The 57,671-nt window shown below is 37.3% G+C and carries 44 protein-coding genes, 8 tRNA genes and 2 pseudogenes (1 of these 54 only partly in view); 17 read left to right on the top strand and 37 right to left on the bottom strand.

What is annotated here, in order from left to right; translation table 11 throughout:
• The 3 genes from BQ6100_RS02410 to BQ6100_RS02400 form a co-directional block, all read right to left on the bottom strand.
• On the bottom strand, positions 1 to 1,484 hold the 5' portion of the coding sequence (locus BQ6100_RS02410; RefSeq protein WP_075980216.1) for a glycoside hydrolase family 13 protein. 196 nt of this gene lie to the left of the window's left edge; 1,484 of the gene's 1,680 nt are visible here — the first part of the coding sequence; the start codon lies at positions 1,482 to 1,484; its stop codon lies beyond the left edge, outside the window.
• A 151-nt stretch (positions 1,485 to 1,635) separates the two neighbouring features.
• A complete protein-coding gene (locus tag BQ6100_RS02405; RefSeq protein WP_075980215.1) occupies positions 1,636 to 2,646 on the bottom strand; it encodes a LacI family DNA-binding transcriptional regulator in 1,011 nt (336 codons plus the stop codon).
• Between the two features lie 258 nt (positions 2,647 to 2,904).
• The gene (locus tag BQ6100_RS02400; protein WP_075980214.1) at positions 2,905 to 4,437 is read right to left on the bottom strand and encodes a DHA2 family efflux MFS transporter permease subunit; all 1,533 of its coding nucleotides are present in this window, start codon (positions 4,435 to 4,437) and stop codon (positions 2,905 to 2,907) included.
• A gap of 185 nt (positions 4,438 to 4,622) precedes the next feature.
• On the opposite strand from BQ6100_RS02400, the gene BQ6100_RS02395 reads away from it, so the two are divergent.
• The 4 genes from BQ6100_RS02395 to BQ6100_RS02380 all read left to right on the top strand — a co-directional run bounded on the left by BQ6100_RS02395 (position 4,623) and on the right by BQ6100_RS02380 (position 8,648).
• Positions 4,623 to 5,522 (top strand): TetR/AcrR family transcriptional regulator, encoded by a 900-nt coding sequence (locus BQ6100_RS02395; RefSeq protein ID WP_075980213.1) that lies wholly within the window; start codon positions 4,623 to 4,625, stop codon positions 5,520 to 5,522.
• Positions 5,523 to 5,818: 296 nt separating this feature from the next.
• Positions 5,819 to 6,511, top strand: a complete 693-nt coding sequence (gene vanR, locus BQ6100_RS02390; protein WP_075980212.1) for a VanR-ABDEGLN family response regulator transcription factor — start codon at positions 5,819 to 5,821, stop codon at positions 6,509 to 6,511.
• 46 nt (positions 6,512 to 6,557) lie between these two features.
• The gene (gene vanS, locus BQ6100_RS02385; RefSeq protein WP_218921347.1) at positions 6,558 to 7,631 is read left to right on the top strand and encodes a vancomycin resistance histidine kinase VanS; all 1,074 of its coding nucleotides are present in this window, start codon (positions 6,558 to 6,560) and stop codon (positions 7,629 to 7,631) included.
• Between the two features lie 90 nt (positions 7,632 to 7,721).
• A complete protein-coding gene (locus tag BQ6100_RS02380) occupies positions 7,722 to 8,648 on the top strand; it encodes a D-alanyl-D-alanine carboxypeptidase family protein (RefSeq protein WP_075980210.1) in 927 nt (308 codons plus the stop codon).
• A gap of 92 nt (positions 8,649 to 8,740) precedes the next feature.
• Here the strand turns inward: BQ6100_RS02380 and BQ6100_RS02375 are convergent, their stop codons facing one another.
• On the bottom strand, positions 8,741 to 10,261 hold the full coding sequence (locus BQ6100_RS02375; protein ID WP_075980209.1) for a DHA2 family efflux MFS transporter permease subunit: 1,521 nt from the start codon (positions 10,259 to 10,261) through the stop codon (positions 8,741 to 8,743).
• Between the two features lie 349 nt (positions 10,262 to 10,610).
• Here BQ6100_RS02375 and cidR point away from each other — a divergent pair, with 349 nt between their 5' ends.
• Positions 10,611 to 11,507 (top strand): cidABC operon transcriptional activator CidR, encoded by an 897-nt coding sequence (gene cidR / locus BQ6100_RS02370; protein ID WP_075980208.1) that lies wholly within the window; start codon positions 10,611 to 10,613, stop codon positions 11,505 to 11,507.
• A 289-nt stretch (positions 11,508 to 11,796) separates the two neighbouring features.
• Complete coding sequence (locus BQ6100_RS02365) at positions 11,797 to 12,171, top strand: hypothetical protein (protein WP_075980207.1); 375 nt, start codon at positions 11,797 to 11,799, stop codon at positions 12,169 to 12,171.
• A gap of 167 nt (positions 12,172 to 12,338) precedes the next feature.
• Here the strand turns inward: BQ6100_RS02365 and BQ6100_RS02360 are convergent, their stop codons facing one another.
• Both BQ6100_RS02360 and BQ6100_RS02355 read right to left on the bottom strand, forming a co-directional pair.
• Positions 12,339 to 13,409, bottom strand: coding sequence for a branched-chain amino acid aminotransferase (locus BQ6100_RS02360; RefSeq protein WP_075980206.1), 1,071 nt, complete (start codon positions 13,407 to 13,409; stop codon positions 12,339 to 12,341).
• 231 nt (positions 13,410 to 13,640) lie between these two features.
• On the bottom strand, positions 13,641 to 14,228 hold the full coding sequence (locus BQ6100_RS02355; RefSeq protein WP_075980205.1) for a vWA domain-containing protein: 588 nt from the start codon (positions 14,226 to 14,228) through the stop codon (positions 13,641 to 13,643).
• 147 nt (positions 14,229 to 14,375) lie between these two features.
• On the opposite strand from BQ6100_RS02355, the gene BQ6100_RS02350 reads away from it, so the two are divergent.
• The gene (locus tag BQ6100_RS02350; protein ID WP_075980204.1) at positions 14,376 to 14,873 is read left to right on the top strand and encodes a hypothetical protein; all 498 of its coding nucleotides are present in this window, start codon (positions 14,376 to 14,378) and stop codon (positions 14,871 to 14,873) included.
• Between the two features lie 227 nt (positions 14,874 to 15,100).
• Entirely contained in the window at positions 15,101 to 17,380 is a 2,280-nt protein-coding gene (locus BQ6100_RS02345; protein WP_075980203.1) for a nitric-oxide reductase large subunit, read from the top strand.
• A 42-nt stretch (positions 17,381 to 17,422) separates the two neighbouring features.
• On the opposite strand, the gene BQ6100_RS02340 is transcribed toward BQ6100_RS02345, so the two are convergent.
• The 3 genes from BQ6100_RS02340 to BQ6100_RS02330 form a co-directional block, all read right to left on the bottom strand.
• Positions 17,423 to 19,228, bottom strand: coding sequence for a carbon starvation CstA family protein (locus BQ6100_RS02340; RefSeq protein ID WP_075980202.1), 1,806 nt, complete (start codon positions 19,226 to 19,228; stop codon positions 17,423 to 17,425).
• Positions 19,229 to 19,362: 134 nt separating this feature from the next.
• Positions 19,363 to 20,097, bottom strand: a complete 735-nt coding sequence (locus BQ6100_RS02335) for a LytR/AlgR family response regulator transcription factor (protein WP_075980201.1) — start codon at positions 20,095 to 20,097, stop codon at positions 19,363 to 19,365.
• Positions 20,072 to 21,856: a sensor histidine kinase gene (locus tag BQ6100_RS02330; RefSeq protein WP_075980200.1), complete on the bottom strand. Its 1,785-nt coding sequence runs from the start codon at positions 21,854 to 21,856 to the stop codon at positions 20,072 to 20,074. Before BQ6100_RS02330 ends, BQ6100_RS02335 begins: the two co-directional genes overlap by 26 nt.
• A 218-nt stretch (positions 21,857 to 22,074) precedes the next feature.
• On the opposite strand from BQ6100_RS02330, the gene BQ6100_RS02325 reads away from it, so the two are divergent.
• Positions 22,075 to 23,151, top strand: a complete 1,077-nt coding sequence (locus BQ6100_RS02325; protein ID WP_075980199.1) for a Gfo/Idh/MocA family protein — start codon at positions 22,075 to 22,077, stop codon at positions 23,149 to 23,151.
• A gap of 395 nt (positions 23,152 to 23,546) precedes the next feature.
• The gene (locus BQ6100_RS02320; protein ID WP_075980198.1) at positions 23,547 to 24,470 is read left to right on the top strand and encodes a DUF4405 domain-containing protein; all 924 of its coding nucleotides are present in this window, start codon (positions 23,547 to 23,549) and stop codon (positions 24,468 to 24,470) included.
• A 45-nt stretch (positions 24,471 to 24,515) separates the two neighbouring features.
• Here the strand turns inward: BQ6100_RS02320 and BQ6100_RS02315 are convergent, their stop codons facing one another.
• The 4 genes from BQ6100_RS02315 to BQ6100_RS02300 form a co-directional block, all read right to left on the bottom strand.
• Positions 24,516 to 25,541, bottom strand: coding sequence for a threonine aldolase family protein (locus tag BQ6100_RS02315; protein WP_075980197.1), 1,026 nt, complete (start codon positions 25,539 to 25,541; stop codon positions 24,516 to 24,518).
• Positions 25,542 to 25,720: 179 nt separating this feature from the next.
• Positions 25,721 to 26,455, bottom strand: coding sequence for an exonuclease domain-containing protein (locus tag BQ6100_RS02310; RefSeq protein WP_075980196.1), 735 nt, complete (start codon positions 26,453 to 26,455; stop codon positions 25,721 to 25,723).
• Entirely contained in the window at positions 26,452 to 27,522 is a 1,071-nt protein-coding gene (locus BQ6100_RS02305) for a DUF294 nucleotidyltransferase-like domain-containing protein (RefSeq protein ID WP_235816472.1), read from the bottom strand. Before BQ6100_RS02305 ends, BQ6100_RS02310 begins: the two co-directional genes overlap by 4 nt.
• Positions 27,464 to 28,735: an ammonium transporter gene (locus BQ6100_RS02300; RefSeq protein WP_075980195.1), complete on the bottom strand. Its 1,272-nt coding sequence runs from the start codon at positions 28,733 to 28,735 to the stop codon at positions 27,464 to 27,466. Before BQ6100_RS02300 ends, BQ6100_RS02305 begins: the two co-directional genes overlap by 59 nt.
• 281 nt (positions 28,736 to 29,016) lie before the next feature.
• Here BQ6100_RS02300 and BQ6100_RS02295 point away from each other — a divergent pair, with 281 nt between their 5' ends.
• Both BQ6100_RS02295 and BQ6100_RS02290 read left to right on the top strand, forming a co-directional pair.
• On the top strand, positions 29,017 to 29,346 hold the full coding sequence (locus BQ6100_RS02295; protein WP_075980194.1) for a MerR family transcriptional regulator: 330 nt from the start codon (positions 29,017 to 29,019) through the stop codon (positions 29,344 to 29,346).
• Between the two features lie 43 nt (positions 29,347 to 29,389).
• Positions 29,390 to 29,569 carry a hypothetical protein gene (locus BQ6100_RS02290; RefSeq protein ID WP_075980193.1) on the top strand — a complete coding sequence of 60 codons (180 nt, stop codon included), beginning with the start codon at positions 29,390 to 29,392 and terminating at the stop codon, positions 29,567 to 29,569.
• Positions 29,570 to 30,348: 779 nt separating this feature from the next.
• Here BQ6100_RS02290 and BQ6100_RS02285 read toward each other — a convergent pair.
• From BQ6100_RS02285 to BQ6100_RS20910, 6 genes and pseudogenes are all read right to left on the bottom strand, one after another.
• Positions 30,349 to 31,422, bottom strand: a complete 1,074-nt coding sequence (locus BQ6100_RS02285; RefSeq protein WP_235816471.1) for an ABC transporter permease — start codon at positions 31,420 to 31,422, stop codon at positions 30,349 to 30,351.
• Positions 31,400 to 32,890 carry a sugar ABC transporter ATP-binding protein gene (locus BQ6100_RS02280; RefSeq protein WP_315970004.1) on the bottom strand — a complete coding sequence of 497 codons (1,491 nt, stop codon included), beginning with the start codon at positions 32,888 to 32,890 and terminating at the stop codon, positions 31,400 to 31,402. Before BQ6100_RS02280 ends, BQ6100_RS02285 begins: the two co-directional genes overlap by 23 nt.
• 103 nt (positions 32,891 to 32,993) lie before the next feature.
• Complete coding sequence (locus BQ6100_RS02275) at positions 32,994 to 33,974, bottom strand: ABC transporter substrate-binding protein (protein ID WP_075980190.1); 981 nt, start codon at positions 33,972 to 33,974, stop codon at positions 32,994 to 32,996.
• Positions 33,975 to 34,287: 313 nt separating this feature from the next.
• On the bottom strand, positions 34,288 to 35,283 hold the full coding sequence (locus BQ6100_RS02270; protein WP_141770131.1) for a Gfo/Idh/MocA family protein: 996 nt from the start codon (positions 35,281 to 35,283) through the stop codon (positions 34,288 to 34,290).
• Between the two features lie 245 nt (positions 35,284 to 35,528).
• Complete coding sequence (locus tag BQ6100_RS02265; protein WP_075980188.1) at positions 35,529 to 36,536, bottom strand: Gfo/Idh/MocA family protein; 1,008 nt, start codon at positions 36,534 to 36,536, stop codon at positions 35,529 to 35,531.
• Positions 36,537 to 36,568: 32 nt separating this feature from the next.
• Positions 36,569 to 36,982: pseudogene (locus BQ6100_RS20910) on the bottom strand (substrate-binding domain-containing protein); the annotation flags it as partial.
• A gap of 367 nt (positions 36,983 to 37,349) precedes the next feature.
• On the opposite strand from BQ6100_RS20910, the gene BQ6100_RS02255 reads away from it, so the two are divergent.
• Positions 37,350 to 38,585, top strand: coding sequence for an IS110 family RNA-guided transposase (locus tag BQ6100_RS02255; RefSeq protein ID WP_075980186.1), 1,236 nt, complete (start codon positions 37,350 to 37,352; stop codon positions 38,583 to 38,585).
• A 144-nt stretch (positions 38,586 to 38,729) separates the two neighbouring features.
• On the opposite strand, the pseudogene BQ6100_RS02250 reads toward BQ6100_RS02255, so the two are convergent.
• Positions 38,730 to 39,308 (bottom strand): annotated as a pseudogene (locus BQ6100_RS02250) (LacI family DNA-binding transcriptional regulator); the annotation flags it as partial.
• A 194-nt stretch (positions 39,309 to 39,502) separates the two neighbouring features.
• Between BQ6100_RS02250 and BQ6100_RS02245 the strand changes: the two are divergent.
• The gene (locus BQ6100_RS02245) at positions 39,503 to 40,471 is read left to right on the top strand and encodes a sugar phosphate isomerase/epimerase family protein (protein WP_075980185.1); all 969 of its coding nucleotides are present in this window, start codon (positions 39,503 to 39,505) and stop codon (positions 40,469 to 40,471) included.
• A 140-nt stretch (positions 40,472 to 40,611) separates the two neighbouring features.
• Here BQ6100_RS02245 and BQ6100_RS02240 read toward each other — a convergent pair whose 3' ends face one another.
• The 4 genes from BQ6100_RS02240 to BQ6100_RS02225 all read right to left on the bottom strand — a co-directional run bounded on the left by BQ6100_RS02240 (position 40,612) and on the right by BQ6100_RS02225 (position 45,658).
• Positions 40,612 to 41,832, bottom strand: a complete 1,221-nt coding sequence (locus BQ6100_RS02240) for an MFS transporter (RefSeq protein WP_075980184.1) — start codon at positions 41,830 to 41,832, stop codon at positions 40,612 to 40,614.
• 470 nt (positions 41,833 to 42,302) lie between these two features.
• Positions 42,303 to 42,917, bottom strand: a complete 615-nt coding sequence (locus BQ6100_RS02235) for a 50S ribosomal protein L25/general stress protein Ctc (protein ID WP_075980183.1) — start codon at positions 42,915 to 42,917, stop codon at positions 42,303 to 42,305.
• 357 nt (positions 42,918 to 43,274) lie between these two features.
• Complete coding sequence (locus tag BQ6100_RS02230) at positions 43,275 to 44,273, bottom strand: inorganic phosphate transporter (RefSeq protein ID WP_075980182.1); 999 nt, start codon at positions 44,271 to 44,273, stop codon at positions 43,275 to 43,277.
• A 329-nt stretch (positions 44,274 to 44,602) separates the two neighbouring features.
• Complete coding sequence (locus BQ6100_RS02225) at positions 44,603 to 45,658, bottom strand: permease (RefSeq protein ID WP_075980181.1); 1,056 nt, start codon at positions 45,656 to 45,658, stop codon at positions 44,603 to 44,605.
• Positions 45,659 to 45,927: 269 nt separating this feature from the next.
• Between BQ6100_RS02225 and mnmH the strand changes: the two genes are divergently transcribed.
• Together mnmH and BQ6100_RS02215 are read left to right on the top strand one after the other, a co-directional pair.
• Positions 45,928 to 46,965 (top strand): tRNA 2-selenouridine(34) synthase MnmH, encoded by a 1,038-nt coding sequence (mnmH, locus tag BQ6100_RS02220; RefSeq protein ID WP_075980180.1) that lies wholly within the window; start codon positions 45,928 to 45,930, stop codon positions 46,963 to 46,965.
• 205 nt (positions 46,966 to 47,170) lie between these two features.
• Complete coding sequence (locus BQ6100_RS02215) at positions 47,171 to 48,355, top strand: MFS transporter (protein WP_075980179.1); 1,185 nt, start codon at positions 47,171 to 47,173, stop codon at positions 48,353 to 48,355.
• 121 nt (positions 48,356 to 48,476) lie between these two features.
• Here BQ6100_RS02215 and BQ6100_RS02210 read toward each other — a convergent pair whose 3' ends face one another.
• From BQ6100_RS02210 to BQ6100_RS02200, 3 genes are all read right to left on the bottom strand, one after another.
• Complete coding sequence (locus tag BQ6100_RS02210) at positions 48,477 to 49,742, bottom strand: MFS transporter (protein ID WP_075980178.1); 1,266 nt, start codon at positions 49,740 to 49,742, stop codon at positions 48,477 to 48,479.
• A 316-nt stretch (positions 49,743 to 50,058) separates the two neighbouring features.
• Complete coding sequence (locus BQ6100_RS02205) at positions 50,059 to 51,354, bottom strand: uracil/xanthine transporter (protein ID WP_075980177.1); 1,296 nt, start codon at positions 51,352 to 51,354, stop codon at positions 50,059 to 50,061.
• A 358-nt stretch (positions 51,355 to 51,712) separates the two neighbouring features.
• Positions 51,713 to 52,450 carry a hypothetical protein gene (locus tag BQ6100_RS02200; RefSeq protein ID WP_075980176.1) on the bottom strand — a complete coding sequence of 246 codons (738 nt, stop codon included), beginning with the start codon at positions 52,448 to 52,450 and terminating at the stop codon, positions 51,713 to 51,715.
• A 450-nt stretch (positions 52,451 to 52,900) separates the two neighbouring features.
• On the opposite strand from BQ6100_RS02200, the gene BQ6100_RS02195 reads away from it, so the two are divergent.
• The gene (locus tag BQ6100_RS02195; RefSeq protein WP_075980175.1) at positions 52,901 to 53,086 is read left to right on the top strand and encodes a DUF6440 family protein; all 186 of its coding nucleotides are present in this window, start codon (positions 52,901 to 52,903) and stop codon (positions 53,084 to 53,086) included.
• A gap of 219 nt (positions 53,087 to 53,305) precedes the next feature.
• On the opposite strand, the gene BQ6100_RS02190 is transcribed toward BQ6100_RS02195, so the two are convergent.
• The 10 genes from BQ6100_RS02190 to BQ6100_RS02145 all read right to left on the bottom strand — a co-directional run bounded on the left by BQ6100_RS02190 (position 53,306) and on the right by BQ6100_RS02145 (position 57,670).
• On the bottom strand, positions 53,306 to 54,391 hold the full coding sequence (locus tag BQ6100_RS02190; RefSeq protein WP_218921346.1) for an inorganic phosphate transporter: 1,086 nt from the start codon (positions 54,389 to 54,391) through the stop codon (positions 53,306 to 53,308).
• 502 nt (positions 54,392 to 54,893) lie between these two features.
• Positions 54,894 to 55,871 (bottom strand): tRNA dihydrouridine synthase, encoded by a 978-nt coding sequence (locus tag BQ6100_RS02185; protein ID WP_075983400.1) that lies wholly within the window; start codon positions 55,869 to 55,871, stop codon positions 54,894 to 54,896.
• 920 nt (positions 55,872 to 56,791) lie between these two features.
• Positions 56,792 to 56,865: transfer RNA gene (locus BQ6100_RS02180), tRNA-Arg, on the bottom strand.
• A 17-nt stretch (positions 56,866 to 56,882) separates the two neighbouring features.
• Positions 56,883 to 56,959, bottom strand: a tRNA-Ile gene (locus BQ6100_RS02175).
• Positions 56,960 to 56,969: 10 nt separating this feature from the next.
• Positions 56,970 to 57,043, bottom strand: a tRNA-Gly gene (locus BQ6100_RS02170).
• Positions 57,044 to 57,073: 30 nt separating this feature from the next.
• Positions 57,074 to 57,148 (bottom strand) — tRNA-Gln (locus BQ6100_RS02165).
• A gap of 180 nt (positions 57,149 to 57,328) precedes the next feature.
• Positions 57,329 to 57,404 (bottom strand) — tRNA-His (locus tag BQ6100_RS02160).
• 17 nt (positions 57,405 to 57,421) lie between these two features.
• A tRNA-Trp gene (locus BQ6100_RS02155) sits at positions 57,422 to 57,495 on the bottom strand.
• A 5-nt stretch (positions 57,496 to 57,500) separates the two neighbouring features.
• Positions 57,501 to 57,584 (bottom strand) — tRNA-Tyr (locus BQ6100_RS02150).
• Positions 57,585 to 57,597: 13 nt separating this feature from the next.
• Positions 57,598 to 57,670: transfer RNA gene (locus BQ6100_RS02145), tRNA-Phe, on the bottom strand.
• Position 57,671: the final 1 nt, after the last annotated feature.

Raw genomic sequence — 57,671 nt, 5'->3', positions numbered from 1 at the left:
TAAGCATAAATTTCCTCATGATCATCAAGAATTAGGTCATAGCTTCCCTCAACAATAATCTCCTTTTCTTTTCTTAATTGAATAAGCTTCTGATAGTAATAGAAAATTGAATTGGAATCCTTTAAAGCATTTTCAGCATTCACTTCTTTATAGTTTGGATTAACAGAAATCCATGGCTCTCCTATTGTGAACCCTGCCTCCTTGGAATCATTCCACTGCATCGGTGTCCGTGCGTTATCCCTGCTTCTAGCGTGAATTGCTTTTAACATTTCTTCAGGATCTTTTCCATATTCGCCAACGTAATCGTTATAAGCATTAATTGATTCAATATCTCGATAATCCTCAATGCTTTTAAACTCTACATTCGTCATTCCTAATTCTTGACCCTGATAAATAAAAGGTGTTCCTTTCATCATATGAAGGCAAGTAGCTAGCATTTTCGCACTTTCCACACGGTATTCCTTATCGTCTCCAAAGCGAGAAACACTTCTTGGTTGGTCATGGTTTTCCCAGTAAAGGCTATTCCAACCTTCAGACTCTAAACCTTTTTGCCATCTGGTCATAATTTTTTTTAGCTCAGTCAGTTTCCACGGGAGATTGCTCCACTTTCCTTCAGGTCCACTACCTACATCCATATGCTCAAATTGAAAAACCATATTCAACTCATTACGATCCTCACCGGTAAATAACCTAGCATCGTCCGGAGTCACTCCTGGTGTTTCCCCGACAGTCATAATATCGTAGTGGGAAAGAACCTCTTTATTCATTTCTTGTAAAAATTCATGGACTCTAGGCCCATTCATATAATACTTTGAACCATCACTGTATTTTTTACCTGGTTTTTCTTTGCCTTGTGGATAGTGTTGGTCTTTAGAGATTAGATTAATAACATCCATTCGGAAGCCGTCAATCCCTTTATCTAGCCACCATTTCATCATATTGTATACTTCCTGACGTAAACTTGGATTCTCCCAGTTTAAATCAGGCTGCTTCTTACTAAATAAATGTAAATAGTACTCCCCTGTAGGTTCATCATATTGCCAAACAGAGCCACTAAAGAAGGATTCCCAGTTGGTCGGTTCCTGACCGCCTACGCCTGGCTTCCAAATGTAGTAATCTCGCTTAGAATTGTCTTTAGAAGATTTTGATTCTAAGAACCATGCATGCTCATCAGATGAATGGTTTACTACAAGGTCCATAATGATCTTTAGCCCTTTTTGATGTGCGGTTTCTAGCAATTGATCAAAGTCTTCCATTGACCCAAACTCATCCATTATGTTCTGGTAATCACTAATATCATAGCCATTGTCATCATTTGGAGATTTATAAACTGGAGATAACCAAATGACATCGACCCCAAGTTCCTTAAGATAATCTAGTTTTGATGTGATTCCATTTAAATCACCAATTCCATCTCCATTACTATCTTTAAAACTTCTAGGGTAAATTTGGTAAATAACACTTTGTTTCCACCAATTTTTCATAAGTATCCTCCTTATATATAGTAAACATTTACGTTTTGATTAAAATAATCAGACAGATCATCACTCAATATCTTAATGTTAATTTCTCCAAGCATTATTTTTCAAATCGAATTTGAGTAAACGTTTACGTTCATGCGAAAAAGAAAAGGTATTACACCTTTAAATTTATCACTGTTTTTCTTTCAATAATTTTATGTGGTAATATCCTACTGCTCACATCTTTCCCCGAAAGGAGCATTTCATAAAGCATTTCCGCCGCCTCACATCCCATTTGATATAAGGGCTGTTCCACAGTTGTCAGTGGTGGAATCACCATCTTGGCAAGTTTTGTATTATCATAGCCGATGACAGATAACTGTTCAGGAACAATTATGCCTAACTCATAAGCCCGTGATAATACACCGGCTGCTAATTCATCACTACTAGCAAAAATAGCCGTTACACCGGTTTTGCGGTCTTCTAAGGTTGTCATTCCTTTATAACCATTTTCAAAATTATAAGCATCGAACCCAACAAACCATTCTTCCCTAAAAATAATTCCGTTGTCATAAAGGGCTTTCTTGTATCCAGCAATTCTCGGTTCACCGGCGATAGGGTCTTCTTTATTCCCACTTATCATCGCAATCTTTTCATGACCGTTCTCAATTAAATATTGGACCGCCTTATAAGCTGCTTGAAAATCATCGACCTTGATATAGGGAAGCTGATAATCTATTGAAAGCGTAGAAAGAAGTACAACAGGAACCCTCATTTCAGACAATGTCTTATAGTACTCTTTCTTTAGTGTTTCACTAGCAAATATGACTCCATCCACTCTCTTTTCAGACAAAAGCTTTAAATACTCCATTGTCCGTTTACCATTACTATCTGTGTTACACACAATAACGCTCGAACCGTTTTGATGAGATACATCTTCAATCCCTTTAATAACCTCTGATGCAACCATTGATGATAGCTCTGGAACTAATATTCCGATCGTCCTGGTTCTTTTACTAATTAAGCCTCTGGCTACTCCATTCGGCTGGTACCCTAATTCTTCAATTGCCTTCATGACTCGATCCTTCGTTTCCTCTGAATAGCCTGGTTTGTTATTCAATATCCGAGAAACGGTGGCAATAGACACCTTGGATAGTCTTGCAACATCTTTAATTGTTGGATCCATTCCATCACCTCTTTTGACAAGGAAAACGTATATGCCATTCAAAAGGGAGTCCATTTAATCGGCTCACTTATTGATAAATTAGAATACCGTATTCAGTAACGTAAACGTTTACGTTTATGAATACGGTTTCATCATAATTCTTTTTTATTAATCTGTCAATAAAATATTTATGAAAAAAATGGAGCTACTCCAAGGTTCCAGACACCTTATGGAATAGCTCTTCCCCGTTCTTTTCAGGTAATCTATCCAATTTAATTATTAATTCTCAACTAATTTACTGACAACTCTTTTTTGACCTACTGGATTTCCCATTTTAGGATCTTCCTCTTGTTTAGCACGCTTAATAAAGAACGAAAGGATAAGCGCAACAAGAGCAATTCCCACAGTTACAAAAAATGCATCATTTATTCCTTCCAGCATTGCTTTCATAGTAATTTGTTGTTTCATTTCAACCATCGCGGCAGCTGTAGGCTCCCCTTTAAAATGTTTCATCGCACTAGCCGTCAATTCTGTAGCATGTGTTTTTGTTCGATTAGTCATAACAGTAACTAAAAGAGCTGTACCTATGGCGCCAGCTACTTGAGATAGGGTGTTGTTCATCGCTGTTCCATGTGGATAGTAACGTGTGGGCAGCTGATTTAATCCATTGGTTGTTACAGGCATATGGACCATGGACATACCAAACATACGTACAGAATACAAAATAATTAAATGTGTATAGGTCGTATGAAGTGATAATTTACTAAAGTAATAGCTAGTAATCACAGTAATAGTTAAACCAATAATTGCAAGAACACGTCCGCCAAAGCGGTCAAATAATTTCCCAGTAATTGGCGACATGATAGCCATAACTATAGCCCCTGGTAGCATCATTAACCCTGCATCGATTGGTGAAATACCGCGTATCGTTTGAACATAAATCGGTGTAAGAAGCATACCTGAAAACATTGCCATCGTAACAACCATTGAAATCACAGATGATAGGGCAAACATCGGATATCTATATATTCTAAAATTTAGCATAGGATTGTCTTGGTTTAATTGACGGAGAATAAATACAATGAGGGATATCCCACCAACAATCAATGTAATATATACCTCTGGACTATCCCAGCCTTTTTTACCAGCTGAACTAAATCCATACAAAATTCCGCCAAAACCAATGCTTGATAACAGGAGTGAAATACTATCGAGACGGTCATTTGACTTTTCCTTCTTATCCTTAAGCAAGAAAAAGCCAATAATTACAACTGCAATTGCTATAGGGGAGACAAAGTGAAAAAGCATTCTCCAATCATAATTCTCAATTAACCAACCAGATAACGTTGGTCCTGTTGCTGGTGCTACCATTAATACCAATCCAAAAACACCCATTGCCGTTCCCCTTTTTTCTACTGGGAAGCTCGTTAACATAACATTCATTAATAACGGCATGAGGATGGCTGAACCGCTTGCTTGAATCATCCTTCCTGCCAATAAAATTGGGAATACATGTGCGAATCCAGCTAGAAATGTTCCTGCTGTAAATAATATCATGGCAGCTAGGAACAGGTGACGCACAGAATATTTTTTTATTAAAAATGCTGTTGCAGGAATTAATATTCCATTTACCAGCATAAACCCCGTTGTCATCCATTGAACAGTTGATGGATCAACATCTAAATCCACCATTATAGATGGTAGTGCAATATTAAGTAGAGTATTATTCAACATCGCAATAAAGGCACCTATCATCAACACAGCAATAATGCCATAGGGTGGACGAGTTATTGAACTGTTTGTTTTTTCCATATTATTCCTCCCTAAAATTAAAGTCCATTTTTTTATACCCCTATTCCATATAAACACCATAATATACCATTAGTCTGATAATTTCAAATAAAAAGAACTTGATATTCCTCTATTTGAATAAACTATATTTATTATGTACTATAATAGTAAACAAGTAGTCCAATACGAATATTAGGTGGTTGTAAATGAACGACAGAAAACAGCATGTCATTGAAGTAGCACATCAACTTTTTCTAGACAAAGGGTTTCAAGCTACTTCTATACAGGATATCTTAGATTATAGTGGAATATCTAAAGGTACCTTTTATAATTACTTTTCATCAAAAAATGAGCTTTTGAAGGAACTTTTCAAAACAATTTTTATTAAGCTTGAAAAAGATCGCAATGAATTACTAATTGGTCAAGACCCGTCAAATATAGAGATTTTCATAAAACAAATTGAATTACAGATGAAGACAAATCGAAAGAAAATGGTAGTTCCCCTTTTTGAGGAAATCACATCTTCCAATGATGCTGATCTAAAGGAATTCATAAGAAAGGGACAGCTTCGGATGCTTCGCTGGTTAAATACTAGGTTTATGGATATCTTTGGGCAGGATAAGGCGCCTTATTTATTAGATATTTCTATTATGTTTTTAGGCATATTGCATCATACTCTAAGATATTACTCCTTAGCCTACTCTCCTCATACAAATATTCATAAGGTAATTCGATATTGTGTGGAACGAATGGTTAAGATGGTTGATGAAGTGTCTGAGGCGAAAGCGCAATTAATTGAACCGCAATTATTAGATAGCTGGTTGCCGGAATTAAAGAAAAAAGAGTATATATTAAAAAAAGAAGTCTCTCAATCGGTCTCTGCATTGAAAAAGATGTTAAAGTCCGAGGATGAGCAAGCCAAGTATTTTGAACTGTTGGACTTTATTCAAGATGAAATATTCAACTCAAAGATGCCAAGAAAATTCTTAATTGAAAGTGCGATACTTACATTAGTTGCAAGCATTACTGACCCTGAATGGCGAAAAGGGATTAATATACTTCAAAAGCACATTAAGGAATATTACATTCAGCTTGATGAAGAATAACTAAAAAAATTATTTAAAATGTGAGCGGGCATATAAAGTTTGATATATGTCCGCTTTTCATGCATATAGGTTTCTACAGTACCCTTCCCAGCTCAAACTAAGGTTGCCGCAACTATTCTTTCTTCAATTAGCTGTAGCTCCATTAAATTTAGATTGCTGACCATAAACGATACGAGCCCACTTTTATTAAATACTTTAAAAATAATTGTTTACTTCTATTGATTGCCATAAACCAAATAATTGGTATCATTAATATTTGAGATTCTTTATTTATATAGAAGGAAGTTGATCTATGTATGAGCGTCAATATTTTAATAGTGGATGATGAACAAGAAATAGCTGATTTAGTAGAGGTTTATTTAAAAAATGAGGACTACAATGTTTATAAGTTCTATACCTCAATAGAAGCATTAACATGCATCCAAACTACAAAACTAGACCTTGCAATACTTGATGTGATGCTGCCTGAAATAGATGGTTTTTCATTATGTAAGAAAATTAGAGAAAAATATCACTTTCCTGTAATTATGTTATCTGCCAAGGATGAAGAAATGGATAAGATCACTGGACTAACCTTTGGTGCTGATGACTATATCACAAAACCATTTCGTCCATTAGAGCTTATTGCTCGAGTCAAAGCTCAGCTTAGGAGATTTACAAAATACAACCCACAGGGAACGGAACAGAGTGAAAAAACAATTACCTTTTCCGGTCTTTTTCTTAATAAGGATACTCATAAATTCATTTTAAATGAAAAGGATATTTCTCTTACACCAACAGAGTTCTCCATTCTTTGGTGCTTATGCTCCAACAGAGGTCGGGTGGTCAACTCGGAGGAATTATTTCAAGAGGTTTGGGGAGAAAAGTATCTCAACAACAATAACACTGTGATGGTCCACATCCGACATCTTCGTGAAAAAATGAAGGATTCTGCAGAAAATCCAAAATATATTAAAACCATTTGGGGAGTAGGTTATATCATTGAATAATGAATTTAGCAAACTCAAGAGGAAGTTATTATTACAGGTCGCATTCATGATTATTTTAACAGCAATTGTAGGCTTAGTAATCAGCTACACACTTATTGATGGTATTCTACAGGACCCATTCGCTGACCTTTTTGTAAAATTTTGCACAACCGTTTTGCCTCTTGACTTTCATACTGCACAGTTACTCTATTTTTCTGTCTTTCAGCAAAATAAAACCCTTTGGGTCATGATAGGCTTTATTATGTTACTTTTAATTATTTTTTACTTTACATTATCCCGCTTTACCTGTTACTTTCACCAAATCAGCGAAGGAATTGACAAGCTTGCCCAAGAAACCAAAGAGGATATTTCCCTTCCACAAGAGCTAGAATTTATGGAAAAAAAGCTAAATTATTTGAAACACACTTTGGAAAAGCGGGCGAAGGATGCGAAAGAGGCGGAACAAAGAAAAAATGACCTTGTTGTATATTTAGCACATGATATAAAAACACCTCTAACATCCATCATTGGTTATTTAAGTTTACTTGATGAGGCTTCTGATATGCCTCAGGTGCAAAAAGAGAAGTATGTGGGGATCACATTAGAGAAAGCATATCGCTTGGAGCAGCTCATCAATGAGTTTTTTGAAATTACTAGATTCAACCTCCAAACGATTTTACTTGATAAAAAGGAAATCAACTTATCCTTTATGCTCATGCAAATGGCAGATGAGTTTTATCCCCTGCTCGCTCCAAAAGGAAAAAGGGCATTAGTCAGGGCTGATGAGCATTTGAAAGTTTATGGAGATCCAGATAAATTGGCAAGAGTGTTTAATAATATTTTAAAAAATGCCATATCCTATAGCTATGAGAATAGCACCATTGTCATTGAGGTAGAAGAGAATGAGCAAAGTATCGAAATAAGATTTATTAATGAAGGGGATATGATACCATCACAGAAATTAAAAACTATTTTTGAAAAGTTCTACCGTTTAGATACTTCAAGGTCTAGTCAAACTGGAGGATCTGGATTGGGTCTTGCCATTGCAAAGGAAATAGTATATGCCCACGGTGGAGAAATTTCTGCAGAAAGCAACAACTCTCATACTGTCTTCTCTGTTATTCTTCCTAAACAATCTTAAGAAAATATTAAGGTTTCAATAATAGAATATTAAAAAACAGCTACTCATCTTATGTTTCAATAGAGACATAGGAAGAGGAGTTGTTTTTTTATGAAAAAAAAATATATTAAAGGCATAATCATTTGTTTTTTATTAATATTTCTTACCCTCATTTCAACCAATAAATTATCCATAAAAAACTTCTTTCAAGCTACATATGGGACGAAAATGATTCAACAAATAAAGACGAAGATGAGTAATCATGTCAATTCTAGCCTTTATAGCTCAAACGCAATATTAATGAGTGTCCACAATGGAAAAATAATCATGGAAAAAAATAGTGACGATCCTATCTACCCTGCTTCCCTTACAAAAATAATGACAGCCATTGTTGCAATCGAGCATATCCCAGATTTAAGCCAACAAATTGAATTGCCACCTGATATTTTTCAAAATTTATATAGTGCGAATGCATCTATGGCAGGCTTTCTTCCAAATGAAAAAGTGAAAGCAATCGATTTACTATATGGTACTTTACTTCCTTCCGGGGCTGAGGCTACCATCGTACTTGCTCAGCATATTTCTGGTTCAGAAGATGAGTTCGTTAAGCAAATGAACAAAAAGGCCAAGCAATTAGGAATGAAACACACACATTTTACTAATGCCACTGGTTTACAAGAAGCAAACCATTACACTAGTGTGAAAGACATCTCTATTCTATTACGGCATGCACTTAAGAACAAAGTCTTTCGGGAGATTTTCACTACTAAGAGCTATTCCACCTCTTCAACCAATCTTCATCCGGAAGGAATTACTTTTTCTAGCAGTATGTTTTTAAAAATGGAAAGTCCGGAAATTAGTGGTGGAGAAATTATTGGAGGGAAAACCGGATATACGGAAGAGGCAGGATTATGCTTAGCCAGCCTCGCTATTAAAGAGGGGGAAGAATTTATCTTTGTTACAGCTGGGGCTAAAGGAAATCATAAAACGAAGCAATTCCATATTGAAGATGCATTTACTGTTTATAATAATATTTAGAGAGAACAACTTTGGAGAAATACAATTAGTGATTCGAGGGTATTAAGAAAAAAGCTTGTAGGGATTAAATCTCTACAAGCTTTTACTTTTTATTAGTTTTTAGCCAATTTAGGTGCTACTTTAGTTACCTCTGGTTTTTTTTCTTCAGCTGGTTTGGCCCGCTTGATAAAGAGTGAAAGGATAATTGCAACCGCAGCAATCCCCGTTGCAACTAGGAAGGAATCATTAATCCCTTCTAGCATAGCCTTCATTGCAATTTGTTGTTTCATTGTCGCAATAACCTCTGGAGTTGGTTGGACAGTCATATTTTTCATTGCATCACTAGCAATTTCCTTAGCATGCGTTTCTGTACGATTTGACATAATGGTTACGAGCAATGCCGTACCAATTGCTCCTGCGACTTGGTTCATCGTGTTATTCATGGCCGTACCGTGTGGATAGAAGCGTCTTGGTAATTGATTTAGTCCGTTAGTTGCTACAGGCATCATTACCATGGACATTCCAAAGCTTCTAATTGAATACAATAGTATTAAATGTGTATACGTCGTATCTAGTTCAAGTTTACTAAAAAAGAAGGTAGTTACCGTCAAGATGGTGAGGCCTGTAATGGCCAAAATACGTCCACCAAAGCGGTCAAATAGTCTTCCTGTCACCGGTGACATAATGGCCATAAGAATTGCACCTGGTAATAGTAGTAACCCGGCATCCATCGGTGATATTCCTCTAATGTTTTGTACATAAATAGGTAGTAAAAGCATACCAGAAAACATCGCCATATTTACTACCATTGTTATTGCTGATGCTAAAGCAAACATTGGATATTTATAAATTCTAAAGTTTAACATTGGTTCATCTTGTTTTAATTGTCGGAGAATAAACCATGTTAAAGCAATGGCGCCAATCGCAATGGTTCCATAGACTAATGGGCTATCCCAGCCTTTATCACCTGCGGAACTAAATCCGTACAATATTCCACCAAATCCTACGCTTGATAAAAGGAGGGAAAAGTAATCTAAATGAATTTTGATTTTTTCCTTTTTATCTCTAAGTAAGAATATACCAAGTAGGACAACGACTACTGCGATAGGTGTAATGAAATGGAAGAGCATTCTCCAATCATAATGCTCCACAATCCAACCAGATAATGTAGGTCCAATCGCTGGAGCAAACATTAATATTAAACCGAAAACCCCCATTGCCGCTCCGCGTTTTTCAACTGGAAAGCTCACTAACATTACATTCATTAACAGTGGCATTAAAATGGCAGAGCCTGCTGCTTGTAGCATTCTTCCTGTTAAAAGCATTGGAAAAACTGGGGCGTAACCAGATAAAATTGTACCAATTGTAAATAATCCCATAGCTGCTAAGAAAAGATTTCTTACAGAGTATTTTTGGATTAAAAAGGCTGTAGTTGGAATTAATATCCCGTTCACCAACATAAACCCAGTCGTAAGCCATTGTACTGTAGAAGCTCCAATATCAAAATCCTTCATTATAGATGGGAGTGCGATATTTAATAATGTATTGTTTAAAAATGATATAAATGCACCAATCATTAGGACCGCAATTATCCCATAGGGTGGACGATCTGTTTGTTTTTTTGTGTGGTCCATACTTGTTCCTCCTATACGTTAAGTTCATTATTTTGTACTCTCGTTTTTTTTCACAAATTACATCATATCCCTCAGAATTAAATATTGCAATGAAAAAGTTTTATTCTAAAATACTTTTTATCACCCTCAAAAGACGACTGTATCATTTCCCCTTAAGTTGTCGGCCCGTTTTTCAAAAGCTCATAATAAAAATAGTATGAGCTTTTGTGAATGAAGTTATGAGAAAATGGTGACAGGCACCTTCCAGAAATCTGGAAGGTGCCTGTCACCATTTTCTATGTTAAAATAAGAATAGATTTGGAAGATTTAGATTTATTTTTATACTAACCTAAATAAGCAGGTGGAAATATTGGATATTAAGCATTTGCAATATTTTCTTGAGGTCGCCAATTCTAATAGCTTCTCTCTTGCAGCTAATCGATTGTTTATTTCACAGCCAACGATTAGTAAAATGATTAAAAATCTTGAGCAGGAACTTGGTGTTGAATTATTTGACCGCTCCCGGAAACATTTAGTATTAACAGATGCAGGGCAAATTATTTTTGAACAAGCGAAGTTAATTGATCAAGCATTTAAAAATTTAGGTACAGAACTTGATAATTTGTTAGAGCTAAAAAAAGGGCACATTCGCATTGGGCTTCCACCTTTATTTGATGCACATTTTCTACTTAAGATCATTGGGAGCTTTCACGAAAAATATCCTGGTATTACCTTTCAATTAATTGAACAGGGTTCGAAAAAAATTGAAGAAGCAGTTAAAAACAGTCTTCTTGATGTGGGAATCATCGTACTTCCTACTAATCCGGAGGTCTTTGAATATTTCTCCCTACTAGAAGATGAACTTAAACTCATTGTCCACTCCTCTCATCCCCTAGCTAATAAGGAGGAAGTTGATTTAGCTGAACTTACCAATGAATCCTTTATTTTATTTAATAAAGATTTTGTTCTAAATGACCGAATCATCCTATCATGTAATAGTGTGGGCTTTAATCCAAAAATTGTTTCAGTAAGCTCTCAACAATCCTTTATTACTGAAATGGTCGCATGTAAACTTGGAGTTGCCATGCTTCCAAAGAGTATCTGCCATCAATTGGACGAAACAATAACATCTATAAAAGTAGTAAACCCATCTATTAACTCAAGCTTAGCTGTAATATGGAGTAAGAATAAATATCTATCGTATGCAGCGAAGAAATGGATTGAGTATACAAAAGAGTTTTATGACAAAAGGAGCAAAAATAAATAATTTTATATTTTGCCAGATTTATAAAAAAATGTTAGGGATATTCCCCTACACTTCATCCGAAAGCGCTTACATAGATAATAACTATAATTCAGATAAAAACTATCCATTTTACATAGTGAAAAATGAGGCGTACACTTTTTATTAATATAAAATTCTTATAATATCAAAAAGTCAGATATAATCTTTTAATAATGAAAGGATGCGAGTCATTTCAAAGAAAATATAGAGAACTAGCTGCATATTTTTCATTGGATAAGCCTTGGGACAAAAAAGGAGGATATTCATATTTATGATCACTGTTTCAAGTATTAACGAGTTAAATACAGCAAAAGAAGCTCTTGAAAATCTTAAGGAAAACTATCCCATTCTTTTTGAGAAATTTATTGATATGATTAACTTAACTCGCGCTCTAGAATTTAAATATTATTATATGGGATGTTTATTAATGGATGAAGAGCCAAATGAATGCTCTCCGAACTTTGTCTGTGACTCTGTACTTCGACTTTATAATAGGGAATTAAAACATTTAAAGGAAGATCCTAATATCCATATATTGAAGCAAATTTTTTCTGATTACGAAAACACCATTGGTTATGCTAACCTCTGTCTATTAGGACTTGATAAAAATCCAGAATCTTTAGTTGGTCCATCAATTATGAAATAGCCATTATGAAAAAGCAGACTCAAAAGGTCAATAAACGACTTTTTGAATCTGCTTTTCGTTTTAAATTCAGGATAAAATTGTCCAGAAATATTAAATGAATCTAGGGTGATTTAATTCGTTTAAGATGACTCGTTACCAACCTTAACTCCAAACATTGTGATCTTCCTTTACAAACGATGAGTCCAACCAAATGGATCCTGTTCTGTTCCATTTTGGATTCCAGTTAAGGAATCGTATAATTTTTTAGATAGTGGACCTGTTTCTCCATTGTTGATGATTAGCTTTTCGTTTTGCCAGAAGAGTTCGCCTACAGGTGAGATGACAGCAGCTGTTCCTGTTCCAAATGCTTCCTCTAACTGACCATCATGATAAGCCTGTTGAATTTCATGTATAGAAATTTTCTTTTCGACAACGGGAACATTCCAATATTTTAATAGCTCAATAATGGACTTTCTCGTGATTCCCTCAAGAATGCTTCCATTTAATTCGGGTGTCACAACCTCCCCATTGATTTTAAAGAAGATGTTCATACTTCCAACTTCTTCAATGTACTGCTTCTCTCTTCCATCCAGCCACAAAACCTGAGTATAGCCATTCTCACTTGCAATCTCGGATGCTTTAAGGCTAGCTGCGTAGTTTCCAGCGGTTTTCGCATTTCCTGTTCCACCTGCAACAGCACGCACATATTCACTTTCAACCGCAATCTTCACTGGGTTAATCCCTTCTTTATAATAAGCACCTACTGGGGATAAAATAATCATGAATTTATATTGGCTAGATGGATGTACTCCAAGGTAAGGCTCAGTTGCAATCATAAATGGACGAATGTATAGGGATGTTCCTTCTGCTGAAGGTATCCAATCTCGATCAATTGTAATTAATTGCTTTAATGCGCTTAATGCTAGCTCTTCATCAATTTTTGGCATACATAAGCGATCATTTGAGCGATTCAATCTTTTCATATTTTCTTCAGGTCTAAATAACAAGACATTCTCATTTTTTGTAAGATAAGCTTTTAAACCTTCAAAAACGGTTTGACCATAATGAAAAACGGTGGATGCCGGGTCCAAGGCAATGGGTTGATAAGGAACAATTCGAGGATCGTGCCAGCCAATCCCTTCCGTATAGTCCCAAATAAACATGTGATCGGTAAAGATTTTTCCAAACTCCAAATGGTCAGATTGAGGCTTTTCCTTTTTAGTGGAACTTAATGTCACTTCAATTTTTAAATCTTTCATCGCGATTGCTCCTATCCATATAAGTTACTTTGAATTTTCGCAAAATTGTCCAAATAATTGGGACAAAATACATAATAGTAATATTGTTATGAATATTTTATCACATGAAATCAAGAGTAGGATGTTCAGGATAGGGATTTTAGACAATAATTGTTATTTTTTTATAAAAAAAGCCTGAAGGGAGAAATTTTCTTAGATCTCCCCCTTTAGGCTTTTTTAATTTTCAAACGATCACTTCTCTCTCCTTCTCTCAGAGACAACCACATCTACCATGTCATACATACATTCAACACCCTTTTCTGATGCTTCGAATTTAAATGCATTTCTTTCAGCGATTCCTAAACTGTCGGCTTCTTTAGCTGCATCAATGTTTGCACCAAGGAAGATAAACTCCCAATTATACTTCTCTTGTTGATGTTTGATAAGCTCCTTGACCTTTTCGTAGGTGAATTCACGGCTTGCGTTTTCTAAGCCATCTGTTGTAATAACAAATATGACTTTACCAGGTCTTTCTGCCTCTATTGTGTTTGACAATCGATGGTCAACATTCAAAATTGTCTTTCCTACTGCATCAAGAAGGGCTGTACACCCTCTGACAAAATATTCTTTGTCTGTAAGCTTGATATGGCTCGCGTCTACACCATTCCATAATATTTCATATTGATCGTCAAATAAAACGGCAGTGACAGTCACATCCCCTTCCATTTTGTCCTGATTCCTAATAAATCCGTTAAATCCTCCTATCGTATCACTTTCAAGACCCGACATTGAACCGCTCCTATCAAGGAGGAAAATGATTTCTGTTAAATTCTTATTCATATCTATCATCCTTTTCATTTGTTTATACTATAATATTAATTACATTTGACTATTAATAGGTCGCTTTGCAGGCGACAAATGCTTTCGTGGCAGGACGTGTGAATAGGCTCCCATCCCCATGTTCGCCATGTCCCGAGGAGGTTTAGGATGCTGGATAAGAAATTGTTATTAGAGTTGCAGGTGTATGTTGAGTCTCATATAGAAATGCTTGAAATAAAAGCCTGTGAATCTCTTATTTATGAGGATCTCAATATTTTCGAAGAGGTACAGAATAGCGAATTAGTGGATTTCATTAATGATAAGAGAATGCCCACCTTTAATCAGATGCTATTTGATTTTATTGATGAAAAAGGGGAAAGTGATTCGGATATCTACAAGAAGGCTAGAGTCGATCGTAGACACTTTTCTAAAATACGCTCTAATCCCAATTATCGGCCAAAAAAGAATACAGTAGTCGCCCTTGCTTTAGCATTAGAATTAAATAAAGATGAAGCCGAAGAACTTTTGAGCTCTGCTGGCTACTCTTTGTCAAATAGCGAAACCTTTGATTTAGTGATTCAATTTTGCCTTGAGAAAAGGATTTATGATTTACATAATGTTAATATGGCTTTGGACTATTTTAGTTTAAAACCATTGGGGGCATAAGATCGGATTGTATCAAAAATTTTATGCTACCACTTAGAGTCTTAATATAGGAAAAGAAGCTAATTTCACATGGTATATAGCTTCTTTTTTTATTTTCAGCAATTTATGGCACCAAACCTTCCCCATTTGCCTACCTGAATAATTTATGGCGACACGGGTAATATATGGCATGATACCCTTGGGAAATTAATCCGGGTGGATATCAAATCTCATTTGGAGGTGCCTTAATGCAATATAAAAAATTGTGGATTAGCCTTGCAATTGTATTCATAGCTTCATTTGCCATACTTGGCTACTATGGAGGCCGTCTCTTTAATACTATGCCGCCAATACCAGATAGGGTTGTAGTAACCGATGGGACAATCTTATTTTCAAAACAGGATATTCTCGATGGTCAAAATGTTTGGCAATCCATTGGAGGACAAGAGTTAGGGAGTATTTGGGGACACGGTGCTTATGTTGCTCCGGATTGGAATGCCGACTGGCTCCACCGTGAGTCTATGTGGCTATTAAACCATTGGGCAAAAAGAGATTTTGGTAAAAACTATTCAGCCTTAGATTCCGAGAAAAAGGCTGCTCTTCGTGAAAGGCTCAAAAAAGAAATCAGACCGAATACCTACAACAAAGAAACAAAGGAGATTACTTTATCCCCGTTAAGGGCACAAGCAATTGCAAACATTAGTAATCATTATTTTTCCTTATTTTCAAATGATCCTAAGTTAGATGATCTTCGTGAAGACTATGCCATGCCGAAAAATGTCATTAAAGACCCAGATCGTCTCCGCGACTTTATTAGTTACATTTGGTGGACAACATGGGCAACAGAAACTAATCGACCAGATGATAACGTCACCTATACAAATAACTGGCCCAATGAAGATTTAATCGGCAATAAGGCTACAGGTGAAATGCTTGTATGGTCCGTTGTTAGTTTTGTGTTATTGCTCGCAGGAATTGGTGCCTTAGCTTGGTACTATGCCACTCAGAAGGGGCATGAGGGTGAAGAGGATTCTCCAAAGAACGATCCTCTACTTGCATTATCGGCAACACCATCAATGAAGGCTACTCAGAAATACTTTTGGGTGGTAGTTGCTTTATGGTTAGTTCAAGTTCTACTTGGAGCAATAACTGGCCACTATCAAGTTGAGGGAAGTGGGTTCTATGGCATCCCAATCGATAAATGGATACCTTATTCCTTAACTAGATCCTGGCATACTCAATTAGGAATATTGTGGATTGCAACAGCATGGCTAGCAACTGGGCTATTTATTGCTCCTGCTGTCTCAGGCCATGAACCAAAGTTTCAACGGTTCGGCGTGAACTTTCTATTTGTTTGTCTAATCATTATTGTTGCGGGCTCCATGATTGGGCAATGGTTTGCAGTACAACAAAGACTTGGTCATGTAACAAATTTCTGGTTTGGACATCAAGGATATGAATATACAGATACAGGCCGATTCTGGCAAATTTTCCTTACCATTGGCCTATTTCTGTGGCTGTTCCTCATGGTAAGAGCATTATGGCCAGCTTTTAAAAATCTGAAAGAGAGCCGTCATCTTCTTGCGCTTTTTTTAATTGCATCAACTGCAATTCCTGTTTTTTATATTCCTGCATTATTATGGGGGCAGCATACCAATATTGCCATTGCAGAATATTGGCGTTGGTGGGTTGTCCATCTATGGGTAGAGGGATTCTTTGAAGTTTTTGCAACTGTAGTAATGGCATTCTTATTCACAAGAATGGGATTGTTAAGAATTCGAACGGCAACCACATCCGTTCTTTTCTCAACAATTATTTTCCTATTTGGCGGAATCATAGGGACATTTCATCACTTATACTTCAGCGGAACCCCAACCGGTGTTATCGCTTTTGGCGCAACCTTTAGCGCATTGGAAGTAGTGCCACTAGTTTTAATTGGTTTCGAGGCTTATGAAAATCTTACTCGAAGCCGTGCCCGTAAGTGGGTTGCTGCTTATAAATGGCCAATCTACTTCTTTATTTCCGTTGCATTTTGGAATTTAGTTGGTGCGGGATTATTTGGTTTCTTTATTAATCCACCAATTGCCTTATATTATATGCAGGGGCTTAGTACTACTCCTGTCCATGGACACGCTGCATTGTTTGGAGTATACGGTATGCTGGGGATTGGATTAATGCTCTTCTGTTTACGAGGACTAACAGTAAAACGCGAGTGGAAAACAGGGCCTCTCTGGTTTGCATTTTGGGCAATAAATATCGGTCTTGCCTTAATGATTCTCATAAGCCTTTTACCAATCGGTCTCATGCAAACATGGGCAAGTGTACAGCACGGCATGTGGTATGCACGGTCTGCAACCTTTATGTCACAGGACATCGTCGCTCTTTTCGTTTGGCTGCGGATTATTGGGGATACGATCTTTTCACTTGGTGCTTTAGCACTAGTTTGGTTTATCATTGGTTTAAAAACCGGCTGGTCCCTCTCAAGCGATCGATTAGAATATGCTGAAACTGACAACAAAAATGTATAAATAACCTAGGGACAGTGAATTATTCACTGTCCCTCCTTCTACTTAGGAAGCTTCTGCCCTGGAGCGTTCTGCTAATACAGTTTGTGGGATTTTTGATAACTGAATCCATTTGATGATGGATGTTACCATAATAATCACCCCAAGGATAAGCATGATGATAGATAAGACACCATTTAGTACATTATAACCAGGATTTTCAGCATTTAAGTAGACATTCTTAACCATCCAATATCCTGCAACATTAACCGTTACATATAGATAAGCTAGTGGAACAAGACATGTCAGCATATACCAACGTTTATCAGCAATTTTTAAGACAACAGTTGCACCTACAATCAGACCGATTGAAGCCATCAATTGGTTAGATACACCAAACAAAGCCCATACAGAACTGATATCCCCGGAGTATAGGAGATAACCCCAGATGAAACATGCTAGAGCACTGGCAATAATATTAGCTGGTATGGAGTCAGTCCGTTTCAATGGTTTAATGAAGTCACCAAGGAAGTCTTGTATAAGATAACGCGCAACCCGAGTACCTGAATCAATTGCTGTTAGTATGAATACCGCCTCGAATAAGATAACAAACTGATAGAAATATGAAGCAAGCTTCTCAAAAATTGGAATCTCCGTGAAGATATAGGTCATACCAACCGCAAGTGTAACAGCACCGCCTGTTCTTCCTTCGAGATCCATCCCGACCTCTTTACTAAGTTCATTTAAATGAACGGTTTCCATGCCAAGAGTCGCAAATTTTTCTGGTGTTGAATTAATGGCAAAATAATCTCCTGGCTGTAAAGAGATTGCAGCTACTAGAGCCATGATCGCAACTAAACATTCCACAAGCATAGCCCCAAAAGCTACTCCTTTTATATCGCTCCAACGGTTTATCATTTTTGGGGTAGTTCCAGAGCCGACGAATGCATGGAAACCGGAGATAGCTCCACAAGCGATGGTAATAGAAACAAATGGCCAAACTGGACCTGCAATAATTGGACCACCACCATGGATAAATTCAGTTAATGCTGGGAATTGAACTGAAGGATTAACAATAAATACTCCAATAATTAAGGCTACAAAAACACCAATTTTCATAAAAGTACTTAAATAATCACGTGGGGCAAGCAATAACCAAACTGGTAGGGCAGCTGCAAAAAATGCGTAGATAGGTAGAATAAGTGCAAGAGTACTTTTTTCAAAGGTTAAAAAGTCTCCAAACGCCGTACCTTGAATATTTGGCCCGAAGATAATAGCAGCCATTATTAATGCAAAACCAACAACTGTTGCTACTTTCAAATTCCCTGTCTTTTTATGATATAATCCAACCCCCATTGCAATCGGAATCGTTATTCCAACTGCAAAAGTCCCCCATGGATTTCTTTCAAGAGCACTTAACACAACTAATGACAAACCTGCCATAGTAATGGTGATTATGAATAACATAGCTAACCCTGCACAGAAGGCAGCTACAGGGCCAAGTTCTTCTTTTGCCACCTCTGATAATGACTTTCCATTTCTGCGCATTGAGGCAAAAAGAACGACTAAATCATGAACCGCTCCACCAATAACAGCACCAATTAAGAGCCATAGTAAACCAGGTAAATAACCAAATTGGGCTGCCAAAATCGGTCCGACTAATGGACCTGCTGCTGCAATGGCAGCAAAATGGTGCCCAAACGTTACCCATTTATTCGTAGGGACATAGTTTTGACCATCCTCTAACTTATGGGCAGGTGTTGGCTTTGAATCATCGACCTTCAAAACCTTAGCAGCCATAAAGGTGCCATATAAACGATAGACGATTAAAAGGATACATATTGAACCAACTACGATTGTAACCGCATTCATTTTTATTTCCCCCTTCACCTTTTTTGTATACGATATTAATGATACAAAAAGAAAAGGGCTCTATTCGATTTTCAAGATGAAATGCAGGAAAGGAAAGTTGAATTGCAAAATACTGCCAATAAAATACAAAACATTCAGAAATTTAATATGTTCTTTAATTCTTTTACATATGTTCGACTAACCGGAACCTTTGAGCCGTTTTTCATAATTAAATTATGGGTTGAGTTAAACCAAGGCTCTATTTCCGCTATTTGATCTATATTCACAATATAACTTCTATGAACGCGCAAAAAATGGGAATTGCTCAACTTTTTCTCCATAATAACAAGTGGATCACTTACTTGGTATTCCTTTTCCATCATTTTAATTGTGCATTTTCCTTTAGAGGATTCAAGGTAAAGGATATCATCATGGGTTAACAGGATGATTCTGTCATTTACAAGTACAGCTATTTTTCCATTGGGGTTTTTGATGGATGGAGAATGGTGAACTTTATGATCACCCATGTTAAGAATTTTTGATATTTTCTTTAATGCTTTATGAATACGATTTTCATCAAAGGGTTTTAATATATAATCAATCGCATTGGACTCAAAGGCCTGTAAAGCATATTCATCGTAGGCAGTTGCAAAAACAATTGCTGGAGCTCGGTCCAATCTTTCTAATTGTCTTGCTAAGTTCAAACCATTGTCCTCGGTTAGATCAATATCCAAAAAAACTAAATCTGGCTTCAGCTTCAGAATATCAACCATTGCATCCTCTACACAATCACTTTCTCCTAAGATTTCTACTTGCCTACTTCTAATAAGTAAATATTTTAATTCATCTCTAGCCAATGGCTCGTCATCCACTAAATAAACTCTCAGCATATGGGTCATACACTCCTTTACTTTCAAGAGGGAGAGAAATGGTTATAGTTGTTCCTATGTTTTCTTGGCTATTAATATGAAATCGTGCTAGACCATTGTATATTCCTTTAAGTCGCTCACTAATATTATAAATCGCCGTACCGTTTCCTTTTACAGATTCTACGACTTGCTTACCAAGAAATTCTATTTTATCATCAGAGATACCTTTTCCGTTATCATTAATAACAATTTGCAATAGGTCGTTTTTTGAAAATATCTGTATAGTAATTTCCCCTTTATGTTTCCTTCGAGGGAACCCGTGATTTATTGCATTTTCAACTAATGGTTGAAGGGTAAACGGTGGAATTAGCACCTTTTCAAGGTTAGGTTTCATTTGAAATGAGATATGGAACTTTTCCGGAAATCTTGTTTGCTCCAAGGTGAGATATGATTTTACATTTTCAAGTTCCTTCTCAAGGGGAATTAGCATTTGTCTAGCGCCTTGAAGGTTCCCACGAAAAAAAGAACTTAATTCAAAGAGTAATTTTCGTGCCTTTTCAGCATCCGTTCGACACAAAACGGAAATCGTGTTTATACTATTAAATAAAAAATGAGGATGAATCTGAGCTTGTAAAGCTTTAATTTCTGCATCCTTCAATAGCTTAGCCTGACGTTCAGCCTCTGCAAGCTCTAACTGTGTTGAAAATAAATTAGCGAGCCCCTCAGCTAACTGTTGCTGAACCTTATCTAGCTTTTCGGGGTCTGTATAATACATTTTTAGCGTCCCGACAATTTTATTCTTTACCTTTAACGGGAGGACAATCGCAGCTTGGATGGGACAATCACTTTGAATACAATAGATTTCCTGCTTTGTTTTTGCAACCAAAATCTCTCCTTTTTGCAGGGCTCTTCTTGTTAAAAATGTCACAGGCTTTGACTTTGGAAGGTGGTGATCTGAGCCAGCACCAACATGGGAGAGTACATGGTGTTCATCTGTAATTGCTACCGCATCTGCATCTGTTAGTCTAAGCATAATATTAGAAATTTCCTTACAGGAATGAGTGGTTAATCCTTGACGAAAGAATGGTAGTGTTTGATCTGCTATAAAAAAGGCGCGGTTTGTTTGATTAGCACGAGTGCGCTCTTCATCGCGTTTAATGAATTGAATAATAAACATGAATAGCATCGTTCCAAATCCATTAACGAAAATCATAGGTAATCCAATAACCTGAACGAGTGCCCATGCTTGTTCAAATGGTTTTGCAGTTGCAAGGATTATCAGCATTTGTACTGCTTCAAGCATCATTCCAATCCCAACAACAAAAGCCCCAGTGACCTTCTTTCCCTTCCTTTCTCTCATTTTCCCTAAATATCCAGCCACCACTCCTGCTAGAATCGTAGAAATAGAACAGGAAAATGCAGTAAAACCTCCAAGTAAATATCGATGGACCCCTGCCATAACGCCCGCCCCTATTCCAACTAAAGGACCTCCCAGTAATCCACCAATAACAATTCCCATCACTCTTGTATTGGCAATTGCACTCTCAGAATTTACTTCGGAGAGCCATGCAGACCTATTAATTGTATTATGCTCAATCTCGATTCCAGTGTAATTGCTAATAATCCCAAAGGTTCCAAATAACAGTATGAGCATGACTTTCTCATTTGTTTTATGATCTCTTTTGATTATCTGACGAAATGATTTCATTTGTGACAGTAAAAACGCGACAATAACAATGATGCCCACTTTTTCAAGCATTAATGGAACTAAATTAAACATCTTATCTCATCCCTCATATTAAATTCCCATCCCTAATAAAATCAAAATTATATTGAGATTCATTCTCTTCCTATAAACTTAATTATAATAAATTTTCAAAATTCAGAAAGGGGTAATATTTAAAGCGACTATATCCGAATTTGCGCACCTTAAAATTGGCAAAACTCTCCATTACCATTTAATATTAGATTATGAAGCTTAGATGGGAGATGAGAGAAATGCAAAAAATTAGGGTTGGAATAATTGGTACTGGATTTGGCGCCAAGGTTCATGCACCCATGATTAGTTACCATGATGGCTTCGAAGTCGTGGCTATCGCAAGCGTTACTAGGGGAAATATTGAAGAAGCAAGAAATACAAGCGGCATTCAGAATGTTTACACCGACTGGCGACTTATGCTTGAAATGGAGCAATTAGATTTAGTTGTCGTAGCCTCTGCGGTCAATTTACATCGGGAAATGGTACTCGCAGCTTACGAGAAGGGATTACATGTTTTATGCGAAAAGCCGATGGCCTTACATAAGAAAGAAACTGAGGAAATGATTTTGGAAAGGGATAGGGTCAAAAGATTTGGATTAATCAACCACGAGTTTCGTTTCCTACCTGCTCGGACAAAGGTAAAAGAAATTCTTGATAGCGGCAACCTAGGAACGATTATGCATGTCCGTTATTCTTGTACTTTTCCTAACTACAATTCACTGACATCAAATAAACGGAGATGGTTAGCTAAAGAGGAGAAAGGTGGGGGAATGCTTGGAGCCATTGGTTCTCATATGATAGATTCACTTCACTGGTGGCTAAATAGCCAGTTTAAAGAGGTATTCGCTAATCTACCTATTCATATTCCTGTACAGGTAGGGGCAGATGGTGATGTTGAGTATCGTACTGCAGATGATGCCTTTCAAGTAATTGGTACATTAGAAAATGGTGCTACGGTTTCTATGGAACTAGTTTCGGCCGCACGTAAGGTCAAGAACAACTTCTGCTTGGAAATTTTCGGAAAACAAGGAACACTTGTAATGCTTGATGATAATCAAGTCTTTGTTTCATATGAAGATGAATCATTTAAAGATGTTCCATTAGCCCCGGAACTAACAGCTCCTTCGACAATGCCTGAGGCAGCTGCTCGTTTTTATAATTTTTTTCATAGAATGCTAGATGCCCTTTATGAAACCATTATCTCTGGAAAAAAACATGCTTATCTTGCTGATTTCAAAGATGGCCAGAGAATCCAGCAAGTACTTGATGCAATAAGATTATCAGCTAAGGAAGGTAGAAAAATAATCTTAGAATAGTAGAGTTGACCCCAATCAGGAGCCTGACACTACAAAGACACTCCTACCGTTCAAGGATAAAACGATACCCACACCCCAATCAAATCCCAAAATGAAAAAGGCTTGGTCTTATCTTAAGACTTCAAGCCTTTTTATTTGCCAACATTTTTCCCTTCTATATCCCTTATATTTCCCTCATTTCGAAATCAACATTTTCTAACCTATTCAAGGATTGTTTCTATTTTTTTAAAAGATTAGACATTAATTTTTCATATATGATAGTTAGACTGATAATAAGAAAAAGATGATGTTTTACTTGGATGAATAGAAGTTTCTATAAGGATAGGCATACTCGTTTTCCTGCACAACAATTAATTAATAGAAGTAGCTTTTTTTCATAAAAAGGAGGATAAAAGTTGATAAAGCTAACGTATGTAAAGTTCGGATTAGACATTTTAATGGCCGTTACGTTTGTATTATTTTTTAATAAGCGTGTTTTAGGTGGATTAACCTTTCATGAAATGGCAGGATTAGCAATAGCAGCAATATTTTTCACCCATGTGCTCCTCAATTGGAAATGGGTAAAAAAAGTATCTGTTAGGTTGTTTGATCGTAAGTTACCCTTTAAAACAAAGTTAGGCTATCTATTAAACATCTTATTATTGATTTCAATGGCATTTATTATCATTAGCGGCATTCTTATTTCTAGAGTGGTTTTCCCGAATATTAATATTGGAAATGAACATTGGTTTAAAGTTACGCATATTTCCATTTCATTTTTAGTTCTCATTTTTGTAGCCGCTCATCTTGGTTTGCATTGGAAATGGATAATGAATGTCTTTAAAAATTGGATAAGATTCAAAACACCAAGACGGTACGCTGCCATTTTTACAAGAATTGTTACAGCTGCAATATTCATTTTTGGAGTCTATCAAATGTACTCAACAAATTTTTTCGTGCAGCTACAGGGGGCGACAAGAATATTTAATTTATCCACTTCACAATTTCCAAATGATGGTTTTCAGGGTGGAGATGGTCACTTTGAAAGACCGGATTTCTCTGAAGAAAATTTAGATAAGGGAGATCATCCACTCCAAAAACCAAACTTTTCAGAGGGGAATTTCCGTGAAGGAGGTCAGTTTGGGAAAACTGATCACCTAAGAGGTGGGTTCAAAGGGGAAAATGGACATTCCGGAGATACTAACGCGTTAAGTGTCATTATTGAATATTCTGGCATCATGTCCGTTTTTATTATTGTCGTTTACTATTTAGACAAATTGATTATTCAATTTAAACGTAAAAAAAGCCAAGCAAAGTTAGAAACCACAACAAATGTGTAAGGGAAAAGAAGTCTCCTTTTCCCTTAAACTAAACATCAGAACAAATTATTTTTCCTTTTTCAAGTCTTCGATAAAGGCTAACACCTGGTCTTCTTTTGTTGCCCAAGAAGTCACCAATCGAATGGTAAAGGTGTCAGTATCAACCTTCTCCCAAATAAGAAAGGAATATCTTTTTTGAAGTGCTTCTATTAATGATAGCGGTAAAATAGGAAAAATTTGATTAGATGGCGAATAGGTCAAAAACTCTATATTCTCTTTACTTAATTCATTTTTAAGTAATTTTGCCATTTTATTAGCATGTTCTGCTAAGTCAAAGAATAAATTGTCTCGAAAAAGCTCAAGGAACTGTATACCTAACAGCCTCCCTTTTGCAAGAATAGCACCTCGCTGTTTCATAAGGTATCGGAAATCCTCTTTTAGAGTATCACGACAAATGACCAGCGCCTCACCTATTAAGGCACCATTTTTTGTTCCTCCAATATAGAAGGCATCCACTAGTGAGGGGAGATCACTTAATTTAAGATCACCTTCGTCAGAACAAAGAGCAGATCCCAGCCTTGCACCATCCATATACAACAAAAGATGGTTCTCTTTGCAAAAATCACTTAGCTGCTCCAATTCCCGTTTCTTATATATAGTACCTATTTCGGTCGAATTTGATATGTATACAAGCCTAGGCTTAACCATGTGCTCGTCAGTATGAGCCTCAAGCACCTCTTTTATAAGAACAGGTTTGAGTTTTCCGTCATCTACAGGAATCGAAATAATTTTGTGACCTGTTGCCTCAATAGCACCCGTCTCATGACCGAGTATATGACCAGTACTAGCGGCTATTATAGCCTCATGAGGTCTTAAAAAGGCTGATAAAGCGGTTAGGTTGGTTTGTGTCCCTCCCGCCAAGAAATGGATATCAACATCTTTTCGTTCAACCCTATCCTTTAATAATTCTATTGCTTCTTGAGAATATCGATCCTCCCCATACCCTTCCTCTTGCTCGAGATTGGTTTTAAGTAAAGCATTTAATATTCTTGGATGTGCACCTTCGCTATAATCATTCTTAAAGCTGTACATAAGCTAGCCTCCGTCAAAAAATGGGTCATTCCTCACCCTATTATTATCGCAAACTCATCATATCATTATTTTTTCAAAATAGTATGGTTTCAGGTTCTTCATTTTTATTTGGATTGAAATTCTCTGAATAAAAAAAGCAATTGGATACAATAGTGATAACTGTACACAATTACTTTTTCTTAGCGAATTTTTGCTAAATAAGAATATACTTCCGATAGATTTTCATATCCTAAATTTTGGATTTGACGAACACTTTCTGTCCATAACTTAGCTGTCCCTACAGCATCATGTAAGGCATGGTGTCTTTTTTCAATACGAATACCATAATGTTTACAGCAATCATCTAAGGTTATTAGCCTTTTTTCCGGCTCTACAATCTTAGTGAGAAAAGATGTATCCATAATCCGATGCTGAAAATTTATTTTTAGTGTTTTCCAAGTTTCATATTTCATAAAGCTTTTTTCATGATGAGCATGATGAGCAACAAGTGGACAGGTGCCAATAAATTGATAAAATTCTTTTAACACCTTCTCCAAAGGAGGTGCTTTAGCAAGGTCATCTTCACATATACCTGTTAATTCCTTCACTTCATGTGATAGTTGGGTGTTGCAATTCACTAAGGAATAGTAGGTTTCATCCTCTAGGATTTGATCACCTTCCAACTTAACTGCACCAATAGATAATATCCTATCGCCTTTGTGCGGAAAAAAACCTGTAGTCTCTAAATCAAAAACTATCACCTTTAATTCAGAAAAAGGAATTTTAAGTACATCTTCGTTTTTTATTTCTTTTTGCAGCTGTCTAAGAAAAGCTATACTTGCTGCATCTGTTTGATTCGATATTGATGTATACATGCTCGGGCTAAGTCTTCCAGATAATTGCCTAACAAAGTGAACCATCTGATTCATGTTCATGAGGAACACCCTTTATGAATAATCTCTTTCGTCTCAGTTAGAAGCCTATATCCATTTTTCATTATTTGCTTGAGCTCATGCTTTTCTGATTTTTTTAAAGTATGAATATCTAGGAAGTGAACATCTTCATAACTATTGGCATTCTTTTTATAATAAAGCCTTAAATGTAATAATCTTAAAAATGAATATTGATAAACCTTTATTTTGCTATAGCTATCAGGCAATTGTTGGAAGCGTGCTAATGTTGACGGTTCCAAGATTCCTTCTTTAATTGAGAGCAATCGAAGGGAATTTACATATGGGAAGAATATTACTTCCTTTATATTAATACTGCCCGTTTCCTTCCCCTTCGTATTAGGTAATAGCTGACCTAAAATTCCAATCCCTTTTTTTATATGACTTATATTTTCGTATAAACGGTTTAGGAGTAACGGTTCTCCCTTCAATTTTTCCAATGCCATTTCTTTTAACTCCAATAAATCCTGATCATCCCCTATTATTACTTTTGAATCAAAAAAGGTAGAAAAATAGCGGAGAGATTCCCAGCTTGCCTCATCTAGCCAATTGATAACTTGCTCCTTCCAGGTATTCATTGAATGGCACCATCTTGGATTTGACGACATAACCCTTCCATCACAAAATTCGTAACCAACCTCATATAGTCCTTGAGAGATTTCTTTTCCTAATGTTAAAAAATAGGGTTTAATTATCTCTTCCCCTTTAAAAATAATGCCATGATCTTGATCGCTCCAAATCGATTGTTCAGATCTTCCACCACTTCCCATAATAAAGAAAGTAAAGTGAGCAGGGGCAGCCCCAAACTCACTTTCTATTTTCTTAATTGCTTTCTGAACAGTTGCCTTTATTAACGTATCATGAAACTGATTAAGAGCTATTGGATCATCCCAAACCTTATGAATATGAGCATTTCTTAATTGTCTTATTTCAAAATAGTGATTCATCTGTTCATCAAGCTCATCGTTTTCTGAATGGCTTGTGACAACCATTTCAAGCACCTGCTCTCCCTTTATGCTCTGGCATACTTTCAGGGTACCCATAGCTTCCATGCTCACTTAAATCCAGGCCAATAATTTCTTCTTCTTCTGATACACGGATACCCTTCATGACCAGATCCATTACTTTTAGAATAATGAATGATACAACAAAGGCATAGAGTCCAGAAGCTACAACGCCCAATGCCTGAACACCTAATTGGTGGAAACCACCGCCGTAGAATAATCCAGCTTGCCCCCAATCAATATCCGTTGATAGAGAAGGTATTGCAAATAATCCATTCGAAAGTGTACCCCAAACACCAACAGTTCCATGGACGGATAAAGCAAAAATAGGATCGTCAATTCTAGCCTTGTCGAACATCCTAACACTGAAGAATACCATAATTCCACCAACAGCACCGATGACTACTGCTGCCCAAGGTTCAACAAATCCACAAGAGGCAGTGATTGCAACAAGACCAGCTAATGCACCATTTAATGTTGTTGGAACATCCGCTTTTCCAGTAACTATCCAAGCAGTCGCCATAGCAGCAACAGCGCCAGCAGCGGCCGCTAGTTGAGTATTTAATGCAACAAATCCAAAGAATCCATCTGTAACACCAAAAGTACTACCAGCATTAAATCCAAACCAGCCTACCCATAATAGTAGAACACCCAAAGCAGTGAATACTTGGTTATGACCAGCAATATCATTAGATGAACCATCCTTATTATATTTTCCAATACGTGGTTTTAACACAAGTGTTGCAGCCATTGCAGCCATTGCCCCCGTTAAATGAACAACCGTTGATCCAGCAAAATCTTGTTTCCCATGTTCTGATAACCAACCGCCTCCCCAAATCCAATGGGCAACAACCGGGTAAACAAATGCTGAGAAAAGAACCGCGAAAATTACATAGGCAGATAATTTTGCTCGTTCGGCAAATCCGCCAAAAGCAATTGTCAGAGAAACTAATGCAAACATTACTTGAAACGTAAAATCTACAGCAGGAGTCAATCCTTCCTCAACTGTTGAGGTATCACCATAAAAGAAATCTGATAATCCAATGATTGCATTTCCATCCCCATAAATAAATCCATAACCGACTGCCCAAAAAACTAATGATCCAATACCAGCTGTGAAAATGGTTTTCCCTGAAATATGACCTGCGTTCTTCATTCTAGTCGATCCTGCTTCGAGTAAAATAAACCCGCCAATCATTAAGAAGACTAATATCGCACCAACAATAACCCAAAGGTTATCCATTAATACTGCAACATCCATCTAATCATCCACTCCTTCGAAAATGATATTTTTGTTGTTCCCATTATATCTGGTAAGAAAATCTCTCAACAACAATTATGTAAGGTTTTCTAACGTGGTTTTTAGTTATCTATAGACATTTTAGCCCATTTTATTAAGAATTTGAAAATTCATACAACATTTCGAGCTGAATATGTTATAATTGATGTAATATTTAATAACATTTAACGTAAAATTATCAAACATATCTCCTTGGAAATGCAATTAATGATTTACTTCATATACTTTAGTGAGGTGAAAGCATGGCAGACTCATCTTCTTATAAAGATAAAAAAGTAATTACGATTGGAACGGTATGTGAATTAACAGGACTTTCTGAAAGGAAAATCCGTTATTATGAGGAAAGACAATTGATTTTTCCAGAAAGAACAAATGGAAAAACAAGAAAATATTCATTTTCCGACATTGAAACATTAATGAATATCGCCGAAATGCTAGAGGATGGATTTCAAACCTATGAAATCCGCCAAGAAATGAAGAAGAAAAAGCAGAAACTCGATGAAAATGCAGCTCGCAAGGAAATGATCCAAGGTCAAATTAACGCCCGATTCGGTATACAAAAGAGACCTTGACGAAGCAGGGGGACGAAGCAAGGGGAAGCAGGGGGACGGTTCTTTGCTTCCGAAGCAGGGGGACGAAGCAAGGGGAAGCAGGGGGACGGTTCTTTGCTTCCGAAGCAGGGGGACGATTCTCCTTGCTTCCTTCTTGAAAATGTATCTGGCACCACATGTCTGTAGAGTCCATACGTTACAAAAAAACACTCACCTTGGCATTTTCATTCGCCAGAGTGAGTGATTAACACATAATAGGTATCTCTATAAAGCTAGAAAATCCTCATCGCGGATAAAATGGCAATTCTCGCGGATATATTCAAATAATCGCGGATATATGGAAAAAATCGCGGATATATTCAAATTATCGCGGATAAATCAAAATTATCGCGGATATCTGTTATTGTGGGGTTTATCATTTCAGTTTTTCAAGGGTTTCAATGGATTATGTGGCCAGGAATTCATCTCAAACATTATTTTTTTCCACTTTAGAAGCTAAGCAGGCGTTTTTCTGCTTCCATCTATGCAAATTATTAATAAACGAAAAAGACTTAGTGGAAGTTTCTCTGATTGCAACCTTAGCAATTAAAAAAGTACTCCCCTTTTCATTTTTTATTTACCAAAGTGAGTACTTTTTTTCATTTTGGTATCCCAATAAAGCCCCGAAAAACACAGCTCGGATATATTCTTCAAACCCCGCGGATAAATCAAAATTTTCGCGGATATCTTTTTTTGTGGTGTTTGAAGTTACCTTTTATGAGGCTTTTAGCAGAGCATGGGGAAATGATTCCGTCCCAAGATGCATAGATGGGGGCATTTCCACATTTCCACCATATGTGACCGTTTCCTTAAAATTGTTTTTTTGTGCATCGAAAGAATTGTATAGGAATCAGAGAGCTTTCCCTGTCTTTGTGGGGTTTAGGAAGCACGGAACCGTCCCCCTGCTTCCCACTGCTTCCCTTCTTAGGAAGCACAGAACCGTCCCCTGCTTCCAGAAGCACAGAACCGCTCCCCTTGTGCTTCCTATGCTTCTTTTTCTTTCCTCTGCAAAAGCACAGCACAAATGACGATAAATCCCTTGAAGGCTTCTCGTAGGAAAGGGGGAACACCGAATAGGTTTAAGAGATTATTCATTACGGCTATAATCAACATGCCAAAGACGGTTCCCATAATAAATCCTCTACCACCGCTCATACTGGTTCCACCAACGACTGCCGCTGCAATGGCATCCATTTCTATTCCTCTTCCGGCATTTGCAAAATCCATAGATCCAATCCGTGAAACTTGGATAATGGCCGCAATAGAAACTAAAACACCCATTAGAGCGTATACATGTACCTTGACTTTTTCCACATTAACCCCGGAAAGCCTAGCCGATTTTTCATTTGAACCCACAGCAATAATCTGCCTTCCCAAAACTGTCCGTTTGGATACGTAATAAAGTATATAAGTGATAATAGCCCAATAAACGATAGGCATAACCATGTATCCCCCAATGTTAAAACTGGAGATTCGCAAAAACTCACTTGGAACTGTCGGATTATACCCCTGCATAAAATGCTGAGTAAGACTTCGAAAAATCATCATTGCTCCTAAAGTTGCAATAAATGGTGGCGTCTTCCCTTTTGTAATCGTCAGGCCGATTATTAATCCCAACAAGTACCCCATTACTACAACCAATAGGATGGTTACGATAAAGGCAGGTGCACCTGTTAATCCGAGCGATCCTAGTATTCCCCTTGCACCCGTATCAAGAAGGATCATCCCAAAGGCACCTGCTGCTACCAAAGTAGAGCCAACCGATAAATCGATGCCCCCTGTCATAATAACAAGGGTCATCCCAAGGGCAATGATTCCAACACCTGCATTATTTCTTAATAAATTAATCCAGTTATTTATCCAAGAATCAAACCAACTTCCAAAGGAATCATAATTAAACCCCAAAACCAATGTCTGCAATATAACCATAATAATAAAAGCGATTGCTGTACTAAACAGCGCGTCATTTGCCCATTTTCTTCTTATCCAGGCTATTACATTATGATTGCCCTTAACCGTTCCCATTTGCATGATTTTATGTCCCCCCTCCAGCTTCATTCAGTTGTCCGCCTGTAGCAAGGCTCATGATGAATTGTTCATTCATGGCACTACCTTCCACTTCCCCTTGAATGACTCCATGATACATAACAAGTGCTCGATCACATATGCGGATAATTTCCTGACCTTCACTGGAAAGCACGACAATGGCAATGTTTTCCTCTGCTAGGCGTAGGATAATATCATAGATATCTTCCTTCGCCCCCACATCTACCCCTTGGGTAGGGTTGTCTAAAATCAGCAGTTTGGGTTCTGTCGAAAGCCACTTTGCTAGGATAACCTTCTGTTGGTTTCCGCCTGACAGACTATTGATACTGTCCGTCATTTTTCCCATCTTTATTTTCAGAGCAGCCTGCTGCTTTGCAAAAATCTGTTCATGCATGCGGGCATCAATCACCCCATGTTTTGAAAGTTTAGACCATGTCGCAATCGAGGCATTTTCAATAATATTCATATCCTTAATAATCGCATTTTCTTTCCTATTTCTTGGAAGATAAGCAATCCCAGCCTTAATGGCTTGCATGGTGCTTTTAAAAACTACCTCTTTTCCATTTAAAAAAACTTTACCAGCTGATGCTTTTTCAGCTCCGAAAATAGACTGAAAAAGCTCACTTCGTCCATCACCTAATAGTCCAGTCACTCCAAGAATTTCACCTGCTTTTATTGAAAAACTAATATTTCGAAAAGCGTTCGATGTAAGCCCCTCTACGCGTAAAACTTCATCCCCTAGCCTTTTCCTTCGAAGGAGCGGTTCCGTTCTCACATCATATCCGACCATAGAATGGGCCAGCTCATCAACCGTTGTATCTCTCACATTTCCCTCTCCAACCAACTCCCCATCTCGAAGAACAACGAATCGATCACAAACCTGCATAACCTCATTCAGCTTATGAGAAATAAAAAATATACCCACCTTGTTCTCCTTAGCTGTTCGCATCATTGCAAAGACGCGGTCAATTTCCTGCTCTGTTAAGGAGGTTGTCGGTTCATCCATAATAATAATCGACGCCTTCATCATCATCGCTCTGCATATTTCAATTATCTGTTTGTAGGAGGCATCTAGGTCACGCACCATCATTTTAGGATCTAAGTCGACATTCATTTGCTCGAACAACTTTTTTGTTTCATGTATCATTCTTTCAAGGTCAAGTCTTCCTCTTTTATTTTTCAGCTCTCTGCCGAGAAACATATTTTCAAAAATTGGCAAATCATTAATTAGATTTAGCTCCTGATGAATAAAGGCAATTCCAGCCTCCTGTGATTGTCTAGGGTTACTAAATACTACTTCTTCTCCATCCAAGATAATAGCCCCTGAATCCATTTGATGGATCCCACCTAATATGTTCATCAATGTCGATTTTCCCGCTCCATTTTCCCCAAGTAAGGCACATATCTCCCTGCCTTGTAACGAGATTGATACATCTTTGAGCACCTCGTGGTTGCCGAAGGATTTTTTAATATTTTTCATATTTAAAATCATGTCATCACATCCAGACATTTGCTAAAAGAGAGGCTACAGCTTAGCTATAACCCCTCATTTACTTCCATGTTCATTCAGCTAAAATGGTCAATTAATATGGTGAACCATCATCAAGGAAATCCTGATAATTATCTCTATCTACAATGGTCGTAGGAATAATGGTTTCTTCCGTTACATTTTCCCCTTTTAATAGCTTCAATGCGATATCAACGGCATCTTTCACCATTGCTGGGCTATAGAGGGCAGACTCAATCCAAATATCCGTATTTTCAGGCATCATCTTAAAGTATTCCTGCATACCTCCGCCACCAGTGACCACTTTAATATCCTTTCTTCCTGACTCTTTGATGGCTTGAAGAACACCGATTGAGGTTTCATCATCCATGGAATACACGGCATCAATTTTAGGATTCTTTGTTAAAATATCCGAAAAATCCTTTAGCCCATCTTCTCTAGTAAACTGTGTTGCATAGGTTTGAATTTTCACATCAGGGGCAATTTCCTTCATTGTTTCAACAAATCCCTCTTTTCTCAGTTCCGAAACTGACCCTGAAGAAGGCACTTCTAGCATGACCACTGTTCCTTTGTTACCAATTTTGTCTACAATATATTTTGCCCCCTGTATTCCCATATCCTTATTATCGCCTGCTACCCGATACACTCCATCAACATCAATCTTAATATCAAAGTTTACGATTTTGATGCCCTCATCCTTTGCCTGCTGGATAGGTACCTCCATCCCTTCCCATTGAGGGAAAGCAACGATTGCTTCAGCACCCCATGTCTTTAAATCATCAAGTTGGGATGTCATTTCTTCTGCGTTACTACTTGTTTGAATCTTATATTCAATCTCGTCACCTAACTCCTTTGCACGGGCTTCTGCATGGTAGGCAACTGCCGCCACCCAGCCATGTGTTACAGCAGGTGCAAGAATCCCAATCTTATGCTTTTTCGTATCCTTTTCTTTTTCACCTGAAGAATCATCACTTTGCGTCTTTGAATCACTACATCCGCTAAGAACAGTTACCGTAAGCAATAAAAGTAACAGTAAGAATGATAATGCCTTTTTCATTCCATTTACCCCCTCAGAATAAATTTATGAATCTATATTAAATAGAATTGAAGCCTTGGAAAAATTCGATTTCATCCTTCAGCCTATTGAAAGGGACCATAAAAAGCGCACCCCCCCTTAAAAACGCTTTCATTTTTTGTTAATAGATTCAATTTGTTCTCTATCCTTTAATTCTAAGGGCATATCATTATTAATTTTAATTAGGCTATGTATCCTACCAGGATCATTTCTTACTCTCCTACTCAAAATAGTGACCTACTAACACGTTGGCAGCCTCCTCAATCAATTAAGAGAAAACGTAGTCCATTTCCAGCTAATTCATCCGAATCTCTTGCCCTGTTTCCAAAGAAGTTTCAATAGCCTTTAATAACTTTAGGGAATATAATACATCTTCCAAAGGAATCAATTGATTGACTTGATTATTCTCTATACAATCAACAAAATAGGATAGTTCATTTTGAAAAGGATCCTCCTGTTCCACCTTGATATGTTTCTTAATCTCCTTGGAGTAGTAAATGAACTTTGAACTATGTGTATTCCTATTTTCAATATTTTCACCAGCAATAATCTGAAAATCTAATAGATTGTCTGTCGTTTGTGCCCTCAATGACATGGTAAATGGAAATCCCTCTGGCATTCGCTGGGAAGCCTCTACATAAGCCCTGGTATTATTTTTAAATGATAAAATTGACATGACATGATCCCACGCCCCGTATTTATTCTTTATTCCTACTGCATAGACGGACTCTACCTCACCAAGTAAAAAGAAAAGGAAATCTACATCATGCAGAAGTAAGTCGTATAGCGCACCTCCGCTTTTTTCCGGGTATTGAAACCAACTGCTCCATTTTGGTGACTGACCTAGTCTTTTCGCAGTGATTAGTTCAATGTCTTTTAGTTTTCCACTTTCACAATATGTTTTGATGACTTTATATTCCGGCCAAAACCGCAATACATGAGCAACAAATAGTTCTACATCATTTTTTTGAACCGCTTCAAGGATACGATTGGCTGACTTTAAAGATAAGGTTAACGGTTTTTCGCAAATGATACTCTTCCCAGCATTGGCAGCCCTAATAATATATTCTTCATGTAAATAGGTAGGCAGGCATATATCGATGAGGTCAATTTCTTTATTATTTAATAAATCATCATAGTCTGTTACATAGATTCCCTCGTAATTACTTAATGGAGTGTTCCTTGGATTTTTTGTACAGATGGCCGTCACTCTAGCATTTTCAATCTTCTGGTATGCATGGAAATGTGTCTTTCCAATAAAACCGAAGCCTACTAGCCCAATGTTCTTCATAATTTCTCCTTCCACCCTCCCCTCTTAAACTAAAAATTTTTAATAAGAAAGCTGAAAGGCGAAATTGATTACATCTTCAAACAAGTAATCAAATAGTAACAGAATCATGAATGATTAAATGGTGTAATCCATTACATTTTTCTCCATTTGAGTCATCATTGATTATGGGGATTTACTATTATATATTCACTTTGTTTAATATAAATGAATCTAAAGGTGATAAAATATTTAGAACTTGGTACTTATTACTTACCTAGTATTTTTTCAATCACCCGAATAGCAGCTAATGCCTGTTGTCCAGTAACCAGCGGCTCCTTATCCTCGATAATAGATTCAATAAATAAATCAATCACACCGGTGCTTGTTTGGCTATCATTTGTTTGGATTGGCTCTAACTCATATTTAACGATTGATCCATCCTTCATTTCGATAACTAGCTGGCTTTTCGGATCATGATAAATTTTGATTACCCCTTTTTGACAATAAATAGTCGTGGAATTATCCTCCAATCCGTAATAAGTCCAGGAAAATGCTGCCGTTCCTATCCGACCTTTTTTGGTTTTTAACGCACAAACAACATTGTCGCAAACATCAATGGGATTTCCGTTTTCATCCACTTTATCAAGCGCACCATAAAAAGAATGGGCGTGTTCAATTTCGTCATCTAATAAGTAATGAATTAAATCAATCTTATGAATGCCGAGGTCTCCAGCTACACCGGTATAAGAACGTTCCTTTTTAAAAAACCAAGTAGCATTCGATTTAACGACTCCCCAGCTTTCCGGTCCTTGGTGGCCAAAGGTTGTTTTAAAAGTCAGCACCTCACCTAGTTCTTTCTTATCAATGATTTCCTTTGCCTTTTGATGAGCCTTTGTAAATCGTTGATTATGGTCGACCATTAATTTTTTACCAGATTTCGCTTGGGCCTCAAGAATTTTCTCAGCACATTCTACATTAATTGCTAAAGGCTTTTCGCATAAGACATGCTTTCCATTTAGCAAAGCTAGAGAAGTATTGATATGATGTGCTTCATTGGATGAGCAATCGCTAATTGCGTTTATCGTTGGATCCTGTAATAGCTCCTCCAATGATTTGACCGCACGTCCCCCAAATTCCTTTGCAAGCACCTCTGCTCTCTCCAACTCACGGTCAAAAAAGACAATCTCATCAACGTACGGATTGGCCTTATACTCCGGTGCATGACGAAACTTGGCTATTGAACCACATCCAATGATTCCTACGTTGATTCCCATTGTTCTCACCCCTCCACCTATTCTCATTTTTTCTATCCCATGGAAGACTCGCGAATTACCAGTTCGTGATCCAAGACAATACTTTCCACTTTCATTCCTTTAATACTATTTATTAGCATATTGGCAGCAATGGTTCCCATTTTGTACATTGGCTGGGCTACAGTTGTTAATGTTGGATTTGTCATATTTGAAAAGCTGATTTTATCAAAACCTACCACTGCTATATCCTCAGGTACATTTAACCCACTTCCATTGATCTCCTTTAATGCTCCAATAGCTAATGTGTCTGAAACAGCGAAAACCGCTGATGGCCTCTCTTTTAGGAGAAGCAGCTTTCTCATTGCATGAACACCATTCTCAAATTCTAGCTGTTTGGTGTGTATGATCCACTCCCTTCTTATTGGAAGATCAAACTCTTGTAATGCCCTTTCATAGCCATTCCTCCTCGTATATTATGTTTAGTCCCTTTTATTTGAGGACCGTAATCCCTACTTTTCCTGTACAAAATAAATCAAATTTCTTGGGTGTCCCGAGATATTTCTAGATAATGAGATTAGGATCATTTGGGACAATTCTTTATCCCCCTGTGGGCTTAACCACATTTAAAGACTGTTTCTCAGTGTTCGTGCGGTGCTTCCTACTCGCAGGCTGTTCTCCCTGTTCTTCGAACCTAGATGGTAGTAGCTCTAGGGCGGCTTTCGAACCAGGGCAAGTTCTGATACACGAGGTTGCTGGTCGGCGTTCACACTAGAGATATCTCAGGGCATCCTAGAAATGTACCTATGATTCTAATTTGAAAGGAGGGGACACCCCATGAAATTATTTGTTGGCTTAGACATTAGTTCTTTTGATATTAAGGTTTGTATTTTGGGCGATGAAGGAGAGAAACTTCAATCCTTTTCTGTCTGTAACGATCTACCTGGCGCAACAGAACTCCGAGATCGTATTTTAGAATGTACCAAAAATCAAACCATTCAAGCGTTAAAAATTGGACTGGAATCCACGTCCGTCTATAGCTTTCATCCATCGATGTTCCTACACAACGATGAATCTCTTAAAGCTTTGGGAGCCCGAGTGTTTGTCATGAATCCCAAACAGATTGCTAACTTTAAGAAAAGCTATTCCGATATGGATAAGACGGATGAAATTGATGCGTTCGTTATTGCTGATTATCTTCGTTTCGGACGTAACTCCATGTCCGTGGTGAAAGAAGAACAGTATATTGCTTTACAACAATTAACTCGCTCACGTTACCAACTTATCCATCAAGTGGCTAGAGAAAAACAACATTTCTTACAACATTTGAGTTATAAGTGTAATACCTTTTCACTAGAAGTGGATTCATCTGTATTCGGAAACGCCATGATGGAAATGTTCTCCGAAAAGTTCAGCCTAGACGAACTAGCAGAAATGCCATTAGAAGATTTAGCCCATTTTCTTCAGGAAAAAGGGAAAAATCGATTTAATGACCCAGAGTGCGTGGCGAAATCCATAAAAAAAGCTGTACGTTCTTCCTATCGCTTAGACAAGGTAGTCGAAGATTCCATTGACGTTCTCCTTGGCACATCCATTGAAGTGATTCGAACCCTTCAAAAACAAGTGAAGGAGATTGAAAAGGCAATTGAACGCATCATGGTTGGCCTAGAAGAGAGACAGACTCTTCTATCCATTCCTGGGATCGGACCAGTCTTCACAGCTGGCATTATCGCTGAAATTGGCCAAATCGAACGCTTTGAAGATGAAACAAAAGTAGCCAAATATGGTGGCCTTTACTGGCGAAAACACCAATCTGGACGCTTTACCGCAGATGATACTTCCCTTTCTCGCAACGGGAACCAATATCTAAGATATTACTTAGTTGAAGCCGCCAACTCAGTAAGAAAGCATATACCCGAGTACCAAGAGTACTACGAGAAAAAGTACAAGGAAGTACCGAAACATCAACACAAAAGAGCACTCGTTCTAACTGCAAGAAAATTAGTGCGTTTGGTAGATGCGCTACTACGCAATCACCAAATTTACACGCCGAAAAGGAGCGTGAATAAATGACGCATAAGCGTTAATTCATCCTTTTTCACTAATTCCAGTAATTAACAAACTATTACTGGTTTAGTTTAGTGCTGCCTTTTTTCTGAAATTTTGATTCTTGATAACAAAATACTAATTATCTTTTGGTTGACATATTACCGCAGGTCTTTGGCGGGCATATAAAAATCTCTCATCAGAATTTATGAGGGCAATATTCTTGTTTCCTAGTTTAATTAAATGTTTTACGGCATGATACGCGGCAAGTTCATTATCAATGGTGACGTAGGGGATGGAACCTCCTTCTTCATACTCACTGCATAGGATAATCGAATGGTTTTCAGCTAATTCATTTAGCTTCTCTTTATTAACTGCTGGGTCCATCGAGATAATACCATCAGCCAGTTTGTTTTTTACCATGAGAAAATAAATATTTTCCCGATGTGGATCAGAGTCTGTTTCGCAAAGAAGGATATTGTAGTGGTTCATTATCGCAACATTTTCAATACCTTTGATGATTTCTGTGTAGAAGGGATTTGAAATACTAGGAATTAAAACGAGCAAAAGACGGCTTTCAGAGTTTCTAAGATTTCTCCCTAACATACTGGGTTCATAATTAAGCTCTTTGATCGCATTTTCAACTTTCATTCTCGTTTTTGGACTTACGGATGATACATTATTAAGGACTCTTGAAACTGTTGCAACAGATACACCTGCTATTTGAGCTACTTGTTGAATATTGGCCATCAAGCTCCACACTTTCATAATAAATATTGGATATAGTTGTAATCGATTACAAAATTATTCATGTAAAAAAAATTCCCTAATTTAAGATATTTTCCTGGACCAAACAATATTCCTAATAATATATTCCGAATGTTTTACCCCAATTAATAATAAAAATGTAATGGATTACATTCTTCTATTTAGGAGGTACCTATATGAAATTAGGGGTTTTTACCGTTTTGTTCTCTGATAAACAACTGGATGAAATGCTAGATTATGTTGCTTTAAAAGGAGTGGAGGCTGTAGAACTTGGGACTGGAGGCTATCCGGGAGATGCGCATTGTAAGGTGGATGAATTATTAGCCGAGGAACAACTGCAAAAGGAATTTTTAGAAAAGGTCACAAAAAGAGGGCTAACCATCAGTGCATTGAGCTGCCATTCCAATCCCCTTCACCCGCAAAAGCCAATTGCCGAGGAGGCAAATGAACTTCTCAACAAAACGGTGCTGCTTGCAAGTAAGCTCGGTATCCCTGTTGTAAATACATTTTCAGGTTGTCCAGGTGACCATGAAGACGCAAAATATCCTAATTGGCCAGTCGCTCCTTGGCCAAATGATTTTCAGGAAATTTTGAAATGGCAATGGGAGGAGAAAATCATTCCCTATTGGAAGGAGAAAGCAGCTTTCGCTGAAAAAATAAACGTAAAAATCGGACTGGAATTGCACGGCGGTTTTTCCGTACATACTCCTGCTACTCTCCTTCGGCTTCGAGAAGCATGTGGACCGGCAATTGGCGCAAACCTGGATCCCAGTCATATGTGGTGGCAAGGAATTGATCCAATAGAAGCCATCAAAATTTTGGGTCGCGAGAATGCCATTCACCACTTCCACGCGAAGGACACGATCATGGATCAAACAAATATTAATCGAAATGGTCTAACGGATATGACCTCTTATGCCAATATGAAAAACCGTGCCTGGTATTTTCGCACGGTCGGATTTGGTCACGATATGAAAGTATGGGCTGATATCATTAGCACACTCCGCCTCTATGGCTATGACTATGTAGTAAGCATCGAACACGAAGATGGCTTAATGTCCATAAACGAAGGCTTTACAAAAGCAGTCCAAAACCTCAACCCGATAATAACCAAAGACCCCACCGGAGATATGTGGTGGACTTGAAGCATGGGCGAAGCACAGGGACGGTTCTTTTGCTTCCGAAGCATGGGGACGGTTCCTTGCTTCCAACTGCCAACTATTTATTACTAATTTCCTATATATTAAAGGCATTTTTCGGAAGCAGAGAACCGTCCCCTGCTTCCTTAAATTTCTGTTCTCTCAGTGGACCATAATCCGATTACAAATCCAAGGATTGAGGCAGCCATTCCTGCAAATAGCATGGCATGGACACCTAGTCCGTCTAATAGCCATCCTCCGAGAAGGCTTGCTCCAACTCCACCTAATGTAATTCCGCTTGTCATAAAAGCCTGACCCTTAATCGAATCCTCTTCTGCTATGATTCTATTAACATAATAAATAGAGGCAGGAATAAAAAGGGCATAGGCACCAAATTGAAAAATTTGTGCTGCATATAGCATCCATACATTTGTTGCAACAACTGTGACCACCGATTTAATCATAAAGAAGAATAGGGAATATTTTAGAATTGAGCTGCAACGGAATTTCTTCACCAAATATCCAAATAAAATCATTGCTGGTAGTTCAATAACTGCTGCAATTCCTGTAGCAATCCCCATATCTTTCGTATTACCGCCTACATTCTCAGTAATCTGTATCAGGTAATTATTAATCATTGTATGGGAGACAAAGGTAAGTGCAATGGCAAAAATCAAAACTGAAAATCTCTTATAACGTGTAATAAAAGAAACCAGATTCCCCTTTTTCTTGTTTTCTATTAGTTTTTTACTCTCGGAACCTCCTATACTTGGAATTTCACGCTTAATATTAGTTAGTGGCTTCTTCGTAAATGTAAATATTATTATCCCTAGCAAAATATATAAGACTAGTGAAATAACCGTAAGAGAGTCCGCACCGAAATACACCACTACAACCCCTAAAAGATAAGAGGTTATTGCATATGCCACAGAACCAATGCCTCTAGCAAGGCCGAAATTGATAGCAATTCCCTTATTAATTAATTGCATCCCCAGTGAATTCACCAAGGGCTGCAATGTAAACAGGATGGTAAGCTCCAAGATTAGAACGACGGCAAGCATCCAAATCCCATCAGGTACGAAAAATCGGGCTAACGTAAAAAATGCTGCCAATCCCACAAAAATTGTTATAAGATTTTTCATTGATACTTTTTTTGTTGTATCAGCAAATGCAGCTACAATTGGCTGTAGTATGACTGCAAGAATGTTAGCAATGGCAAGTACCATACCTATTTGGCTATTGTTAAAATTCTTCGATAATAAAAACACTGCAGCAAAACTAACACTACTGCAAAAAACCGACCAGTAAAAACCATGAACACCAGAATACTTGATTGTGTATTGAGCCTTGATGCTCTTTGTGCCCATATTATTTTCCTCCTTAATAAAACGAACAAATAGATCAAATATGTATATAATCTATTAAAAAATATGTTGATAAGCCGCTTAAAAATATCAAATATACAATTAAGTGTCAATAAGAATCAACTGATAATATGTTTTTTCATAAACACAATAATTGATCTCATTATTATATCTCTGGGGATAAAATAATGGCCCAGTGTGTTATAACCGAGCCAAATTCATTTGCATTTTTCACTATTTTAAAAGAATAATAAACCATCGCGATCTTTCACTGATTCTTTTTTTAAAGCTATATCATTTTTTATATCAGAGTCACAACTTCCATCGGGGAGCTATTTTCCTATTAAATAAAAAAAGCCTGATTCAAGTAATGAATCAAGCTCGGTATTATAAAAATAGTTATACTGTCAATTTTTATTAATGGCCACAATATTAGAATCCAGGGATTTTTATTCTTAAACTATTTGAGTTTTTCACTTCTCATTGATCGTCTGAATATTTTCACTCTGCTCTTCGATTGAATCGTCTTCCTTTTCAAATTTTGGAGAAAGTAAGGTAGCAATTACCTCATCGTCATCATGGTTTATTGTAATATGGCTATAATTATTTCTGATTGCTCCAATATTCACAGTATGACCTATCCCTAGGTTAGAGATATCAACTTCAATAACTTCAGGAATATCTCTTGGTTTTGCAGAAATATTTAACTCATGAAGAGATTGTTGGAGAATTCCTCCCTCTTCTTCTCCCTTTGAAGTCCCTATTAAATCGACGTGAACCTTTGCATGAATCTCATTAGTCATATTGATATGTAGAAAATCAGCATGAATTATATCATGATTTAGCGGGTTCCATTGAAAATCCTCAAGTATTACATTTTCTGATTTCCCATTAATATCCAAGGAGATAATTCCGTTTTTACCGTTTTCTCGAATCACTTTGAGCAGATCAATATTTTTTACCGCAATTGATTTGCTTGGTTCATGTCTTCCATAAACAACTGCCGGGATTTTCCCATCGTTTCTTAATTTAGTTAGTACGGACCTTCTGAACATTTTGCGTTCCTCTGCTACTAAAGTATTGCTCATAGCATTTCACCTTCCTAAAACATAAGAATTTTAGACATAAGTATAAAAATCTTTCTCATATAGGAATGCCTAAGGATAAAGTTTTCTTTAACTCATTAATTATATCGAAAAATGTCGATTTTTGCAAAAATTCGGCATTATAGAATAGTTGTCAAGTATCAGAATCGCAAGTTACAATCCAAAATTAATTCAACATCTGCAAGAAAAATTAAAGCATTAATTACCATTCAAAAAAGAGTGGAAATTATAAAGTTATTATTGTTTTTGGGGGATTATTGAGGAATTAATAACAAGAGGCTACTTTCTAAAAGTAGGGATGATGGACATCCTTGTTATTTATACACCTCTGAAGAATGATTATAATGCCAGATTTAAAAGTAAATAAAAAAGCCCGGAAATAATTGCAGAAATAGGCAGGGTAATAACCCAAGTAATAACCATTTGCTCAGCAACACTCCATTTAACACCCTTAAAACGATGGGAAGCACCAACACCCATAATAGAAGATGAGATTACATGTGTTGTACTTACAGGGAGATGTAGAGATGTTGCTCCGAAAATAATTATTGCACTCGATAGATCAGCCGCCACTCCGTTAACTGGTCTGATTTTCATTATTTTACCGCCGACAGTTTTGATGATTCTCCATCCACCAATCGAAGTACCGATTCCCATCGCAGATGCACAGGCAAATTGTACCCAAAATGGAATATCACTTGAAGCTAGTTGGCCGTTAGCAATCAAGGCCATCGTGATTATTCCCATGGTTTTTTGTGCATCATTCGTCCCATGTGAATAGGACTGTAATGCAGCAGTGAAAATTTGAATTATCCTGAACCTTTTATTCGTTTTCGCTAAATTATTATTTTTAAAGATGACTTTAAAAATACTGTAAACGATATATCCAAATACAAAGGCAATGACCGGGGATAAAATAAGACCTTCGATAATCTTAATAAAACCCGAGTAATTTAATGACTTAAATCCCGCTGCTGCAATGGCTGCTCCCCCAATTGCTCCAATAATTGCATGTGAGGAACTACTCGGTATACCTAGATACCAAGTAATTAAATTCCATAGGATAGCTGCAAGAAGAGCCGCTAAGATAACAACCGACCCGTTTGGTATGGCAAACGGATCCACAATATCTTTTGTAATGGTTTTTGCAACACCAGTAAATGACATAGCACCAAGAAAGTTCATCGAGGTTGCTAGCAAAATAGCATGCTTCATTTTTATTGCCTTTGTCGAGATTGCCGTTGCTATCGCATTAGCAGTATCATGAAACCCATTGATAACATCAAATATCAAAGCACATATAACCACAAGAATCGTCAATAAAAAAACACTGTCCATTTGTCAATCTCCTGACTGTACATAATGATTGTTCTGAGCATTATAGAGACATTTGACAGTAACCAGCAATTTTTCAAGTTTATTATCAATAAATCTCTTTGTATTTGATTTTTTATCAGTGGTAAAGGGATGCTTGATTAATATCGTTGAATACCGTCACAATTTGATCCATTATCTTTAGCTTTAATTTGTATATGCTCATAGATTTGTTGAGGTAAATATTCTAGTTTCTAGCATCAAAAATTCTTCAATTTTATTTACATTATACAACTTTTTTCTTATTCCAGAGTATTTTATGAATACTTTGAAAAAGGCTTCGGTTCATCCTTCTAAAAAATCATCATTCCGATTAATCCACTGACAACTCCAATTGCAACGACAGCTGCCATTATAAAAAATATCACATTTCTTGGGAATGATTTTGCAACCATTATTAAGGATGGCAAACTTACTGCCGGTAAAGTCACTAATAAAGCAGCTGCTGGTCCCCCACCAAGTCCCAAAGACATAAAGGTTTGTATGATAGGAATTTCCGCAGCAGTTGGTATGACAAATAGCATTCCTGTAATCGCAAATAGAATAATGGCCATTATCCCATTTGATGTAGAAGCACTTAATTGTGGGAACAGCCAGACACGCCCGAACCCAAGAAGTAAAACCGAGATGAGATAAGCAGGAACGATATAAAGGGTCATCATCCCTAAGCTTTTCAACCATCTACCAAGGAAATGTCCTTCTGGTTTGATATCAGCAATCATTTGCTCCACTTCAACTTTTTGAGGATTTTTCACAAGTTTGTTGGCAAAATAGCTCACTCCAAACGTCATAATTAGCCCCATCACTAATCGAAGCAAGGTAAATTTCCATGATAGAACAAAGCCCATAAAAACAAGAGTGGCCGGGTTAATCATGGGGTTACCAATCCAAAATGCTAATGCTGCTCCAACTGATACTTGCTTTTTACGAAGACCAACGGCTACCGGAGCTGCGCAACAAGTACACATCATCCCTGGAACTGCTGCCATTCCAGCAATTGCGGTGCTGCCGAATGATGTTTTTCCAAGTATTTTTAAGAGCCATTGTGTTGGCAATAACACCTGTACTAAGGAACCAAGAAGAATCCCAAGAACGGCTGCCTTCCAAACAGAATTGAAATAAACCAATGCATAATCCATTGCTGCCTGCCAAGAAGGGGTTACATTAGATAAGTCACCCAAAATGGACGTACCAATGGAATGGGTATTTGCAGCCAAAATTGATTTATTATAATATGGCCACCATTTGACATACATAAGTCCAATAGCAGCAATAAGCATAAAAATGGCAATCAACCATAGAGAGTTCTTTGAGTTTATTTTTTCATTTGTTAAATCTTGATGTGTCATTTTGTCCTCCCTGATAAAATCTAAATTAAGACATAATATTATAACATATATTTTATTAATATAACAAAAAGATCATCACACCTTATAAAATCGGTATCCTACCGTATTCGGCTGAGGAATTTCACTTCTCGAAAAAAATACTTTATAATAATTATGTTGAACACTTAAAAAAAGCTGTAAAGTTATGTAGAAATCGGCAAACGGCCGATTTTTTATATTATGTTTTGAAAATCTAGTGAAACTTATGAATATAGAAAGGTGAATCCAACATGTTTCAGGATATTTCAATAGAAGAACTACTCACATTAAAAGATCAAGGAGACATTACCGTTATCGATGTAAGATCTCCTTCTGAATTCATGAATTCGACCATCCCTGGTAGCATAAATATCCCGTTTTTTAATGATGAGGAACGGGAAGAGATTGGAACCATCTATAAACAAGTCGGTGTCCAAGAAGCCAAAGACCGGGGACTCGAATTAATGTCAACCAAGTTACCCAATTTTGTTAAGGAATTTTCCAACATAAAAGGAAAGAAAGCCGTTTTTTGCTGGCGTGGTGGAATGAGAAGTAGAACAACTGCTACAATTCTTGACTTAATGGGTATAAAAGTTTTTCGTTTAGAAGGCGGTTACCGCAATTATCGTCAATGGGTTGTACATCAATTAGAAAACTTCGAGCTAGATAAAGAGGTCTTTGTCTTAAATGGTAATACAGGAACAGGTAAGACAACTATACTTCGGCGTCTAAAAAAAGAAGGCTTTCCTGTTATTGATTTGGAGGGACTGGCTAATCATCGGGGGTCGATTTTTGGACAAATCGGCTTACAACCAAATAATCAAAAAACCTTTGATTCCTTCCTCATGGAGGATCTTCAACGCTATCAATCCTCTCCTTTCATTCTTTTTGAGGGTGAAAGCAGCCGCATTGGCAAGGTAACCCTTCCTCCCTTCCTCATGAAAAAAAAGGAACAAGGATTGCAGTTTGTTCTTGAGTTGCCAATGGAAGAAAGAGTCAAGCATATACTAGAGGATTATGAACCATGGAATCATAAGCAGGAATGTCTGGAGGCTTTTAAGCGAATCAAAAAACGACTTCATACACCTATTGCTAAGCAAATCGAACTAGAATTAGAGGCTGAAAATTTTTCAACGGCTGTTGGTTTATTACTTGAATACTATTATGATCCTTTATACGAGTACTCTACCAATAAGTATCCTGAAGACAAATTAATAAATATTAAGGCTGATAATGTGGATGAGGCAATAACTGTCATTAAAGATTATCTTGGAATTAGGAAAAAATAATAAATAAATGATCTAACCAGATTTATCATGTAAGCATTGAATGAATCTGGTTTTTTTATCACTATTGTTCGTTCATGGATTCATGAACTTTTCCTAAATATTAGTTAAAATCACTGGTTCTTATTAAAGAGTTCATCTAAAATATCATAAAGTCCAGTTTACTATTATTAGACTTGTCTTTTTTTCAGTCAAAGAGGAGAATCTCATGAAAACTCAACAAAGTAACAAATATACATTAGCTATATTACTGACTATTTTATTTATTACTTTTTTAGGAATTAGTCTCGTTATCCCTGTTATGCCAACAATTATGAATGAATTACATATTTCTGGGACTGTTGTTGGATATTTGGTTGCGGCCTTTGCTTTATCACAGCTGCTTGCTTCACCTATTGCTGGACGATGGGCTGACCAATTTGGTCGAAAAATAATGATTATTATCGGCCTTATCATCTTTGGTTTTTCAGAGTATTTATTTGGGATTGGGAAAGCTGTCGAGGTTTTATTTATTTCACGCATACTTGGTGGCATTAGTGCAGCCTTTATTATGCCTGCAGTCACAGCCTATATAGCTGACATTACAACCATTCAACAACGTCCAAAAGCAATGGGATATATGTCTGCAGCTATATCCACTGGTTTCATTGCAGGTCCTGGAATTGGTGGATTCTTGGGGGAAATTAGTTATCGATTGCCCTTCTTCTGCGCGGCAGGATTTGCTTTAGTCGCTGCCACTTTGTCACTAGTTACTTTACATGAACCTGAGCGAAATCCGGAAAATGTTGAGAAACAAGTACAAAAGACAGGTATATCAAGAATTTTTGCACCGATATTTTTTATTTCGTTTATGATCATATTAATATTCTCGTTTGGTTTAGCATCGTTTGAATCACTCTTTTCCTTATTCGCAGACCATAAATTTGGATTTACACCTAAAGATATTGCCATCATGATAGCTGGCGGTGCAATTATTGGTGCAATCACACAGGTTGCCTTATTTGACCGCTTAACCAATTGGCTTGGGGAAATTCGCTTTATTCGCTATTGCTTAATCCTTTCAACTGTACTTGTATTTTTAATGACAATTGTAACATCTTATTTTGCGATCCTTCTCGTTACTTTTACAGTATTTGTTGGTTTTGATCTAGTGCGCCCGGCGGTTACCAATTATTTATCTAAGATTGCCGGAAATGAACAAGGGTTTGTAGGTGGGATGAATTCGATGTTTACTAGCTTAGGAAATGTTTTCGGTCCCATTGTTGGTGGAGCTCTATTTGATATTAATTTAAACTACCCATTTTATTTTTCAACCATTGTTCTCATCTTGGGTATTGGACTGACCTTTGTTTGGAAAACGTCTGTGCAAAATCAAAAAGAGGCTAGTTCATAAAGGTCAGTCTAGAATTTCCGGATAATTTATTTGCAGCTAATAGCTATATGCTGAAATTTATGGAAGTCCAATAGATTATTAATTATCAATCTCTCTTTAGTAGTAATACTTCTAATTGAAGCTATATAGATGACTGGATACTAGTTTCCCCTCTAGTATCCTTTCGTTCTTCCTTAATAGAAATCACCCCAATTAAGCCAAAAATGGAGAAAACCACAGGAATGATAAAGCCGTAGTGAAATCCAGCCTCTATACTCCCGGCAGCAATCTGAAAGTGATCCAAAACTTTTCCAAAAATACTTGGCAACAAGACAGCACTTAAAAATCCGCCGGTATTAGCAAAACCTGAGGCAATTCCAGATTCTGTGATTGGAAACGATTTGCGAACAGAAGCAAAGGTTAAGGCATTTGCCCCGTAAGCTAGGCCTATGATAAAGAATAGCGAAGGTAACAAAGATAGTGGGGGATTCCCTTTAAATAAAAGAAAGACGGACCAGCCTAGCGCAAAAATGAAATGCACAACAATATAAGGTCGTTTAATTTCATTAAACCGACTGGAAACCCAACTAGCTATAGGCGCACCAATGATGGCACCAATTAGACCAACTAATATAAGTTGACTAGAACCTGAACGTGATAATCCATATACATTCATCCCATAGGGCACTGCCCATGAACCAATAAAACCAACATACGTTCCAACTATCCCAAAGTGGCAAAGGAACAAAGCCCACGCTTGTCGATTAAAAAATATTCTTCTTAGTAAAACCAAGGTACTTTCACGTGGTCCTTCACCTTTTACCAAAAAAGGCTGTTTCGTTTTTTTTATTAGTACGAAATAAAGAAGAATGCTACATAAGCATAACAATAAACCCGTTGAAAAAAATGCCTTCCTCCAGCCAAGTAAGTCAATGAATATGGAGAAAGGGACGGTCGCCACTATAAATCCAAGGCTTCCAGTCATTGCCGTTACACCGATTAATCGAGGAAACTCCCTTGTATTAAACCACTGACTTAAAATCAACACCAGATTGACCCAAATTGTAGCATCTCCAATACCTGTAAGTATTCTCCCAAAAAATAATGCGAATTCATGCGCTCCAAAACTATAGATGATGGTACCAAAGCCCGTAAGAATACTGCCAATAATGAGGAAAAAATTAGGTCCAAAGCGATCAGCCAACATCCCCATTGGAATCTGTAACCCAGTGTACACAAAAAATTGGATACTGGTCAGTAAGCCAATCGTTGTCGCTGTTACATGAAAATCTAACATCACTTGATCTGTAATTAATCCTGGTGCCGTTCGCTGACTCGATATGAATAAATACGTCAATAAAACAGATACAAATACAACCCATCTAAAACGACTATTTTGTTTGTCCAATGAACTCAAACCCCTGTAAACTTTTTCTTCTATATATATGATTTCTAATTAAGATGAACCCGTTAAATAAAAAATGGCTCTATATATAGGCTTAAAAAAAGAGCACTATAAATAAAACCATTACTGTATTAAAACTATTTTTTTTACGAATACTTTGGAATTTCACTAGTATTGAAAGCCTTTATTATTAATCGTAGATTGGGTATTTTTTTATATTGTTCAAATCCAGCATCATAGAAATGTGCGACCTTACTGGACCATGAACTACATGGGACCCACAAGGATCCTAAGTAAATCATATATTTAATCCTCCTACCTATCTTTTGACATTATCCAATTTTGACCAGTTAATCGTATTTTCAAGAAGAATGGCTAGAATAATCCCTACTAAGAGTCCACTACTTAGAAGTGGTCTAACAAGCATTGGGATTGAACTAAACCTTTCTGCAGGAATATTCATAATGGCCATTCCTAATAGGACAGGGGCAGCTATGCGATAAATTGTCTTTGGAGTTAAATTGATTCCATTTAGATTGGAAATGGCTCCACTAAACAGTTGTAAATATGCAACAAATAAAACAGCATCCCCTACACTCACTGGTAATGTAGAAAAGAGTTGACTAAGTGATGGAACTAATCCTAGCAAAATAAACATGAAGGCACCGATAATCATTGGTAAAGTTTCAAATATGAGAGTTGATTGTAAAAATCCTAAAGACGATATGTAAGGGGCATATGGAACCATTCCAAATGCTCCTGAAAAAACTGAATTAATACCAGTTAACACAAATGATTTGCGGTACTGATTATCCGATGTCGCAGCATTAACCATTGGTTCAATCCCTTTTATCGAAGCCACCGTATTGGTCGTATTTACTAGTCCAGTTAGGACAGCAAATATAATGAGTCCAATGCTAAAAGTTGGTTTCCCCCATGGAAAAGGATTAAAAATCTTTGTGGATGTAACAACTTCCGATGACGGCAATGGGAAGAAGATAGCATAAATAACCCAACCAGTTATAATTCCAATCAAAATTGAAAAGTTGCGAATGGCGCCGGGGCCTTTCACATTAATCAATATGACAAGAAGGATTAAAAATATCGATAAAGCAGCAGTCGGCAGGTGAATTTGATCATCAGTTGACAATCCAAGCATTCCTTTTGTGAAAATTCCAATCAGCTGTGCTGCTAGTAGAAATAATACTGTACTCATGACAACTGGAGTAAATAATCGTTTCAGTACATTCCCCATTCCAGATGCTCCGAGAACCATAATAAAGAGGCCAGAAAAAATAATTCCAACTGCAAGGCCACCCCCCAGTTCACTTAATGTTAACCCAGCGGAGGAGGCAGAGGCGCTTATGCTTAGAATAGCTCCCCACCATAATCCAGATTGCCCTTCCATTAAGGGATATCTGTGTCCGATTACTGCTTGGAGAATACAAGCAATACCTGTATAAATAAATGACCGTTGAAGAGCACTGGCAACTTCTATTGCTGAAAGGTCAAATGCAGACCCAATCGTAATTGGGATAACTACCGTATTAGCAAACATAAAAAACAGCCATTGTAATCCGGCCAAAAAAATCGTAGATGATGACTTTTGATTCAATTCTATTGCCTCCTATCTTTCTTTCATTTTCCCAGACCATTATGTTCATTTGAATACAAATATCAAATCCTGATTCTAACCGGTCAAGGAATTTGAAAAATAAAAAGGCGTACTTCCAAAAGTGATAAAAGAGTAGGTGTCCAAACCAACTCAAAGACAGGAGGAAGACTCCTTATGCAGATTATAACCTATACTGTGAGACTGGAGAATAACGGAATATTATGCAGGGGTGTCTTGAAATGAATAATTCAGACAAAAAGAATAGATTAGTGGATGGTTGTATGAGGCATGGAGCAGGTTCTCTTTTATTAAAAAGCACGAGTAGGAACCCAATAACCGACCCGTGCTTACAAAATGTTTAATTAATATCCTTAACTTCAGATTTTCCTCCTACATATGGTTCAATCTTTTGACTCATCCGTTGCTTCTTCAAATGAAAGTAACCGAAAATAGACATCAACAATGAGCCTAATGCATCAACGTTAATATCCTCCATTGTATCTGCAACAGCCTCCCGTCCTAATAGGACCGTTCCATCAGACAAAATGAATTTTTGCATGTTGGTACCCAACAACCAGTCCGCCATAAATTCGTAGATTTCCCAGATAGCACCGCAAGTCACTGCGAAACAAAAAGCAAATAACGCCACGAAAAAAGGACTTAACTGGATATTTAGATTCTCAGCATCGTTAAAAAAATTGACAATAACTAAACCTAATGCCCCTAGCATTACAGCGCTAAAACCATGAAGAATCAGATCCCAATAAGGAATCCTAAAGTAAAAGTTTCTAACTTCTCCAAGGTATATAGCACAAAATAAAAATATAAAGAAGATAATTTCCATGATGTCTGGTATATCAATATTAAACCGTTTCTCTACCTTGGAAGGAAGAAAAATAATAATACTTCCAAAGACACATTGCAGGATCATTAGAACATAATCACTTTTTACACGTTCATATTCATGCTGGGCAGGGCCTGATGGGGCGATGGAAAACATGTAAATAGCATAAATCACCGATACAACAAGCAAAGCTAATACAATTCTAAAAATCCATGTTTTCCTTTTTGGATATTTTTTACTTCCCTCTACCAATTTGTTCTCCTCCTACTTGTTCTAACAAAGATTTCTGATGGCTAAAACCCTCTTAGAATCAATCAATCTATTGTTGAAAGGCTTTATTTATATGTGTACTCTTACTTAATAAGATTATCCTCCCCTTATTATAACCCTATCTAACTATGCCTTGTGAACAAATAAACAATCATTCCAAAAGCCTTAATCTGTTTTATTAAAAGAAGGGGATAGATACTACAAATGAATGATATATAACAATAAATCTAAATTTGTTCCATCTCTTCCTCTATGTAAAAAAAGACTTTCTATACAAAGAATGGTAGATTATAAAAATCGTAGTTAATATCGTTTTGTTACAATGTTCATTTCGAAAAAATACAATTAATGTTTTAATTAGTACTAGGTTTACTATAATTTTTTCACAACAGTTATCGTATATGTGAAAAATAATAAATGGAGGGCCCCTATATGTTTGGGAAAGAGAAAAAAGAGAAGCGATTCATCATTAAAGAGGAACAGTCGTTAGGAATTGGTGCTGTATATGTCGTTGTTGATACTCAGACTGGTGTTAATTACTTAATGACTATCGGAGCAGGGCAGAATGGAGTTACACCGCTATTGGATTCCGATGGGAATGTGTTAGTTGATAAATAAATTACAATCTATTAGAGATGGTATAAGTATTATCTTTATAACGATTAAAACAGATCATCATTAAAAACAGATTAAGGGAAGCTCCTTTTGGCTTCCCTTAAAAATCCATCTATTTTAGCATTTTTCTTTTTGAAGGGTGTACCATTTCTTTTCTAATGAATTCATTTAATGGTAACCCTATGACTATTACATAATTTGACTTTCCTTGATAGAAGCTTTTTAAAAGATCCATATGAATAGCTTTGCCATCAAATACCCGACCAACCCGCAGCAGGGGAAAGTGAGCACCCAGGTCAGTACCATTTCTCGGACAATACCCAAATTGACATTCTTGATATTCTTAGCAGCCCCAACACCCATAATTGCAGTTGTCTTTGTATGTGTTGTCGAAACGGGTATACCACTGGCAGTTGAAAGAAATAAACATATCCCACCTGCTAAATCTGCTGAAAACCCCTGATATTTTTTCAACTTAACCATGTCCATACCCACAGACTTGATAATTCGATAACCACCAATGGAAGTTCCAAGGCCCATAACTGCAGCACAAAGGATCATGAGCCATACTGGAATAACCACCTCTGCATTTTGCGTCTGACCCTTCGCAAGAAACATTCCAAGCAAGAATATACCAATAAATTTTTGCCCATCCTGTGCACCATGCATAAAGGCCATGCCTGCTGCAGATATAATCTGAGCTTTCCCAAAAAACCTACTCGATTTGTGAAGATTCATATTTCTAAACAAAAGTTCAACTAGCTTCACCGCTAGAAATCCCATGACAAATCCCAATGCAGTGGAGAGAACTAAGCCATAGAGAACCTTAATCCACTCACTGCCATTTATTCCAGAGAATCCTCCCTGTAGAGCAATTGCTGCACCTGAAAGTCCCGCAATTAATGCATGACTCTCACTTGTTGGAATTCCAAATGCCCATGCTGCAGTTGCCCAAAGTACAATCGCTGTTAATGCTGCACATAATGCAACCAATGCATCATTTACATTACCTTGGAAATCGACCATATTATAAATGGTTTCAGCCACCTTTTGATTGACCATTGTCATAGCAACTACACCAAACAGATTGAACACTGCCGCCATGAAAATGGCTGATCCCGGCTGCATTGCACGGGTGGAAACACAGGTGGAAATGGCGTTTGGAGCATCTGTCCAACCATTGACAAGAATTACGCCTAATGTCAGTAATGTGGTAAAGATTAATGGTGTATATATACTTAATTCAGAAATGAAATCTAAGAATGTTATTTCCATAGGATATGACTTCCGTTCAAGTATAGCTGGCATATCGTGGATTGAATTTCAAGCATCATCCTCATCTTCCTTCGATTCAATTTTCATTTTTTTCCGGAGTCATGATTCTATTTTGACGTATTTTGTTGAGCAAATTAATAGCCACTCTTCATTCCTAGATAAAGCACAATTACGTTAAATGCAACCTGAGAAGTTGAAACAAAATCATACTTCTATCAAAATTATATCAAATAAACAAACCCATAAATATGAATATTCACACAATTAACATTTATCCTCTACTAAATAGAGATTGGGATTTGGAAAGGGATAGAGTTTATACCAATAATATATAATGGAAAGAAAAAGGGTATAAGTCCCCTGCGGACCGAGATACAGGTCATTTTCAAATACCGAAAATTCGGCTGTAAGCTGAGGAACGACTTTTTTCTCTTATAAAAAGCAACAAAGAAGCCCAACAGATAGAATCAACTTGGAACCAGAAGAAATAAACGTAAGCCCCTCAATTTTAGATAGGGGGCTCATCATTCTATTGTTACTCCATTCCATCAAGATTCTTTGACACAAAATTATCGAGCATTGCTCTCACTTCATCTGTTGACTCCGTACTCATTAATTGATTTCTTAATTCACTTGCCCCTCGAAAGCCTTTGACATAAATCTTAAAAAAGCGATGAAGAGCCTTGAATGAACGCAGCTCTAATTTTGAGTATTTATCATGGAGATCCAGATGCAATCTTAAGAGATCAAGCAATTCTTTACTGCTATGATCTTTCGGTTCTTTTTCAAAGGCAAAGGGATTATGGAAAATACCTCGCCCAATCATAACCCCATCAACTTCATATTGTTGGGCTAGCCTTAAGCCCATTTGACGATCAGGAATATCCCCATTGATAGTCAAAAGTGTATCAGGTGCCACCCGGTCACGAAGTGTCTTAATCTTAGGAATCAGCTCCCAATGAGCATCTACCTTGCTCATTTCCTTTCTTGTACGCAGGTGAATGGAAAGATTAGAAATATCTTGTTTCAATAGATGTGTCAGCCAAGCCTGCCATTCTTCTATATCCGAGTACCCAAGCCTTGTCTTTACACTTACAGGCAATCCTCCTGCTTTGGCTGCTTGTATTAAATCTGCTGCAACTTCAGGGCGACGGATTAACCCGCTTCCCTTCCCATGCTGCGCCACATTTGGAACAGGACAACCCATATTGATATCTATCCCTCGAAAGCCTTGTTTCGCCATACCAATACTCATTTGCCGAAAATTTTCTGGCTTATCCCCCCATATATGGGCCACAATAGGTTGTTCATCCTCAGTAAAAGTCAAACGTCCACGTACACTTTGAATTCCCTCTGGATGACAATAACTCTCACTATTTGTAAACTCAGTAAAAAACACATCAGGTCTTGCTGCCGCGCTTACTACATGCCGAAAAACAACATCCGTTACATCTTCCATTGGTGCTAGTATAAAAAATGGTCTTCGTAACTCACGCCAAAAATTATCTTTCATTTTCAAACCCCTCATTGCATTATTGGACACATGGGAATCCCCTTGTCTTCATAAATAAAAGCAAGGATTTCCCCTGCTTTAATTATACTTATACCATGCTTAAGAAGGAAGCAAGGGGACGGTTCTTTGCTTCCTTTTTGAAGCAGGGGGACGGTTCTTTGCTTCCTTTTTAAGGAGTACAGGGACAAGCGCCTCGTCCCATACATTGAGTTAGATTTCAATTTAATAGAAAATTCTACTTAGATTATCTTCATGAAACATGGGGGCAATTCTAAACAGCTGAAAGATAATACTTCGGCTGGAATTGTTTCCTTCCTACTGAAAAATCCTGATTTCTGTCTGCAAATAGGTACTTTTCTGCATGTTCATGACTAGTATGTCACACTATTTTTTCTATTTATCGCTTGGTTTTGGTTCAAAATGTTAGTCTGAAGTTCCGGAATATAATATATCCGCGATAATTTGATTTTATCCGCGGGTTTCGCTAATATTTCCGCTATTTTTTTGATATATCCGCTATTTTTTCAATTTATCCGCGGAAAAGTATTTTTTATCCGCGATGAGGTTTTTTAGCCGACAAGCCCATTTCTCCCTTGTTATCCCCCTCCTACGAAAGCTGTTCACGACTTTTCAAAAAGGGACAACACGGGACGTTTCGAGGCCACTGCTGAAAAAGTCTGTTTAAAACTAGATTCAAGTCGAAAAACTACAATCTTCACATGATTAACTTACTCTACTAAATAGATGTTGATTTATTTCAGGCTATTTTTCTATATTTTGGTGAAATACGTGTACGTTTCCCGTATTTTAATAGTTGTAAACTTTAAAATTAATGCACAATGAGGAAAAATATATAACATCCCCCTTATTTCGTTTGAAATGTAAAAAAAACCTAATCCAAATTGAATTTAGGTTTTTTACGCGCCTTAGAGGATTCGAACCTCTGACCGTACGCTTAGAAGGCGTATGCTCTATCCAGCTGAGCTAAAGGCGCAAGATATGTAATTTATATGGTGGGCCTAAATGGACTCGAACCCTCGACCTCACGCTTATCAGGCGTGCGCTCTAACCAGCTGAGCTATAGGCCCCTTCTATAATTGGAGCGGGTGATGAGAATCGAACTCACGACAACAGCTTGGAAGGCTGTGGTTTTACCATTAAACTACACCCGCAAAAAGATTGTACTTATCTGTTAATTCATTTGGCTGGGCTAGCAGGATTCGAACCTACGAATGACGGAGTCAAAGTCCGTTGCCTTACCACTTGGCTATAGCCCATTGAATAAACTACATGAATGAACTTCCTCGAATATTCATCATGAAATCGCATCGCAGGAAGATTTAATTGCAAATGAATAATCTCCCTTGAAATACTTCTGTAGTTAAATCTTCCGACATTTCCTGATATGACCGCAAAAGAAATTCAAGAGTATTTTCAAAGTCAGAGTAAATATTAAATGGGGCGATCGATGGGAATCGAACCCACGAGTGTCGGAGCCACAATCCGATGCGTTAACCACTTCGCCACGACCGCCATAGTTGCAACTCTCTTGGCAGGGGTAGTAGGAATCGAACCCACGCTGAAGGTTTTGGAGACCTTAGTTCTACCGCTAAACTATACCCCTATAAATGGTGGAGGGGGACGGATTCGAACCGCCGAACCCAAGGGAGCGGATTTACAGTCCGCCGCGTTTAGCCACTTCGCTACCCCTCCGGACAAAAAAAGGTGGCTCAGGACGGAATCGAACCGCCGACACAAGGATTTTCAGTCCTTTGCTCTACCGACTGAGCTACTGAGCCA

Origin of the sequence: Bacillus massilinigeriensis, assembly GCF_900117315.1 — a bacterium.
GTDB classification, from domain to species: Bacteria; Bacillota; Bacilli; order Bacillales; family Cytobacillaceae; genus Bacillus_BE; species Bacillus_BE massilionigeriensis.
This window is presented reverse-complemented; position numbering and strand designations above follow the sequence as displayed.

Bases quoted from the DNA above. Each gene is read 5' to 3' on its own strand.
- BQ6100_RS02280 (WP_315970004.1), bottom strand. From the start codon at position 32,890: ATGAAAAATATTAAAAAATCCTTCGGCAACCACGAGGTGCTCAAAGAT.
- BQ6100_RS02380 (WP_075980210.1), top strand. From the start codon at position 7,722: ATGAAAAAAAAATATATTAAAGGCATAATCATTTGTTTTTTATTAATA.
- vanS (WP_218921347.1), top strand. From the start codon at position 6,558: ATGATTATTTTAACAGCAATTGTAGGCTTAGTAATCAGCTACACACTT.
- BQ6100_RS02275 (WP_075980190.1), bottom strand. From the start codon at position 33,974: ATGAAAAAGGCATTATCATTCTTACTGTTACTTTTATTGCTTACGGTA.
- BQ6100_RS02235 (WP_075980183.1), bottom strand. From the start codon at position 42,917: ATGAGCAATACTTTAGTAGCAGAGGAACGCAAAATGTTCAGAAGGTCC.
- BQ6100_RS02345 (WP_075980203.1), top strand. From the start codon at position 15,101: ATGCAATATAAAAAATTGTGGATTAGCCTTGCAATTGTATTCATAGCT.
- BQ6100_RS02190 (WP_218921346.1), bottom strand. From the start codon at position 54,391: ATGCCAGCTATACTTGAACGGAAGTCATATCCTATGGAAATAACATTC.
- BQ6100_RS02300 (WP_075980195.1), bottom strand. From the start codon at position 28,735: ATGGATGTTGCAGTATTAATGGATAACCTTTGGGTTATTGTTGGTGCG.
- BQ6100_RS02245 (WP_075980185.1), top strand. From the start codon at position 39,503: ATGAAATTAGGGGTTTTTACCGTTTTGTTCTCTGATAAACAACTGGAT.
- BQ6100_RS02295 (WP_075980194.1), top strand. From the start codon at position 29,017: ATGGCAGACTCATCTTCTTATAAAGATAAAAAAGTAATTACGATTGGA.
- BQ6100_RS02185 (WP_075983400.1), bottom strand. From the start codon at position 55,871: ATGAAAGATAATTTTTGGCGTGAGTTACGAAGACCATTTTTTATACTA.
- BQ6100_RS02350 (WP_075980204.1), top strand. From the start codon at position 14,376: ATGCTGGATAAGAAATTGTTATTAGAGTTGCAGGTGTATGTTGAGTCT.
- BQ6100_RS02195 (WP_075980175.1), top strand. From the start codon at position 52,901: ATGTTTGGGAAAGAGAAAAAAGAGAAGCGATTCATCATTAAAGAGGAA.
- BQ6100_RS02340 (WP_075980202.1), bottom strand. From the start codon at position 19,228: ATGAATGCGGTTACAATCGTAGTTGGTTCAATATGTATCCTTTTAATC.
- BQ6100_RS02335 (WP_075980201.1), bottom strand. From the start codon at position 20,097: ATGCTGAGAGTTTATTTAGTGGATGACGAGCCATTGGCTAGAGATGAA.
- BQ6100_RS02230 (WP_075980182.1), bottom strand. From the start codon at position 44,273: ATGGACAGTGTTTTTTTATTGACGATTCTTGTGGTTATATGTGCTTTG.
- BQ6100_RS02325 (WP_075980199.1), top strand. From the start codon at position 22,075: ATGCAAAAAATTAGGGTTGGAATAATTGGTACTGGATTTGGCGCCAAG.
- BQ6100_RS02330 (WP_075980200.1), bottom strand. From the start codon at position 21,856: ATGTTTAATTTAGTTCCATTAATGCTTGAAAAAGTGGGCATCATTGTT.
- BQ6100_RS02240 (WP_075980184.1), bottom strand. From the start codon at position 41,832: ATGGGCACAAAGAGCATCAAGGCTCAATACACAATCAAGTATTCTGGT.
- mnmH (WP_075980180.1), top strand. From the start codon at position 45,928: ATGTTTCAGGATATTTCAATAGAAGAACTACTCACATTAAAAGATCAA.
- BQ6100_RS02405 (WP_075980215.1), bottom strand. From the start codon at position 2,646: ATGGATCCAACAATTAAAGATGTTGCAAGACTATCCAAGGTGTCTATT.
- BQ6100_RS02255 (WP_075980186.1), top strand. From the start codon at position 37,350: ATGAAATTATTTGTTGGCTTAGACATTAGTTCTTTTGATATTAAGGTT.
- BQ6100_RS02400 (WP_075980214.1), bottom strand. From the start codon at position 4,437: ATGGAAAAAACAAACAGTTCAATAACTCGTCCACCCTATGGCATTATT.
- BQ6100_RS02285 (WP_235816471.1), bottom strand. From the start codon at position 31,422: ATGAAGCTGGAGGGGGGACATAAAATCATGCAAATGGGAACGGTTAAG.
- BQ6100_RS02360 (WP_075980206.1), bottom strand. From the start codon at position 13,409: ATGAAAGATTTAAAAATTGAAGTGACATTAAGTTCCACTAAAAAGGAA.
- BQ6100_RS02215 (WP_075980179.1), top strand. From the start codon at position 47,171: ATGAAAACTCAACAAAGTAACAAATATACATTAGCTATATTACTGACT.
- BQ6100_RS02395 (WP_075980213.1), top strand. From the start codon at position 4,623: ATGAACGACAGAAAACAGCATGTCATTGAAGTAGCACATCAACTTTTT.
- BQ6100_RS02265 (WP_075980188.1), bottom strand. From the start codon at position 36,536: ATGGGAATCAACGTAGGAATCATTGGATGTGGTTCAATAGCCAAGTTT.
- BQ6100_RS02315 (WP_075980197.1), bottom strand. From the start codon at position 25,541: ATGTACAGCTTTAAGAATGATTATAGCGAAGGTGCACATCCAAGAATA.
- BQ6100_RS02270 (WP_141770131.1), bottom strand. From the start codon at position 35,283: ATGAAGAACATTGGGCTAGTAGGCTTCGGTTTTATTGGAAAGACACAT.
- BQ6100_RS02310 (WP_075980196.1), bottom strand. From the start codon at position 26,455: ATGAACATGAATCAGATGGTTCACTTTGTTAGGCAATTATCTGGAAGA.
- BQ6100_RS02375 (WP_075980209.1), bottom strand. From the start codon at position 10,261: ATGGACCACACAAAAAAACAAACAGATCGTCCACCCTATGGGATAATT.
- BQ6100_RS02305 (WP_235816472.1), bottom strand. From the start codon at position 27,522: ATGGAAGCTATGGGTACCCTGAAAGTATGCCAGAGCATAAAGGGAGAG.
- BQ6100_RS02225 (WP_075980181.1), bottom strand. From the start codon at position 45,658: ATGACACATCAAGATTTAACAAATGAAAAAATAAACTCAAAGAACTCT.
- vanR (WP_075980212.1), top strand. From the start codon at position 5,819: ATGAGCGTCAATATTTTAATAGTGGATGATGAACAAGAAATAGCTGAT.
- BQ6100_RS02355 (WP_075980205.1), bottom strand. From the start codon at position 14,228: ATGAATAAGAATTTAACAGAAATCATTTTCCTCCTTGATAGGAGCGGT.
- BQ6100_RS02365 (WP_075980207.1), top strand. From the start codon at position 11,797: ATGATCACTGTTTCAAGTATTAACGAGTTAAATACAGCAAAAGAAGCT.